Annotated in this window: 46 protein-coding genes, 2 pseudogenes and 1 riboswitch (1 of these 49 cut by a window edge); of the genes and pseudogenes, 44 read left to right on the forward strand and 4 right to left on the reverse strand. The window is 46.6% G+C overall.

All coding sequences use genetic code 11. From position 1 onward, the window contains the following. From ACIFQN_RS24645 to ACIFQN_RS24670, 6 genes and pseudogenes are all read left to right on the forward strand, one after another. Positions 1–351 carry the final stretch of a zinc-dependent alcohol dehydrogenase gene (locus ACIFQN_RS24645; RefSeq protein ID WP_429835684.1) on the forward strand. It extends 711 nt beyond the left edge of the window, so only the last 351 of its 1,062 coding nucleotides appear in the window; its start codon lies off the left edge, out of view; the stop codon is at positions 349–351. Next, a pseudogene (gene kduD, locus ACIFQN_RS24650) lies at positions 348–1,102 on the forward strand (2-dehydro-3-deoxy-D-gluconate 5-dehydrogenase KduD). The gene ACIFQN_RS24645 and the pseudogene kduD overlap by 4 nt, the downstream one beginning before the upstream one ends. Before the next feature lie 35 nt (positions 1,103–1,137). Beyond that, the gene (locus ACIFQN_RS24655; protein WP_429835685.1) at positions 1,138–2,082 is read left to right on the forward strand and encodes a sugar kinase; all 945 of its coding nucleotides are present in this window, start codon (positions 1,138–1,140) and stop codon (positions 2,080–2,082) included. Positions 2,083–2,108: 26 nt separating this feature from the next. Continuing rightward, positions 2,109–2,771, forward strand: coding sequence for a bifunctional 4-hydroxy-2-oxoglutarate aldolase/2-dehydro-3-deoxy-phosphogluconate aldolase (locus ACIFQN_RS24660; protein ID WP_429835686.1), 663 nt, complete (start codon positions 2,109–2,111; stop codon positions 2,769–2,771). A 94-nt stretch (positions 2,772–2,865) separates the two neighbouring features. Further along, a complete protein-coding gene (locus ACIFQN_RS24665; protein WP_429835687.1) occupies positions 2,866–3,636 on the forward strand; it encodes an HpcH/HpaI aldolase family protein in 771 nt (256 codons plus the stop codon). Positions 3,637–3,660: 24 nt separating this feature from the next. Further along, complete coding sequence (locus tag ACIFQN_RS24670) at positions 3,661–4,791, forward strand: aminotransferase class V-fold PLP-dependent enzyme (protein WP_429835688.1); 1,131 nt, start codon at positions 3,661–3,663, stop codon at positions 4,789–4,791. A 77-nt stretch (positions 4,792–4,868) separates the two neighbouring features. Here the strand turns inward: ACIFQN_RS24670 and ACIFQN_RS24675 are convergent, their stop codons facing one another. Next, positions 4,869–5,756: a GNAT family N-acetyltransferase gene (locus ACIFQN_RS24675; RefSeq protein ID WP_429835689.1), complete on the reverse strand. Its 888-nt coding sequence runs from the start codon at positions 5,754–5,756 to the stop codon at positions 4,869–4,871. A 460-nt stretch (positions 5,757–6,216) separates the two neighbouring features. On the opposite strand from ACIFQN_RS24675, the gene ACIFQN_RS24680 reads away from it, so the two are divergent. The 28 genes from ACIFQN_RS24680 (at position 6,217) to ACIFQN_RS24815 (ending at position 41,755) form a co-directional block, all read left to right on the forward strand. Continuing rightward, positions 6,217–7,221, forward strand: coding sequence for a D-cysteine desulfhydrase (locus ACIFQN_RS24680; RefSeq protein ID WP_429835690.1), 1,005 nt, complete (start codon positions 6,217–6,219; stop codon positions 7,219–7,221). Between the two features lie 588 nt (positions 7,222–7,809). Next, positions 7,810–8,313: a hypothetical protein gene (locus ACIFQN_RS24685; protein WP_429835691.1), complete on the forward strand. Its 504-nt coding sequence runs from the start codon at positions 7,810–7,812 to the stop codon at positions 8,311–8,313. Between the two features lie 31 nt (positions 8,314–8,344). Continuing rightward, positions 8,345–9,262, forward strand: coding sequence for a hypothetical protein (locus ACIFQN_RS24690; RefSeq protein WP_429835692.1), 918 nt, complete (start codon positions 8,345–8,347; stop codon positions 9,260–9,262). A 127-nt stretch (positions 9,263–9,389) separates the two neighbouring features. After that, a complete protein-coding gene (locus ACIFQN_RS24695; RefSeq protein WP_429835693.1) occupies positions 9,390–9,677 on the forward strand; it encodes a hypothetical protein in 288 nt (95 codons plus the stop codon). Positions 9,678–9,742: 65 nt separating this feature from the next. Then, positions 9,743–9,925, forward strand: coding sequence for a DUF6366 family protein (locus ACIFQN_RS24700; RefSeq protein WP_429835694.1), 183 nt, complete (start codon positions 9,743–9,745; stop codon positions 9,923–9,925). A 231-nt stretch (positions 9,926–10,156) separates the two neighbouring features. After that, positions 10,157–11,455, forward strand: coding sequence for a hypothetical protein (locus ACIFQN_RS24705; RefSeq protein WP_429835695.1), 1,299 nt, complete (start codon positions 10,157–10,159; stop codon positions 11,453–11,455). A gap of 249 nt (positions 11,456–11,704) precedes the next feature. Next, on the forward strand, positions 11,705–12,931 hold the full coding sequence (locus tag ACIFQN_RS24710; RefSeq protein ID WP_429835696.1) for an MFS transporter: 1,227 nt from the start codon (positions 11,705–11,707) through the stop codon (positions 12,929–12,931). Beyond that, positions 12,928–14,361: a M20 family metallopeptidase gene (locus tag ACIFQN_RS24715; protein ID WP_429835697.1), complete on the forward strand. Its 1,434-nt coding sequence runs from the start codon at positions 12,928–12,930 to the stop codon at positions 14,359–14,361. The genes ACIFQN_RS24710 and ACIFQN_RS24715 overlap by 4 nt, the downstream gene beginning before the upstream one ends. A gap of 112 nt (positions 14,362–14,473) precedes the next feature. Continuing rightward, positions 14,474–15,460: a glutaminase gene (locus tag ACIFQN_RS24720; protein ID WP_429835698.1), complete on the forward strand. Its 987-nt coding sequence runs from the start codon at positions 14,474–14,476 to the stop codon at positions 15,458–15,460. A 344-nt stretch (positions 15,461–15,804) separates the two neighbouring features. Then, the gene (locus ACIFQN_RS24725; protein WP_429835699.1) at positions 15,805–16,767 is read left to right on the forward strand and encodes a carbohydrate kinase family protein; all 963 of its coding nucleotides are present in this window, start codon (positions 15,805–15,807) and stop codon (positions 16,765–16,767) included. A 237-nt stretch (positions 16,768–17,004) separates the two neighbouring features. After that, on the forward strand, positions 17,005–18,654 hold the full coding sequence (locus ACIFQN_RS24730; protein ID WP_429835700.1) for an ABC transporter substrate-binding protein: 1,650 nt from the start codon (positions 17,005–17,007) through the stop codon (positions 18,652–18,654). A 52-nt stretch (positions 18,655–18,706) separates the two neighbouring features. Further along, on the forward strand, positions 18,707–19,816 hold the full coding sequence (locus tag ACIFQN_RS24735) for an aminopeptidase (RefSeq protein WP_429835701.1): 1,110 nt from the start codon (positions 18,707–18,709) through the stop codon (positions 19,814–19,816). 20 nt (positions 19,817–19,836) lie between these two features. Next, positions 19,837–20,838, forward strand: a complete 1,002-nt coding sequence (locus ACIFQN_RS24740; RefSeq protein WP_429835702.1) for a dipeptidase — start codon at positions 19,837–19,839, stop codon at positions 20,836–20,838. A 47-nt stretch (positions 20,839–20,885) separates the two neighbouring features. Beyond that, on the forward strand, positions 20,886–22,361 hold the full coding sequence (locus ACIFQN_RS24745; RefSeq protein ID WP_429835703.1) for a M81 family metallopeptidase: 1,476 nt from the start codon (positions 20,886–20,888) through the stop codon (positions 22,359–22,361). Positions 22,362–22,380: 19 nt separating this feature from the next. Beyond that, positions 22,381–23,811: a serine hydrolase domain-containing protein gene (locus ACIFQN_RS24750; protein WP_429835704.1), complete on the forward strand. Its 1,431-nt coding sequence runs from the start codon at positions 22,381–22,383 to the stop codon at positions 23,809–23,811. A gap of 225 nt (positions 23,812–24,036) precedes the next feature. Further along, positions 24,037–25,671, forward strand: a complete 1,635-nt coding sequence (locus ACIFQN_RS24755; protein WP_429835705.1) for an ABC transporter substrate-binding protein — start codon at positions 24,037–24,039, stop codon at positions 25,669–25,671. 33 nt (positions 25,672–25,704) lie between these two features. After that, on the forward strand, positions 25,705–27,294 hold the full coding sequence (locus ACIFQN_RS24760) for an N-acyl-D-amino-acid deacylase family protein (RefSeq protein ID WP_429835706.1): 1,590 nt from the start codon (positions 25,705–25,707) through the stop codon (positions 27,292–27,294). 32 nt (positions 27,295–27,326) lie between these two features. Continuing rightward, entirely contained in the window at positions 27,327–28,739 is a 1,413-nt protein-coding gene (locus ACIFQN_RS24765) for a serine hydrolase domain-containing protein (protein WP_429835707.1), read from the forward strand. A 707-nt stretch (positions 28,740–29,446) separates the two neighbouring features. After that, positions 29,447–30,304: a GNAT family N-acetyltransferase gene (locus ACIFQN_RS24770; RefSeq protein WP_429835708.1), complete on the forward strand. Its 858-nt coding sequence runs from the start codon at positions 29,447–29,449 to the stop codon at positions 30,302–30,304. Next, on the forward strand, positions 30,301–31,377 hold the full coding sequence (locus ACIFQN_RS24775; RefSeq protein WP_429835709.1) for a serine hydrolase domain-containing protein: 1,077 nt from the start codon (positions 30,301–30,303) through the stop codon (positions 31,375–31,377). The genes ACIFQN_RS24770 and ACIFQN_RS24775 overlap by 4 nt, the downstream gene beginning before the upstream one ends. A 77-nt stretch (positions 31,378–31,454) precedes the next feature. Further along, positions 31,455–33,104, forward strand: coding sequence for an ABC transporter substrate-binding protein (locus tag ACIFQN_RS24780; protein WP_429835710.1), 1,650 nt, complete (start codon positions 31,455–31,457; stop codon positions 33,102–33,104). A 73-nt stretch (positions 33,105–33,177) separates the two neighbouring features. Next, positions 33,178–34,629, forward strand: a complete 1,452-nt coding sequence (locus ACIFQN_RS24785) for a serine hydrolase domain-containing protein (RefSeq protein WP_429835711.1) — start codon at positions 33,178–33,180, stop codon at positions 34,627–34,629. 30 nt (positions 34,630–34,659) lie between these two features. Beyond that, positions 34,660–36,300: an ABC transporter substrate-binding protein gene (locus ACIFQN_RS24790; protein ID WP_429835712.1), complete on the forward strand. Its 1,641-nt coding sequence runs from the start codon at positions 34,660–34,662 to the stop codon at positions 36,298–36,300. Positions 36,301–36,372: 72 nt separating this feature from the next. Beyond that, entirely contained in the window at positions 36,373–37,785 is a 1,413-nt protein-coding gene (locus ACIFQN_RS24795; protein WP_429835713.1) for a serine hydrolase domain-containing protein, read from the forward strand. Positions 37,786–37,909: 124 nt separating this feature from the next. After that, entirely contained in the window at positions 37,910–38,848 is a 939-nt protein-coding gene (gene nikB / locus ACIFQN_RS24800; protein ID WP_429835714.1) for a nickel ABC transporter permease, read from the forward strand. Between the two features lie 2 nt (positions 38,849–38,850). Next, entirely contained in the window at positions 38,851–39,750 is a 900-nt protein-coding gene (locus ACIFQN_RS24805; protein ID WP_429835715.1) for an ABC transporter permease, read from the forward strand. A gap of 59 nt (positions 39,751–39,809) precedes the next feature. After that, positions 39,810–40,802: an ABC transporter ATP-binding protein gene (locus tag ACIFQN_RS24810; RefSeq protein ID WP_429835716.1), complete on the forward strand. Its 993-nt coding sequence runs from the start codon at positions 39,810–39,812 to the stop codon at positions 40,800–40,802. After that, the gene (locus ACIFQN_RS24815; protein WP_429835717.1) at positions 40,799–41,755 is read left to right on the forward strand and encodes an ABC transporter ATP-binding protein; all 957 of its coding nucleotides are present in this window, start codon (positions 40,799–40,801) and stop codon (positions 41,753–41,755) included. Before ACIFQN_RS24810 ends, ACIFQN_RS24815 begins: the two co-directional genes overlap by 4 nt. Positions 41,756–41,856: 101 nt before the next feature. Here ACIFQN_RS24815 and ACIFQN_RS24820 read toward each other — a convergent pair whose 3' ends face one another. Beyond that, entirely contained in the window at positions 41,857–42,714 is an 858-nt protein-coding gene (locus tag ACIFQN_RS24820) for a MurR/RpiR family transcriptional regulator (RefSeq protein WP_429835718.1), read from the reverse strand. Between the two features lie 75 nt (positions 42,715–42,789). Here ACIFQN_RS24820 and ACIFQN_RS24825 point away from each other — a divergent pair, with 75 nt between their 5' ends. From ACIFQN_RS24825 to ACIFQN_RS24855, 7 genes and pseudogenes are all read left to right on the forward strand, one after another. Further along, on the forward strand, positions 42,790–43,035 hold the full coding sequence (locus tag ACIFQN_RS24825; RefSeq protein WP_429835731.1) for a sigma 54-interacting transcriptional regulator: 246 nt from the start codon (positions 42,790–42,792) through the stop codon (positions 43,033–43,035). Positions 43,036–43,126: 91 nt separating this feature from the next. After that, positions 43,127–44,020: an AEC family transporter gene (locus ACIFQN_RS24830; protein WP_429835719.1), complete on the forward strand. Its 894-nt coding sequence runs from the start codon at positions 43,127–43,129 to the stop codon at positions 44,018–44,020. Between the two features lie 201 nt (positions 44,021–44,221). Further along, positions 44,222–44,354: riboswitch (cyclic di-AMP (ydaO/yuaA leader) on the forward strand. Between the two features lie 210 nt (positions 44,355–44,564). Further along, positions 44,565–45,290 (forward strand): annotated as a pseudogene (locus ACIFQN_RS24835) (ABC transporter ATP-binding protein); the annotation flags it as partial. A gap of 78 nt (positions 45,291–45,368) precedes the next feature. Further along, positions 45,369–46,019 (forward strand): ABC transporter permease, encoded by a 651-nt coding sequence (locus tag ACIFQN_RS24840; protein ID WP_429835720.1) that lies wholly within the window; start codon positions 45,369–45,371, stop codon positions 46,017–46,019. 15 nt (positions 46,020–46,034) lie between these two features. Then, complete coding sequence (locus tag ACIFQN_RS24845; RefSeq protein WP_429835721.1) at positions 46,035–46,937, forward strand: osmoprotectant ABC transporter substrate-binding protein; 903 nt, start codon at positions 46,035–46,037, stop codon at positions 46,935–46,937. A gap of 14 nt (positions 46,938–46,951) precedes the next feature. Next, entirely contained in the window at positions 46,952–47,611 is a 660-nt protein-coding gene (locus ACIFQN_RS24850; protein WP_429835722.1) for an ABC transporter permease, read from the forward strand. Between the two features lie 66 nt (positions 47,612–47,677). Continuing rightward, complete coding sequence (locus ACIFQN_RS24855) at positions 47,678–48,289, forward strand: GDSL-type esterase/lipase family protein (protein ID WP_429835723.1); 612 nt, start codon at positions 47,678–47,680, stop codon at positions 48,287–48,289. 232 nt (positions 48,290–48,521) lie between these two features. On the opposite strand, the gene ACIFQN_RS24860 is transcribed toward ACIFQN_RS24855, so the two are convergent. Further along, positions 48,522–48,785: an ArsR/SmtB family transcription factor gene (locus tag ACIFQN_RS24860; RefSeq protein ID WP_429835724.1), complete on the reverse strand. Its 264-nt coding sequence runs from the start codon at positions 48,783–48,785 to the stop codon at positions 48,522–48,524. A gap of 70 nt (positions 48,786–48,855) precedes the next feature. On the opposite strand from ACIFQN_RS24860, the gene ACIFQN_RS24865 reads away from it, so the two are divergent. Then, positions 48,856–49,380, forward strand: coding sequence for an N-acetyltransferase family protein (locus tag ACIFQN_RS24865; protein ID WP_429835725.1), 525 nt, complete (start codon positions 48,856–48,858; stop codon positions 49,378–49,380). Positions 49,381–49,403: 23 nt separating this feature from the next. On the opposite strand, the gene ACIFQN_RS24870 is transcribed toward ACIFQN_RS24865, so the two are convergent. Continuing rightward, a complete protein-coding gene (locus tag ACIFQN_RS24870) occupies positions 49,404–50,027 on the reverse strand; it encodes a TVP38/TMEM64 family protein (protein ID WP_429835726.1) in 624 nt (207 codons plus the stop codon). A 196-nt stretch (positions 50,028–50,223) separates the two neighbouring features. Here ACIFQN_RS24870 and ACIFQN_RS24875 point away from each other — a divergent pair, with 196 nt between their 5' ends. Both ACIFQN_RS24875 and ACIFQN_RS24880 read left to right on the forward strand, forming a co-directional pair. Next, positions 50,224–50,553, forward strand: a complete 330-nt coding sequence (locus ACIFQN_RS24875; RefSeq protein WP_429835727.1) for a cupin domain-containing protein — start codon at positions 50,224–50,226, stop codon at positions 50,551–50,553. A gap of 189 nt (positions 50,554–50,742) precedes the next feature. After that, the gene (locus ACIFQN_RS24880) at positions 50,743–51,432 is read left to right on the forward strand and encodes an FHA domain-containing protein (protein ID WP_429835728.1); all 690 of its coding nucleotides are present in this window, start codon (positions 50,743–50,745) and stop codon (positions 51,430–51,432) included. The last annotated feature ends 198 nt before the right edge of the window (positions 51,433–51,630 follow it).

Consider the following 51,630-nt stretch of genomic DNA (forward strand, 5'->3'; position numbering starts at 1 on the left):
TGCGCAGGCCATCCGTCTGTATCGGAGCTGTTGACACGAGCCACGAAAATCCGGGGAACGGCAGTCGTTGTTGCGGCTTACAAGAAATCGGCCCCGATTGATTTGCTGCAAGCGATGTTTAAGGAAATCACGATCAAAGGCGTCCGCGTATATACGCCAAAAGATTTTGAGATCGCCGCCGAACTTTTGAAGAAGCCGTTTGATTTCGAAAAGCTGATCACGCATATCATGCCTCTGGCAGAGGTGAAATCCGGATTTGACCTGTTGCTTACGGGAGGAAATGCGGTCAAGGTACTGGTGCAAATCAGCCAGGAAGAAGACAGCGGCGAAACAGGAAGGGAAGCGAAATGACCATGTTTGATTTGCACGGGCAAGTAGCGGTTATTACCGGCGCCACCCGCGGACTGGGACAGGCGATGGCGGTTGCTTTGGCGGAAGCAGGGGCGGATATCGCTCTGGTTCAACGCAGCGCTGGCGATACGGCTACAAAAGAGTTGGTAGAGGCGGCAGGGCGCCGGTGCGAAATCATTTTGTGCGATCTGGCCGAAATGGATCAGGTGAAACAGGTGATGGATCAGGTTGATCGCCTTTTCGGACGGGTAGATATTCTGGTGAACAACGGAGGGATCCAGCGGCGTTCACACGCTGAGGCTTTTGAGGAAGTGGACTGGGATGATGTACTGGACGTGAACCTGAAGACTGTATTTCTGCTTTGTCAGCAGGCTGGGCGTCGAATGATTGCCCAGGGCGCGGAAAAATCATCAATATCGCGTCACTCCTGTCGTTCCAAGGAGGAATGCGGGTTCCAGCGTATGCAGCAGCCAAAGGCGGTGTCGCCCAATTAACAAAAGCTTTGGCGAATGAATGGGCGCCGCATGGAATTACGGTCAATGCGATCGCGCCAGGATATATGGCTACGGATATGAATGAAGCATTGCAGAGGGATGAAACGCGCAATCGCCAGATTCTCGAAAGAATTCCTGCCAGACGTTGGGGGCGGGCAGAGGATATGAAGGGAAGTGTCGTCTTTCTTGCTTCACAAGCATCCGATTATGTGAACGGCCATGTTCTCGTGGTGGATGGCGGCTGGCTGGGCAGATAGAGGTTGCAGCAATGCTTAAGGGAGGAAGGGCAAGTATGGACGTAGTAACAATCGGAGAAACAATGGTGCTCTTTACTCCAGGGTCCGTTGGTCCACTACGGTATGTAACCAAGTTTGAAAAAACAATCGGCGGTGCGGAATCGAATGTAGCGATCGCGCTGGCAAGATTAGGGCATCAGGCTGGTTGGGTGAGTAGACTTGGCGACGATGAATTTGGTCTATACATTCGCAATTTCATTCGGGGAGAAGGCGTTGACACCTCCCAGGTGGAGTTCGACGACAAGTATCCGACAGCGGTGTTTTTCAAAGAGAGACAGGCAGATAATGAACCGAAAGTCTACTATTATCGCAGGGGATCGGCTGCAAGCCAGATGAGTCCTGATGATTTGGACGAGGCCTATATTGCACAGGCCAAGTTTTTGCATCTTACTGGAATTACGGCTGCGCTGGGGTCCTCATGCAGAGACTTGATTGATCGAGCGATTGAGATCGCGAGAGCGCACCAGCTTACAGTCGTGTTTGACCCGAATATTCGTCTAAAACTGTGGACCAAAGAAGAGGCGAGAGAAGCTTTGAATGACATATCCAGTCGCTGCGATATCGTCATGCCAGGCATTGAAGAAGGAGAAATCATGACAGGGGAAACCGAGCCGGAGAAAATAGCAGCTCGTCTCTTGGAAAATGGTGCGAAGGTCGTTGTGCTAAAGCTGGGAGAAAAAGGGGCCTTTTATGCGACGCGGGATACGGCTGAGTACGTCCCCGGATTTCCAGTGGAGAGAATCGTGGACCCAATTGGTGCGGGAGACGGTTTTGCTGCCGGATTCCTGTCCGGATTGATCCGTGGCTGGCCGTTGCAAGAGGCGGTCAAGCTCGGAAATCGCGTCGGCGCCTTTGCTTTATCCGTGGTGGGCGATGTGGAAGGGTACCCGTTTTGGAATCGGATTGCTCCAGATGATGAGAAAAAAGAAGTGCTGCGCTAAAGGATCAAGAGAGAGGGGGAGCCATCGTGCTGCCTAAAGTCATGCTTTTGAAAAAGTTGGTTGAGAGTGGTGTCATCGCCGTCATCAGGCGGATTCCTGAGGAACAGGTAGAGCATGTTGCCGACAGCCTCGTAGAAGGAGGAGTCACGGCACTTGAGGTTACCGTAGATTCACCAGGGGCATTCAACACCATCGCGAAGCTGTCTGCCAAATATAGAGGGCGGGCGATTGTCGGTGCGGGGACGGTTGTCGATAGCGTATCGGCAGGGCTGGCCATTCAGAGCGGGGCTGATTTCCTCTTTAGTCCCAGCCTTCATGAAGATGTGATTCAAACCGCGCTGCGTTATGGAAAGATTGCCGTCCCCGGGGTGATGACACCCACAGAAATGATTACAGCGATCGAAGCGGGAGCAGATCTGGTCAAAATCTTTCCGGCGGCAGGTCTCGGCATCCAATATATAAAAGATGTAAAAGCTCCTTTTCCGCATATTCCGATCATCCCGACAGGTGGCGTCAACCTGGAAAACGTCGCTTCGTTCATACAGGCAGGTGTAGCCGCTGTCGGGATCGGAGGCAACTTAATCGATCGCCAGGCGCTCGAAACCTCCGAGTACAATCGGATTACGAACATAGCGAGACAGTATGTGACGGCCATTCAGGAGGCACGCAAACCACACGCTTACAACTAAATCAGCCCAATGACAGACCACGTACCCGCATTTGATATTCGCAAAATCGCGGGTATTTTTTCTACGACTCGATCAAAAAGGAGAGAGAAAGCAAATGGCAATGAATCCAATCAAAAGCAAATTGAAGGAAGGCAAATGCGTGTATGGAAGCTGGGTCAGAATTCCCTCGCCCATCATTGTAGAAGCATTGGGGGATGTCGGATTTGATTTCCTGCACATTGATATGGAGCACAGCTCGATCGATCTGCAAATGCTCGATTACATGATTCTGGCTGGGTATCGACATGATATTCCGCTCGCCGTGAGGGTTGCCACGCAAAACCCGGCCGATCTGTACCGCATCATGGATATTGGCTATTCCTCCTTCGTTTTGCCGCGAATCGAGACGAGAGAGCAGTGTGCACACCTGTTAAAAGGTGCACGCTACACCCAGCCTGGTACGAGGGGACTGGGCGGAGCAGTACGAGCAACCGGATGGGGAGCAACTCCGTTGGATCAGCATTTAAAAGAGGCGGAAGAAGACACCCTCATGATCATCCAAATTGAATCAGAGGAGGGCTTAAAAAACCTGGATGCCATTCTGGAGGTCCCCGGGATTGATGTCGTGTTTATTGGGCCGCTGGATCTTTCTCATGCATTGGGATATTCGGGGCAAATCGAGCATCCAGTTGTAAAGGATACGATTGATTCGTTGATCAAGACCGTTCGCCAAAAGGGCATAGCTGTCGGAATTCACGCTGGGACCATAGAGCAGGCAAAAGAATGGGCGGAAGCGGGTGTTCAGTATTTTGCTGTTGGGATGGATGTATCGTTGCTCCAATCTGCTGGGCGTTCCCTCATGAACAGTTTGAAGCAGCCGAATTAACGTTCAGGGAGGAAACTTACGCTCATGAAGTCATTAGTGGATAAATCCGTTTTTCTTGGACTCGATAACTGCACGTGGCTATATAGTGGAGCGGAAACACCTACTCTTCGCGGAAGTCTGGAAGCGGTCAACGACTATTTGCATGCGAGAAGCAAAGGGCCACTGGGCAGGGAAAACAATACAAGGGTCGAAGCGCTTTGCAAGCAAAATGTAGCCAAACTGCTGCATGGCAAAGCAGAGGATATTGCATTGATCTCCAATACGTCGGAAGCAATCGCGATCATTGCCCAGTCGATTCCTTTTGAGCAAGGAGATAACGTTGTAATTAACACGCTGGAATTCCCCTCGGGAGTCTTGCCGTGGTTAGGCCTGCAACAAAAAGGGGTAGATGTGCGCGTCGTCGGGCATCGGGATTGGCAAGTATCTCCCGAAGATATTCTCGCCAGGGTGGATGAGCGGACCAGGTTCGTCATGACCAGTCACGTCAGCTATATGTCGGGGAGCAGGCTTGATTATCGAACACTCTATCAGTCTCTGAAGAAAACGAATGCGCTGCTGTTGGTAGACGTTACCCAGTCATTGGGTGTCGTACCTGTTCGGATCGAGGATGCTGACTTCATCGTCTGCAGCTCCTACAAATGGTTGTTGTCTATCCACGGTGCAGGCATTCTCGCAGTGAATCAGAGCGAACGTGTCCGTGATCTTGTTTACCGCAGTCCAGGATGGAGAAGCATCCAGGATCAATTCAGTCCAAACCGCTTCGAATCTTATACCCTGCACGAGGATGCCCGGCGTTATGAAAGGGGCTTTCCCAGCTATGCGTCGCTGTATTCATTGGCTTACAGCACGGGCTTGCTCGTGGACGTGGGAATTGAAAATGTGGAGAAACATGTACTCCAATTGGGCGATTTGCTGATCGAGCGGGTGAAAGCTCTGGGCTATGAAGTGATGACTCCTTCAGATCCGTCTTTGCGGGCAGGAAATATCTCAATCGTATGCAGCCAGGGGAGCAGTGTAGCAGAGCGGTTGCAGCAACAGAACGTCTATGTGTGGGGAGGGGATGGAAGGGTGCGGGCTTCCATCCACTTGTTCAACGATAGCGCAGATGTGAATACATTTATTGAATTGCTCCCAGAGTGCGTGGCGAAAGCGTAAAAGAAAATGGCTATCAATGCTTGGGCGGTCGGCTGACTGACTGGGCATCTGGTAGCCATTTTTTACGAGGGCTGCTCTCACCCTACATAGTAGTCATAGGACGAGACAACCTCAAATCCAGCAGATTGGTAGAGGGACAAGGCGTTTTGATTGTCGACGGCAACTTCCAGGCTGATTCCTTTCTGTTCTTTTTGCTTTATGATTTCGACCGTCCGCGTGAGGATTTTTCTACCCAAGCCTTTTCCTTGCAGTTCTTTTTTTACACAAAATCCAGAGATGTAGTACATGTCATCCTCGTCACTCGCGGTAATCATCCCAACTGGTTCCGAATCATACAGGGCCAGATAGGATTGAAAGGACGACTCGGACAGATTTCGGGTGACCACCGCTGCCGTTCGCTCGATTGTTTCCCCGAAACCACTCACGCCGATTTCTACAAGCGTATCGAAATCATTTACTGTGGCTGGGCGAAGCTGTAGACGTTGATCTGCTTCTGGAGTATGTACAGGCCCTGTAGCAGAGTAATCCAGCTTGTATTCAGAGAATTGATACGTGGCGGCCACGGCTTTTGCAAACAAGCTGGCTGCCTCTGATTCTCGATTGCTGACGAGCAGGATTTGCGTCACCTGACGAGCTTCACACTCTGCCTTTGCTTTTGCATAAAGAGCACGGAAGATCCCTTTGCGTCGATAGTCTGGATGAACCATTCCGCTGATCTCCACTTCTTTAGGGCTGACGATCGCATACATGCCGAGGAAACCAACCAGTTGACCGTCTTGGAAATACAGAAAATCATTTGCTTGTTCAGGAGGACGGTTTTGGAGCATCGATACATTCAGATTGGCGGATAAATCAAATCCATCGTAAGCTTCACATTCCTTTGCCAAATTGACAATCTGCTGCAATTGTTCTTCCGAAAGCCCTTGTGCTGCTACCAATCCTGCATTGTTGTTACTTGTACTCATCGTCTCAACCTCCATTTGGTATGTGAGTAGAAAAAAGCCGTGGAGCTGTCAATCCCCACGGCAGTAGAAAGCAAAAAACCGTGGGGACAGTCCATCCCCACGGCGGCAAGCATAAACAAACCTGGCAACACCAAGCCTTTAACGCGTACATCCTTGCCATACAAAAAAACACGGGTTATCCCCGTGTTTTACGCACAGCTCAGAGAACCTGCTAGATACACTAGGAGGCTTTCACGTACGCCAGATGGGGAAATGGAATATGATTGCATTCGGAAATAAAGCTCACGTATGTCATTGTCATATTCCCCACCTCCGTTGATGTTGCAAGATTGTTACTATGTATCACTATATACGAGGAATTCATTTTTTACAATTGCCTGTTTGAAACGGACGAGAAGGAATCTCCTCCCTTTAGCGAGTATTGTATACACAATCAAGTAAAGTGCAGAGGAGAGAACTCATGAATCCGATCCGCTACGAACGCAGACATTATACGACTGGACCTACAGCAATCGAAAGGCTGGACCGACTATCTGAGGTGCTGGGAGGGCCGACGATTTCGATCAAACGCGACGATCTTTTGGGGCTTACAGCAGGAGGCAATAAGACGCGGAAGCTGGAGTATCTGGCCGCGGACGCAATCAAACAAGGAGCCGATACGCTTATCACCTGCGGGGCTGTTCAGTCGAATCACTGCCGTCTGACGCTGTCCGCTGCCGTACGCGAAGGCTTGGCGTGCCAGCTCGTTTTGACCGAGCCTGAGACAGGCTACAATCCACAAGCTGGCGGCAATCATCTGCTGTTCCATTTGCTTGGCGCAGAAAAAATCGAAGTAATCGCATCTGATGGAGACATGCTGGCCGCGATGGAAGAACTGGCGCAAGCTCTGAAAAAAGAAGGCAGAAAACCGTACTTGATCCCGGTTGGCGGCTCCAATGAAGTGGGCTCAATAGGCTATATGGCTTGTGCCGAGGAAATCGAGCAGCAGGCGTGGGAGACAGGGACTCCTTTTGATTACGTGGTGACGGCGACAGGCAGCGGCGGTACGCAAGCGGGCTTGATCGCGGGATTCATGGCGAGACAGTCCAACACCAAGGTGATCGGGGTCAACGTAAGCCGCGATCGCGCTTCCCAGGAAGCCAAGGTGCTGGAGCTGGTCCAAAGCACGGCAGAAGCAGTAGGACTTAGAGGAGAGATTCTGCCAGCTGCGGTTCGCTGCGAAGACAAAAATGTAGGTCCGGGCTACGCAATCCCTACGGAGGAGATGGTCGAAGCCGTACAGCTGGTGGCTCGCACGGAGGGGATTTTGCTCGATCCGGTCTATACAGGAAAAGCGATGGCAGGATTGATCGGCATGATTCGGGAAGGGCAGTTTACAAAAGAGGATCACGTACTGTTCCTGCACACAGGAGGCTCACCTGCGCTGTATACGGCTCCGCAGTTGTTTTTGTCTGGGGAGAAATAGGGATGTCCTTTAACTAGATAGGATGACAGGGAGAGGCAGATAAGGACTGTCTCTTCTTTTTTTGTGCTTTCGCCTTTCTTTCCTACTAACTGAGAATGCTCTTTTAGAAACTTTCGGTCAGTCTGAGTATGTACAAAGGTTCGTAGAGGAAAACTCGCAACTGGTCATGAATATCAGCCACAACGTCATTTGGCTTGGTCGTGATGATTCAGACTTGTCCAGTATTAATCAAGCAATTTAGTAATACGAACAGCTCGCCTGTCTTCAGCATTATACGGATGACTTAGCCTTACAAAATGCTCTCCATTCAAAAAGCCTCTGCTGGTAAAATACCGTCTCCTTAGGTAAGCAGAGGTGTTTTTTTAAAAAAATAATAATAGGTATAATTTACTAATTTACACATATTGGACAAAATACGACAAAAATCTCAAAATTTGTCTGATATAGTAATGTTGTAAATTTTTCCATTTGGATGCCTTCCAGATTAAGAAAGATTCCAAATGCATGAGTAGGAGGTGAGAATTAATATGTACTAGTGTAATAACTGAGACCCTCGTCCCAACAACAAATAAAGAAAAGGTGAGCTAAATGAAAAAAGGTGCTTTTTGGGGTTTTGCTTTCACACTTGCTATTTCCGGTGCTCTTGCATTCGCAGAAGGGGCATCTGCTAAAATTTGTGACAATGATCCAACTTCAAGTTCAGGATGTTCCCAAAGTTATTATGGAACCTGGTCATTTCAAAGTAGTCAATCAGGTAGCTACAATTCAGATCATCGTCTTTCCCGATCTGGCGCTAGTGTCAATGATTTTTATGTATGGAAATTTCCAACACTCTCTTCAGGAAGAGCTACGTTGGAGGTTTACTTAGGTAGTTCCAAGTTCACTAATAGAGAAGCAGATTATCAGGCACTTTCCGAAGGATGGCAGGAATTTGAATATGTAGGCTCAGTTAACCAATACTCTGCTCCATCCGGCTGGAACACTGTAGGTAACATATATTTGGATAATGCTAAGGCGCAAGTTATGGTAACTGGAAAAGATTACAGCGGAGCTTCAAGCACACAAACAGGTGCCGACGCTGTTTCCCTTTAAGTAATGAAATATAGTAAAGGATGCGATTAGAATGAAAAAAACATATTCTGTAATCCTGGCAACCTCTTTGGTTGGTTTGGGACTGACTGGCTTTTATGCGGTAAAAAGTAATGCAGAGGAGGCTCCAAAAACTGAGGTAGAGCAACAAACTGAGGTAGAGCAACAAACTGAAGTAGAACAACAGACAGAATCGATTTCGAACGTCACTGATTCAAAGTCCATTCAAGAAAAAATGCTCAATGCTATTGATAACTATCAAAGCGTTAGTGGCTCCTATCGGGCGATTCTCACCCCGATTGGTGTGGATGAAACGGTAGAATTTGAAGTCCAACAAGGAAAGAATCCACGTAGTCATGTAAAAGTAGAGAATAACACGAAAGCAGAAATCATCAAGGAAACTGCATATGATGGAGAGTTTTATTGGACTGTCCAGCATAAACAGAAAATGTATAAGAAGACTAAGGCCAGCAAAGAAAATGGAGCAGCTTCTTTCGACAAGAAAGGGTCACGCACATCCAAAAACGAAAAAGGAGAAAAGGTCTTTGTTAAAAGACCTGACCCAGCCTTTTCCTCAAGCGCAAATGATGTCATTTTTCCTCAAGACTATGCATTCTGGTTGACTCCTACAAATCATCAAATAGTTGGAGCGGAAAAACTACTTGATCGGTCTGTAACTGTAATTGAAGGTCAACACGAAGATCTTATACTAGCAGAAAAGCATCAAGCAACATACTTTAAAATGTGGATAGACACAGAAACCGGTGTGTTACTCAAATTAGAAGAAACAAATGACAAGAAGGAAGTTACAAACAGTATAGAGGTACTCTCCATTGAGTTTAATAAGGAAGCGAAAATGTCGACTTTTAAAGCCCCGGCTGATTACCAAAACATGACGCCATCACTTGAAAAATTTGAATTTGACAATACAAAGAAGTCTGAAAAGGAATAGGAAAGAAAGGAATGCCCAAGATATTTTGGGCATTTCTTTTATTGGTAAAATGGAATCAATCTATTCTCGTCGCAGTCTGTATCAGTGAGTGCTAAATATATGCATTGATTGTACACAAATTGAAGTTATGAACCGGATTGTTAATGCTAATTCAAAATACATTGAAAAAGATGGTTTCCTTATTGATCCAATTACACAGACTCCAGCTACTGATTTTATAGAAAATGATAAGGATTCACCTCTTGCAAAACAAAGAACGGTTACACTGATTAACGGAATCGATAAATCAGTAGTTGCGGAAGTCACGCTGGATGAATATTTCGAAAGCCCAATACAATACGAAGAATTATTGACGGATAAAACTAATCGGGCACGAGAAGCATTAATAAAATCGGGCAAATGGGAAGTGTACTAAGTTAAAATTGCATACGTTAAACTGTGAGTGGGTTTGAGAAACTAATGTTAATTGGGGTGAGTAAAGTGAACAATGACGATGATGATAAGCGCCGAAAAGAGGAGTATAAAAAAAACCCATATTCAAATTTAAAAGATTCATTTGATCGCGCTCAATTTGGAGATTTACGTCCATTAAGTAGACTAGGGCTCATCCCTACAATTATTCTTGTTGTAGTGGGGATAGTGCTTTTGTGGCTTGTGGAATAAATAGGCTATGCTGCCAGTAGTAGAACCGTCCAGTAGTAGAACCGTATGGAAATGAAATGAAATAGTCCGTAAAAGCCGGTAACAACCTTATGGTGGTGAAAACCGGCTATTTTTGTGTGTCCAGGTCCCCCTTAACGTTGAAGACCCTCAGTCCCTGACGAATCAGTAGCTTTGTGCCAGATGTTGTGTATACAATACTCGTAATGACAAGATGCAGAGGTTGGATAAACGATGTTTAAAATTGGAGTGGTTGGCCCAAAGAAATCGGTAGAGAGAATTCTTTCGGTGGCAAAGGAATTTGATCAAGGAATGAACTTCATTCCATACCCATACACAGAAACAAAAGAGACGGAGAAAATCGTGCTGGAAAATGATCAGTACGTGGATCACTGGCTTTTTTCCGGACCGATTCCATACATGGTTGCCAAAAATGCGATGGGCACGAACAAGCGGATGGAGCACATCTACGCAACGGAATCAAGCATTTACAAAGGTTTTTTGGAAATGGTCTACGCTCAGCGAAAGCTCATCGACCGAGTCAGCATCGATATGCTGTTATCTACTACCTACATGGAAGAGTCACTGCGGACGATTCATATTTCGGTCAGCAATTTGTATATGAAGACGTTCGACGCGTCGATCGACCCGCAGGAGCTGCTCGAATTTCACCTTGATCTTTGGAACGAGAAAAAAACGGACGGAGCAATGACCTGCTATCCGACCGTCTATCAAGCATTAGTAGAGGCAGGGATTCCCGCCTATTGGATTTCACCCAGTGAAATGGAGATTCACCAAACGGTTCGAGTCTTTGTTGAAAAGGTCAGGACCTCGTATTTTAAAGATACGCAAATCGGGATCGAAATGATCGAGGTTGAACAGTTTGACAGGATCAAAGAAAGCGCGAAGACGCCCTATCATTGGCAGTATCTTGAGCTTCGGATCAAGGAAGCGCTGATCAAGCTGTGCGAGCAATTGGACGGCTCACTCTTGGAGCAGGGAAATGGCAGATACGTCATTTTCAGTTCGCGTGGAACAATCGAACGGGAGATTCCTATACTACAAGAAACCATCCAGTACTTGGCGAAGGAAGCGGATACGACTGTTGCGGTCGGAATTGGATTTGGCGAGACGGCTTTTGCAGCAGAAGTGAATGCGCACCGCGCTTTGCGCCAATCCAAAGAAAAAGCGACGCGAGATATCGTCATGGTCCAGGACGATGGAACGATCGTCGAATGGGTTGGGCAGGAAGAAGAGCTGGTCTACTCCTACCGGGCGGATGATAAAGAGATCCTAGAAAAGCTGAAAAAGGGTAACATTAGCGCCAAGACGTACAAAAAGCTGGACGCTTTGCTGCAAAAAATGGGGTGGGAGGATTTCACGACGAAGGATTTGGCCAAGTATCTGCAAATGAGTGAACGAAATGCGCAAAGAATTGTAGCGGATCTATGCGCTGTAGAGCTGGCCGTATGCTCGGGGGAGGAGTCGCAAACCACGCGTGGCAGGCCAAGCAAGCTATACCGACTGCTGTAAGCATCCTATGATTGGGATGCTTTTTTGTTGAAAAAAACTCCTCGCGAATGCAAAAAAAATAGGTTGATAATAGTCTCAAAATTTCGTACAGTATTAATTGCGACATGTCGTTAATTATGCGGTAAATAAGAATCAGTTCAATCTTCTTTTCTCTTTATTAGGTGAAAACAAGCGTGGATCAGGTTGAATGCGCTTTCTCCAAAAAGAGAGACGATCTTGGAAAGCAACCAGAAGGAGGTATCCACAGATATGGTATCAGCGCGCACGAGGAACTGGATTTTGGCTTTACTTTTTTTAGGCTGGGCATTAGGAAACCTGGACCGTTATGTGATGAACTATGCCATTTTGGCGATCACGGAAGACTTACAGCTCAGCGCCTCATCCACGGGATTATTGCTCAGCAGCTTTTTCGCAGGCTATGCCCTCATGCAAATGCCAGGGGGATGGCTGGCAGACCGATTCGGTTCGAGAAAAGTACTCATTGCTTCTGTTATTATGTGGTCTATTTTTACTGCCTTGACCGGAGCGGCATGGTCCATGGCTTCTATGATTCTGATCCGTTTTCTGTTCGGAATTGGGGAAGGCGGATTCCAACCAGCCAGCTCAAAAATAATTGCCCAAGCGTATCCCCGGGAAGAACGCTCCCGTGCCATGTCTGTGATGCTGTCATCGGGGGCGATTGTAGGGCTGTTCGTTCCGATCTTGTCCGCTGCGATGATCAAGACGGTTGGCTGGCGCACCATGTTTGTCATTATCGGTGTGATCGGCGCTATCATCGCCTTTTTATACTGGCGCTTCATCAAGCTGCCAAAAGAAGAAACGACCTCAGCAAATCCTGCAAGTACCTCCGCCAATCAGAAAGGCTCGCTTGCCTTGCTGTTTAAAACACCACTCTTGTGGAATCTGTTAATTGCGTATTTCAGCATATACGCCGTGAACTGGGGCCTCGCGACTTGGCTGCCTACTTATCTCGTCAAAGTGCGTGGGCTTGATCTGGTATCCCTCGGCTGGTTGCAGATGATCCCAGGAATCGCAACCTTGGTAGGGGTGTATGCGAGTGGATATGTGTTGGACAAGCTACCGCGGGGCAGAGAAAAAACATTAGGGAGCCTTGCATGTGTTTTGATCGGAATCCTGTTGTACCTCATGTTTAACGCTTCGAGTGTGGCGATCTTCATTACGTATCAAACAATCGTGACGCTATTCATTTCCTTTGTGATTATTCTGTTGCCTTCAGTTGTTCTGAAAAACCTGCCAGCTTCAGTAACGGGCACAGGCATGGGTATCGTGAATACAGGTGGACAGCTTGCTGGTTTCATCACGCCGATGGCGATTGGATTTATCGTAGAAGCATTCAATGGTTCGTTTGCAGCTGCGTTTTGGATGCTGATCGGTTTTTCTGTCATTTGCATTGGGGCACTTCTGACGATGAACTATGAAAAAGGAGAGCTGCTTAGAGGGGAGCGTACAGCATGAACAAGCAAGAAATCATTTCAGCTTTGATCGAGAAAAAAAGAGATACGTTCATAACTGTGAGCGATAAAATTTGGGAAACCCCGGAGATTTACTTTGAGGAACATCGATCCGCCGAATATTTGTGCAACGCGCTGGAAGCAGAGGGCTTTCAGGTGGAAAAAGGGATTGCTGGACTCGATACGGGATTTGTCGCCAGCTTTGGCAGCGGAGGGCCAGTGGTAGCCATTCTGGGAGAGTACGATGCCTTGACCGGCTTGAGCCAGAAAAAGGGCATGGTCACAAACGACCCGATCATTTCCGGGGGGCATGGGCATGGCTGCGGACATAACCTGCTGGGTGCGGGAGCATTTGCAGCAGCCGTAGCTATCAAGGATTACATGGAACAGACGGGCCTTGCAGGCACTGTGAAATACTTTGGCTGTCCGGCAGAAGAAGCCGGCTCTGGAAAAGCGTATTTGGCACGTGCCGGCTTGTTTGCTGATGTGGATTTTGCTCTCTCCTGGCATCCTGCGACGACACCGGGCATCATGAATATCAGTTCACTTGCGAATTACTCGGTTCGCTTCCAGTTTCATGGGAAAAGTGCCCACGCTGCGGCTGCTCCGCACTTGGGACGAAGTGCTCTGGATGCCGTCGAGCTGATGAACGTCGGGGTCAACTACATGCGAGAGCATATGATCCCCGAAGCACGGGTGCATTATGCGATCACCGATACGGGTGGGATCTCGCCGAATGTCGTACAGCCGTATGCCGAAGTCGTTTATTTGATCCGCGCTCCGAAAAAGCAGCAAGTGAAGGAATTGTATGACAGAGTGTACGATATCGCCAGAGGTGCTGCTTTGATGACTGGCACCACGATGGAAACCGTATTTGAAGGGACGGCTTCCAACCTCGTACCGAACACCGTGCTGGCAAAGGTGATGCATGAAAACATGGTGGCAGTCGGTGTGCCTTCCTACGATGAGGATGATCAGCGTTTCGCCAAACAAATCCAGGAGTCGCTTTCTGCCGAGGACTTGCGAGCTGCGCTTGTCGGCGTGGACAAAGAAACGGCCAAACAATTAAAAGGCAAGGCGATTGCCGATGTCATCGGTCCGCTTCCGCAGTATGAGTTTACACTGGCAGGCTCAACAGATGTGGGAGATGTCAGCTGGGTCGTACCGACGATGCAATGCATGACGACGTGCTGGGCGCTGGGAACGCCTTTCCATACGTGGCAGGTCGTCTCGCAAGGCGCGATGCCGATCGCTCACAAAGGCATGCTGCAGGCAGGAAAAGTAATTGCTTGCACAGCGATCGAAGCCATGGAAAATCTGGCGATTATCGAACAGGCAAAAGCGGAATGGCAGGAGCGTTTGGAAGGGGAGGAATACACTTCCTTGATTCCAGACCAAATACTACCACCGAAAAAAGCACAGCTAACCATCTAATAAGGAAGTTCAAAAAGTCCGATTTGTTTGTTCTCCTTTTTGAGCAACTACGATGAGAGAAATTTTGTCCAGCGCGAAGGGAAGAGTGGAAATGCAAGGGGTTCAGCATACAGTGGGAACAAATCGAGAGACGGCACCGGATCAAAATCAGGTTCAAGATGACGTAAAGAGATGGGTCGAGCAGTATCGGGGAGAAGCCCAAAAAGGACAGTGCGCGGCGTATATTCCTGCACTGGCAAAAGCAGATCCAGCGCAGCTAGGCATTTGTGTCATCGGCCCGGACGGAACAAAAGCGGCCGCAGGTAATTGGGAGGTCGCCTTCACTTTGCAAAGCATTTCAAAAGTGATCAGCTTCATTGCCGCCTGCATGCATCACGGCATTCCGTATGTGCTGGAGAGGGTGGATGTCGAACCTACGGGAGACGCATTTGACTCCATGATCCGATTGGAGATGCACAAACCAGGAAGACCCTTTAATCCGATGATCAATGCGGGAGCCATTACCGTCTCTTCCTTGCTCCAAGGCCATTCGACGCAGGCAAAATTCGAGTCCCTCATAGCCATCATCCAAAGCATGACAGGGCGTCAGCATCAGATCAATGAAGAAGTGTACGAGTCCGAGTGGAAGACGGCTCATCGCAATCGCGCGCTCGCTCATTATTTGACTGCGACCGGTTTTCTTGGCTGCGGGGCGGAAGAAGCTTTGGAAGTATACATCCGGCAATGCTCTATAGAGGTAACGACAGAAGACATCGCCATGATCGGTTTTATTTTAGCCCATGACGGCTACCATCCGATTCGCAGGGAGCAGCTTTTTTCCAAAGAAATAGCGAGGCTGACGAAAGCGCTGATGGTAACGTGCGGCATGTACAATGCTTCCGGTAATTTTGCCGCTTTTGTCGGTGTGCCAGCCAAAAGCGGCGTATCCGGCGGGATTATGGCAGCCGTTCCTCCCAGAGGGCGACCTGGACAGACACCTTTTGGGGAGGGATGCGGGATCGGCGTATATGGCCCGGCTATCGACCAGTACGGCAACAGTGTAGCTGGGACCGTACTGCTAGGGCACATAGCTGGCGCTTGGGATTTATCGATTTATTAAACAATCGCTCATGTAACACAGAGAACTCGCCTGATGATGGCGAGTTTTTTGGTTTCGTCTAGTGTTGCCCGGCTCCTTTTCCTATGCGCGAATTCCTTTCCAAAAAATCCTCCAAATATTTTTTACCTGCAGCTGAATATAGGTGCTTCCGTAGAAGGGCTGCGCAAGCCTCTACGGATCGATCCTGAGCGCTTGAAAATAGCATGGGAAGAAGGCAAGTAGATGAAAAGGCGATTCAACAAGAATTTCCCAAGAGCGGGACAGTAAATCTGGAACGGGTTGAGTGGAAATAGGAACGTATGCCATACTGGAAGGCATCTGGTAGAAGAGGGAGAGAGAAGAAGATGCTGGATGTCGTTGCTTGTGGCGAGCTATTGATCGATTTTACGCCTGTGACCCATGCCGAAAAAGGAAAAATCGCCTTCGAGCAAAACCCTGGAGGAGCTCCGGCGAATGTCCTCACTGCGTTGTCGGGTTTCGGAAAGAAGACGTCTTTTATCGGAGCAGTGGGAAACGATGCCTTTGGTCGTTTTTTGAAACAGACCTTGATGGGTGCAGGCATCGGAACCGAGGGGCTTGTCTTGACGGATGACGCTCCTACTACTTTGGCCTTTGTGCATATTGACCAGCGATCAGACCGTTCCTTTTACTTTTACCGCAATCCGGGAGCAGATACGATGCTGTGTGAAAAAGACATAAACGAGGAATTGGTGGCACAGGCACGCCTCTTTCATTTTGGCTCGCTCTCGCTGACACATGAGCCTGCAAGATCGGCAACGAGAAAAGCTGTGGAGATCGCAAAGGAAAATCAGCGCCAGGTTTCATTTGATCCTAATTACAGAGCATCACTGTGGGAAAACGCCGATGAAGCGAGACGGATGATTCTATCGGGCATTCAGCAGGCCGACATCGTCAAGCTGTCCGAAGAAGAAGTTGCTTTTGTAGCGCCGACGAATGACGTGCAAGAGGCTACTGAATGGATAATCAAGCAATACGGCAACCAAATCATTCTTGTTACGCTCGGGGCAAAAGGCTGCTTTTATCGGACGCCTAATCATTATGGGATCGTGGAAGGCTTCAAGGTTGATGCGGTCGATACGACAGGTGCAGGGGACGCTTTTTTCGGGGGGATGTTGTATCAAATACTGGAGGCAAAAGAAGAAATGACGGCACTCTCCGCGCAGGACCTCGAACAGATGATTCGGTTTGCCAATGCCGCAGGTGCGATTGCCACGACTCGGACAGGCGCCATTCCTGCTATGCCTACCTTGGAAGACGTAGAATGGTTAATAAATAGAGGCAAATAGAAGAGATAAATATGGCTTGAACAATCAAAAACGGCTGTCGATGGTAGCTCATGAAGAGACTGAGCCATCGAGCAGCCGTTTTTTCGTGGGAAGGGGGAAAGTTGAGTAAAGTATTTATTTGTTCAGAAGATTATGGTATAAATGTAAATACTCCTACAAAGAATACGAATAGGAGAATTAAATTCTTTCGAATGTAAGATGTAATGAAAGCGCTTTTACAAAAAGAGGGGGATATTTATGGTCAAAGGCAGATGGAGAAGCAGATTTTTTAGCGCTTGCATGCTGGCGGTAATTGCTATGCTGGTAGTGAGTGGTTGCAGTGGAGGTACCTCGAATTCAGACAATGGAACTACAAATTCTGAAAAAACGAGTGGTCAACCTAAAACTGGTGGAACCATTACAATCGGCTACCCACAAGAACCAGATACGTTTGACGTTCATAAATCGAATGGTGCAAGCGTAACGGACGAAATTGCCGGACTGATGGGCGGGACACTTCTTTACATGGATCCAACCACACATGAGATTAAGCCACATCTGGCGGAGAGTTACACAATCACTCCGGATGGAAAAACATGGACGTTTAAAATGCGTTCCGGCATTACCTTTCACGACGGTACTCCTTTGACCGCCAAGTCATTCAAAGAAACGTTTGATCGGATTTTCGATCCGAAAACAAAGGCAACGTCAGTTTTGTCCACATTAGGGGCAGTGAAAACGGTGAAGGCACCTGATGATCAAACGCTTATTTTGGAATTAAAGGAACCTTTTGCTCCGCTGCTTATTAACCTATCTATTCCTGGTTGGTTACAGCCTATGTCTATGCAGGCAATCGAAAAATCGGGTACAGACTATGGAAGAAACCCTGTTGGAGTGGGGCCGTGGAAGTTTGAAAGCTGGCAGCCAGGACAGGCCGTTACTCTCACACGCAATGACCAATACAAGTGGGCTGAGCCGTATTATGAAAATAGAGGTCCGGTTCGACCAGACAAGCTTGTCTTTAAATTCATTATTGACAATCAAACCAGGCTAGCAGCTTTGGACAGCGGTTCTATCGATATCGCCCTAAACGTACCGGCTAAAGAGATCAAAAAGTATAGAAACAGTGACAAATTTGAGGTTATGGAAAGAATGAGAAGCGGTATCGGTCTGTTCCTGGAGATGAACATGAGGACAGAAGCTCTCCAGGATGTTCAGGTGCGTAAAGCTTTGAACATGGCGATTAATAAAGAAGCAATCATTCAAGCAGCACTGCAGGGTGAAGGAGAAGTCGCTCACAGCTTGTTGCCTCCTACTCTCTTTGGCTACGACAAAGCAGTTGAAGAACTGGACTATAAGTACAGTCAAGAGGAAGCGAAAAAGCTCCTGGATGCAGCTGGCTGGAAGATGAGTGCTGAAGGAAGTAGAGAAAAGAACGGTAAAAAACTTAGTTTAACCTTGCTTTCCAGTGAAAGCCAGGCCAAAGAAACACAGCTCGTGCAAGCGATGCTGGGTGAGCTGGGGATCAAAGTTACCATTAACAATATGGACCCTGGCGCCATGTTGGATGCAGCGAGCAAAGGACAGTTCGATCTCACTGTTATGTCTTATACGGATGTCGAACCAGATATTTTTTACCTGTTCTTCCACTCTAGTCAAATCGGTGTCTTTAACGATTCGGCGATTAATGACCCCAAACTAGATGAGTTATTAGTGAAGGGTCGCACTACCGTTGATCTGGAGGCCAGAAAACGGGTCTACTCAGACATACAAAAATATATGATTGAGCAAGTCTATATTGTTCCAATCTACATCGACAAGCAGTTTATTGTAGTGAATAAACGTGTGAAGAACATGAAGTTAGGTCCAGATCGTCTACTCTATACGGACACTTGGGTGGCTCAGTAAGTTACCCTACTCCTTCCTTTTGCAAAAAAATAACGGAAGAGGTGTTATTAACATGTTGGACCCACGACTTACGAAATTGGCTGATGTACTGGTAAACTACTCTACCAAGGTGCAAAAGGGCGATCATGTATTAATCGAAGCGATTGAAATTGACACACCATTGATAAAAGAACTTGTGAAAGCAATCTATAAAGCAGGCGGACATCCATTTGTGAATATGAGCGAATCTTCTGTACGTCGCCAGCTTTTGATGGAAGGAACGGAAGAACAATTTAAAACCTGGGCTGACCTTGATAAATATCAGATGGAAAAAATGCAAGCGTGCATTATGATTGACGGTGAATTTAATATCAGTGAACTCTCAGATGTACCCGATGACAAGATGAAGCTGTTTGCTTCGCTATACAAACCCGTTAGGATGGTGCGTCTAAAAACAAAATGGGTCTATCTCCGTTATCCGAATCCTTCTGTGGCACAGTTGGCTACTATGAGTACAGAAGCGTTTGAGAACTTCTACTTTGATGTGTGCACGATGGACTACGCCAAGATGGCAAAAGCCATGGAGCCTCTAAAAGAATTAATGGAGAAAACAGACCGCGTGAAGATCACGGGACCAGGTACAGAGCTTACTTTCTCAATCAAAGGCATTCCGGCGAATCCATGTGCAGGTGAATACAATATTCCGGACGGAGAAGTGTATACGGCACCGGTTCGGGATTCTGTGAATGGTGTGATCACGTATAACACACCGTCCCCTTACCAAGGTTTTACGTTCGAAAACATTCGTTTGGAGTTTAAAGACGGGAAGATTGTCAATGCGACAGCGAATGATACAGAGCGAATCAACAAAATTTTAGATACGGATGAAGGCGCCCGTTTCATCGGGGAGTTTGCCATCGGTGTTCATCCTGCCATTCGGGAGCCGATGTTGGATATCTTATTCGATGAAAAAATCGATGGCAGCTTTCACTTTACACCGGGTCAATGCTACGAAGATGCCGCGAATAATGGGAACCAGTCTGCCATTCACTGGGACATGGTGATGATCCAGCGTCCAGAGTACGGTGGCGGAGAGATTTGGTTTGATGATCAATTGATTCGCAAAGACGGACGCTTTGTCATTCCTGAATTGGAGAGTCTTAACCCGGAAAATCTGAAGTAGTGTGAAAAGGAGCGATACGCATGACACATATCATTGACGGTCATTTTGACTTGTTGTTAGACGTTGCCGTTCAAAGAGAGCAGGGCAGAAGAAAAGTGATCGAAACGGATTTTTTGCCTGAGTTTGTGGCAGGCAAAGTGAATATAATTGTCGCCGCTATTTTTATCGATGACAAATTTTTACCGGAGATGGGCATGCGTAAAGCACTTCAGCAAATCAGTGCTCTGCATGCGGAAGCGAGTGAATCACCGGATAAAATCATGGTTTGTAAGAACGCTGATGATATCCAAACAGCGAAAGAAACGGGTAAAGTGGGTCTTGTCCTGTCTTTAGAAGGGGCTGAGCCTCTATCAAACGATTTAAGTATGATTCGCGTTTTTTACGAACTGGGTGTTCGTTTTATGGGTCTGGTTTGGAGCAGACGTAATTTCGTTGGCGATGGCAGTCATTTTACTCCAAAGCGTGAGGGCAGAAAGGGTGGACTCACCGATTTTGGCGTGCAAGTGGTCGAAGAGGCGGAAGCGATGGGAATGATCATCGACGTGAGTCACTTAAACGACGAGGGCTTCTGGGATGTCATGGAGTTTGCTAAAAAGCCAATTATTGCCTCTCATTCCAATTGTCGATCGATCGTTAACTCCATGCGTAACCTCACGGATGAGCAGATCAAGGCGATCGCTTCCACCAATGGTGTTATCGGCATGAATGGCGTAAACATTTTTGTAGCAGATACGGATGAAGAGTCTGACCTGGAACACCTCATTGACCATGTGGATCATATCGTCAAGCTGGTGGGTGTGGAACACATCGGGCTAGGTCTTGATATGATCGAGCCATTTATGAAGTACGATTCTCCAGGGAGTTTGGATGAGCTGCCGCGCAAAGATTTTGATGTGGTAAAAGGACACGCCAAGATACCTGATTTAATCCGTGCTCTCTCGAAAAGAGGGTATAAGGATGAAGCCATTGAGCGAATTTTGAGCAAAAACTTTATGAGAGTGTACCGTGAAGTTTGGAAGTAGAATCGATCATTAAAAATAATTCTGACTTTGAAGGAGGGGGAAGACAAATGAGATTTGCAATCGGTGTCGTAGCTCACGAGACAAACACATTTTCCAGTGTACCTACAACAGTGGAGTCCTTTAAGCAACTAGAGTGGGAGCATGGACAAGCGATTCTGGATAAGGGTAGAAATGTGCGTGACTTTGTAGGAGGGATGATTGATAGGGCAGAAGAGTTGGGGATTGAATTGGTACCCACTTTCTCTGCTTTTGCCGAACCATCAGGAATAATCACAAAGGAAACGTATGAAATAGTAATAAAGGAGTTACTTGATGGTATCAAACAAGCAGGAGAGATAGATGCCGTTTGTCTGGGGCTACATGGAGCAGGAGTAGTAGAGGGGATTGATGATCTGGAAGGAGAGATTTTACAAGCAGTTCGCTCTGTTATCGGCTACTCCATTCCACTTACCGCAGCCCTTGACCTGCACGGAAATCTGACCGAGAAAATGATAGCGGAAGCAGATGCACTTTTTGGCGTTCATTTATATCCACATGTGGACATGTATGAACGAGCTGCCGAAGCAATTGACGTTGCCCATCGTATGGTAAAAGGCGAGTGCAAACCTGTAATGCATCTTACAAAGCTGCCGCTGATGATCCCAACCTCGACGACCAATCTCTCACCTGCAAAGGACATTAATGAAGCGTGCTACAAGTGGGAGAGTGAGCCAGGAGTCATCGACTGCGCGTTCTTTCACGGTTTCCCCTATACCGATACACCTGATGTGGGCGTCTCCATTATCAGTGTCGTAGATGGCGACAAAGAACTGGCAAAGCGAGTGACAGAGGATGTTGCAAGACTGGTTTGGGAAAAGCGGGATGAGTTTACACCGCATGTTCTTACTTCTACAGAAGGCATACAGGAAGCACTTGGGTCAGAAGGCTTGCCTGTTGTCATTAATGAAACCTCTGACAATCCTGGCGGGGGTACACCTGGAGATGGGACTCACTTGCTGAAAGCGATGCTGGAAGCAAAGCTGGAGAATGCCTGCTTTGGTTTTATCTACGATCCAGGTGTTGCGCAAATCGCTCATGAGGCTGGGGTCGGCTCAACAATCGAAGTAAAGCTGGGCGGTAAAACGGATACGCTGCACGGAGAATCACTATCTGTCATAGCCTATGTAAAAAGCTTGTCGGACGGAAAGTTTATCGCTTCAACTCCGATGGGAAAAGGAAGTCAAGTCAATTATGGTAAGTCAGCAAGACTGCAGGTAGGCGGGATAGATATACTCGTTTGTTCTGTGCGAGCCCAGGTGATGGATGAACAGATTTTCCTGTTGCATGGCATTAACGTTTTGGAGTATAAGATTGTCGCGCTAAAATCCAGCCAACACTTTAGGGCTTCCTTTGAACCGATCGCAGCCCGGATCATTACGGTAGACTCACCTGGACTTACCTGCCTGCAATTTACCCAATTCGATTACAAACGACTTCAACGCCCCATTTATCCGCTTGATCAGGAAACTGTATTTCCAAAATGAAAAAGTAAGGATGATGGAAATGAGTACCCACAGTTGGACACAATCTTTTGAAGAATACACGCAGAAGCTTTTGGATAATACAAAGACACCAGGCGCGATCCTTGCTCTTGCGCAAAATGGAGAACTTCTTTATCATCAAACGTTTGGCTATAGCGATGTGGAGCACAAAACGAAGATCACACTGGACACGGTTTTCGGGATCGGTTCCTGCACGAAATCATTTGCCTGCGCAGCTATTATGCATCTTCAGGATGCAGGAAAACTGTCTGTTCACGACCCAGTAGTGAAGTACCTTCCCGAATTCCGAACTCCAGATGCAGAGAAAACCAAACAGATGACTATTCACCACTTTATGACACACACGACTGGATTGCCACCTTTGCCGACGCTTACTTACGCATTGAAACGTAGTCTGGAAGCAGATCCTGACTTGCAAAAATCTAGCGAAGGGGAAATGTTTAACAAGCAGCTTGCCAATCATGCTCCACTTGACACATACGAGGACGTGATGAATTTTATTACGTCTTTTAATTTCCAATTGTTGGGGGAACCAGGAACCTACTATAGTTACTCAAATGATGCTTATGGATTACTTGGTGCGATTATCGAACGAGTGAGCGGGAAGTCATTTGAAGCGTACCTGAAAGAGAGTATTTTGGATCCGGTTGGAATGACCAATTCTGTTTTCCACCTTGAAGAGCTTCAGGGGCATACGGACATAGCCATGCTGTACACTTCCAAGGGAGCTGGCTCCGAGAAGAAAGTGTTTGCCTCTCCAGCTCCGTGGGATGCCCCGCCTATGCGAGCGGCCGGTTTTCTAAAATCAACCGTGCGAGATCAACTGAAATACCTGGAGATATTCCGCACAGGCGGCTTAGTTGACAACAAGCGAATTCTTTCCGCTGCTAGTGTAGAGCAAATGATTACACCTTTTTTCAAAACTTCACCGAACCAATATTATGGGTACGGCTTCGGTGTGAGTACTGATTTCCACGGATCAACTTTGGTGGAGCATGGCGGAAACATAAAGGGTGTAAGTGCGCAAATCTATCTCGTTCCAGAACAAGGTATCACGGGAGTAGTTCTGACGAATCTAGTTGAAGCGCCAGCACCTACACTCATGGTAGCTTCCTTAAACGGATTTCAATCAAGACCGCTTGATACACCAGCAATCTCGTATCATGTACAAGAATTACCGACTGATCAGGCAAGTCAATATGAAGGAGCATTTGCAAGTAGCGAAGGCGGTGAACCTCTCAGGATCAAGGGGGAGGATGGCGCGATTGTGATGAAAGATGACAAAGATTCCTTCGTGTTGAGTTATGTTGGCGAAGATTCTTTTATTACAAAAATAGATGACTATGATATGACTGTAGGTTTCTTGAGGAATAACGATGGAGAAGTAAAAGGAATTCTCTTTTGCTCCAGGTACATGAATAAAGTCGAATAAATTACCTCCAAGATAGAAATGCACATAAAGCCTTTACTATGGCGATTAACAAAGAAGCGGTTATTCAGGCAGACTTACAGGGAGAAAGTAAGCCTGCCTACGGACCGATCCCTCCTTCTCTGTTTGGTTGCGATGAAAATATCAAACAATATAAATTCAGTAACCTTGTCAATCGAGGAGTAGTAGTTGTGGACAATATTTTTTACTAGAAAAGGGGGCTGATTTATGTTTAAAAACACATATAAAGGAACTTGCACCGCATATATCACGTTTATATGCCTGTTAGTAATCTCACTGATTGGCTGTAGCTCTGCTCCAACACCATCAACCAATGAGGCTGGGAAGAGTAACAGTTTAGAACCACAAAAGGGCGGGACACTTACGATAGCAGAGATTGCGGAGCCTGATACATTGGATCCACACAAAACGTCCATATCAACAGGTAGTTCTATTTCAGGCTACATGGGAGGCTCCCTTGTCACTTTTGATCCTGTCACAAATAAATTACAACCCTATCTAGCAGAATCATACACAGCTTCCGAGGATGGGAAGACCATCACGTTCAAAATTCGTACCGGTGTGAAGTTTCACGATGGTACACCTTTGACAGCGGCATCTTTCAAGGCAAGCTATGAACGCGCATTGGCACCAGAAACGGCTTCACCTATAGCGGCACAATTATTATCATCTATAAAATCCATTTCCGCCCCTGATGACACAACCCTGATCTTTCATCTGGACAAACCGGCAGCGCCACTTCTTCCCTATTTGACGTCTGAAGGCTACACGCAGCCCTTATCTATAGACGCAATCAAAAAGTATGGAAAAGAGTATGGCAGAAATCCCGTGGGAATCGGGCCCTGGAAGTTTGAAAGCTGGAAGACCGGCGAATCGATTACCATGGTACGGAATGAAGAATTCAGTTGGGGATTACCCTATGCAGAAAATAAAGGAGCGCCTAGACCTGAAAAGCTTGTGATCAAGTTCATTAAAGACAACCAGACTTTGCTGGCTGCATTGGATAGCGGCGCAATCGACATCGCCACCATACCGGGTAAAAATGCAAAAAAATATAAGAACAATGACAAGTTTACCATCATCGAGGGAACAGCACCTGTGGTGTATTCTATGGAAATGAACCTGGAAAACGAGTTTCTGAAAGATATCCATGTACGCAAAGCGATCAATCTGGCCATCAACAAAGAAGCGATTATTCAGGCTGATTTACAGGGTGAAGGTGTGCCTGCTCATGGTCCGCTCCCTTCTCTGATGTTTGGATACGATCCAGCAGTTGAACAATACGGGTATAAATACAATGTGGAAGAAGCGAAAAAGATGCTGGAGGCATCTGGATGGAAGGAAAATGAGCAGGGAATCAGAGAAAAAGATGGAAAAACGCTTAGCCTTTCACTGATGGCTTATGAAGCGAATCCTGGCAATCAGTTAATTCAAAGCATGTTAAAGGAAATTGGAATAGATGTGGAAATTCAAATGTTTGAAACTGCCGCTGCAGTGGACCAAGGACTCAAAGGAGCATTCGACTTATTTATTTATAGTTACGGAGACATTGATCCTGATATTTTATATTTGTTGAAGCATTCCAGCCAAATTGGGGTCGCCAATTTCGGGCGAGTTAACAATAAAGAGCTGGATGCCCTGTTAGAAAAGGGGCGTACGACAATGAACGAAGAGGAAAGACGGAAAAGCTATGTAGACATTCAGAAACTAGATATTGAGCAAGCCTATGGAGTCCCACTTTATTCACCAAAACTTTTCACGGTGGTAAACAAACGAGTTCAAGGGGCAAAGCTAAATCGAATGGCTCAGTTATCCGTGTACGATGTGTGGATTCAACAATAAATCACGAAGGTGATAAAAGTGGGGCGTTGAAGCATGAATGTCATTCTCCGAAATTGTCAGGTGTACGACGGGACCGGGAATTCTTGGTATAAGGCAGATATTGCAATTAGCGGCGACCGCATAGTTCAGGTTGGAACCGTAAACGGATTTTCTGCTGATGAAGAAATAGATGTGAAGGGGTTAGCGGTTGCACCTGGTTTTATTGATATCCATACACATTCGGATACTGCTGCGTTTGTTCCCGAGCTTTGCAAAGGGAGAATTATGCAAGGAATCACTACAGAAGTGATTGGTAATTGTGGTGTGAGTGTCTATCCGGTAAATCCGGAAAATAGTGACCTACTGACAAAGTATGTTGGTGCTGAAATAGAAGCGGTCGATTTGAAGTGGACTTCCCTAGCGGAGTTTGCGGAGATTTCGACTTCATTAGGACTTGTGACAAATTTAGTTCCTCTGATAGGGCACGGAACTGTTCGCATTGCTGTAATGGGATTTGATAACCGTCCTCCGACTCCAGAAGAAATGGAGAAGATGTCTCGACTCGTAGCAGAATCGATGGAACAAGGCGCCTTTGGGATTTCTAGCGGCCTGATCTATCCGCCAGGAGTCTTTTGTACCACAGAAGAGCTGGTTGAACTTTGTCATGTCGTTCGTGATTATAATGGGATCTACACGACACATATGCGTAATGAAGCTGATCTGGTTGTAGAAGCCGTAGAAGAGGCAATTACAATCGGTCGTAATGCCGAGGTTCCCGTTCAGATTTCCCATCATAAAGCGGCCGGCAAGCAGAACTGGGGAATGCCTCAGATTACAGTTCCCAAAGTAAAAGCAGCGCGCGAGGATGGAATTGATGTAGACATGGATGTATATCCTTATACGGCTGCTTGTACAAGTCTGTCTATAACATTGCCTCCCTGGTGCCATGAAGGAGGAACAGAGGAAATGCTGGGCCGTCTTGGAAATCCCCAGATGAGACAGCAAATCAGACACGATATCGAGCATGGAATTCCGGGATGGGAAAATTGTGTTGAGAATACGGGCTTGGAGAATATAGTTATCCCATCGGCTAAAAATAAGGAAATAGCAGGAAAAAGTATTGCCCAAATCGCGAGAGAACGTAATCAGGAACAGGACCCCATATCCACTCTCCTTGATGTATTGATAGAAGAGGAAGGCGACGCGATCATGGTTATCTTCGATATGAGTGAAGAGGATGTGCGTTTTATCATGCAGCAGCCAGAGACGATGATTGGCTCTGATGGGTTACCAGACGTGAAGACTCACCCCCGTTGCAATGGTACGTTTCCGAGAGTATTGGGCCACTATACCCGAGATGAGAAGGTTCTGCAATTGGAGGATGCGATTCGAAAGATGACCTCGTTCCCTGCTAAAAAACTAGGGTTAAAAGATCGGGGAATCATCCGTGAAGGAGCCTATGCGGATATAGTCGTATTTGATCCGAAAACGGTTGCGGATATGGCCACATATGAATCACCTGGTGAAGACGCAGTGGGGATTACGCATGTTTTTGTCAATGGTTATCCCGTTGTTCGAGATGGACAGTTTGAAATGATAAAGCAAGGAAGATTTATTAAAAAGGAACTTCAGAAAAGGATATAAGATGGGACAATGAAAAAGAAAGGATGATGGAAATGAGTACCCACAATTGGACACAATCTTTTGAAGAATATACGCAGAAGCTTTTGGATAATACAAAGACACCAGGCGCCATCCTTGCTCTTGCGCAAAATGGAGAACTTCTTTATCATCAAACGTTCGGCTATAGCGATGTGGAGCACAAAACGGAGATCACACTGGACACGGTTTTCGGGATCGGTTCCTGCACGAAATCATTTGCCTGCGCAGCTATTATGCACCTTCAGGATGCAGGAAAACTGTCTGTTCATGATCCGGTGGCAAAGTACTTGCCAGAGTTTCGGACTCCAGATGCCGAGAAAACGAAACAGATGACTATTCACCACTTTATGACACATACAGCAGGATTGCCACCGCTGCCTGCTCTTGAATTTTCCTTAAAGCGAAGTTTCGAAGCAGACCCCCATATGAAGGAAGCGGTAGAACAAATGAAAGAGATAAATTCCATCGATACTTATGAGGAATTGATGGATTTTATCGCGTCCCAACATTTCGATTTCCTTGGTGAGCCGGGAACTGAGTTCAGTTATTCGAACGATGCCTATGCTTTGCTTGGCGCCATTATTGAAAGAGTAAGTGGAAAGTCATTTGAAGCCTATTTGAAAGAAAGTATTTTGGACCCGGCAGGTATGACCGATAGTGTATTTCATCTTGAGGAGTTACAGGGAAATACTGACATAGCCACTCTATACTCATATAAAGAAGCTGTTGAGGACAAGGAAGTGTTTCCCTCGCCTGCCCCATGGGATGCTCCACCGATGCGAGCAGCCGGTTTCTTAAAATCAACAGTGAGAGATCTGTTGAAGTATCTGGAGATTTTCCGTACTGGGGGCTTGGTCGGCAATACGCGAATTCTTTCCGCCGCAAGTGTGGAACAAATGATGAAACCTTTTGTTGAAATCTCGCAAAGTGAATGGTACGGATACGGATTCTCGGTGCATACTGACTACCACGGTGCGACTTTGGTCGAGCATGGAGGAAACATAAAGGGAGTCAGCGCTGAAATCTTTCTGATTCCAGAACAGGGTATTACGGGAGCAGCACTGTCCAATTTAGTGAAAGCACCGTTGCCAACGATTATGGAAGCGTCCTTAAACGGATATCAATCGAGACCGGTTCAAGCACGTGCCATCGCCTATGAGAAACAAGAACTGTCGGCTGATCATGCCAACCAATATGTAGGTACATTCTCCACATTAGAAGGGAATAGCATCACAATCAGTTACGAGGATGGCTCCCTCCTGCTAAATGAATTAGGGAACACGCCTTTCTCGCTAAGTTATATAGGTGAAGACAGTTTTGTGTTTACAGAAGATGATCAGGAGATTGCCATTCGTTTCATCCGTAACAGTGAGGGACATGTTATACGAGTCTTACGTGGCTTGAGACAGCTGACTAAAGTTGAATAAGTAACGAGATAAAGTGCGTTCTTTTCGTATTTTTACGAAGGGGACGTTTGCACGCACTAAACCTTTGCTGATACAGGATTTTTTGTGGAAAGAATTAGAAGGAGGACTTTATACTAACCCTCTTGACGGTGAAGGACAGTTTTGATCCGAAAATCGGGGATGTGCTGGTGTTGGCCGCCATCTTTTCGATCCTGATCGTAGGCGAGCATCTCTCTATCTGGCAGTGTCTCAAAGGCAAAAAAACTTGCGTAATTTACGCAAGTTTTTTTGCGTGATTAGCTCGTTTGAACAATGCATGTTGATTTTGTTATTCGGCATCTTTCTTGCTTTACTCCTAGTCATGTTTCATTGATTTGCATTAGGCGAGGAGGCGAGGAGGCGAGGAGGCGAGGATGGCTCCCTACTGCTGAATGAATTAACACGCCTTTCTCGCTAAGTTACACAGGTGAAGATAACTGCTCGGTGGAATGGCGGTTTTCTTTTATGCAAAACAATTTGTTTTTTTTAAAATTATGATACAATGGATCAAAGAAGTATTTATTTCTTCTTGATTAATATATGTAGAAAATTATTCTTACACAAGATGGGGAAAAATAATTCAAGGCGAAAGCATAAGACGAAGTACCTTAGCGTTTTTATGAAATACAAAAGAACATCCCTGGAATAGTCGGCAGTTGACTTCGTCTTGGGAGAGGAGGTGAGTATTCATGCACGACAAACAGCTTTCGGCATCTCTTACAATCAGACTTATGAACACATATGAAGAACTTCTGGCAGTAAAAGAGCTGGAAGAAATCATTTGGGCGTCTGATGACCCCGTGCCCTTGCATCAAACGATGGCGGCCGTCAAACACGGCGGCATGGTTATAGGAGCATTTGCTGGGGAGCGCCTGGTCGGCTTTCAATACAGCTTTGCGGGGTTTGACGGCGAGAAGGCATACCTTTGCTCGCACAACTTGGGCATCCATCCCGATTACCAGAGGGGGGGAATAGGAGAGAAGCTCAAACTGGCACAACAGAAGGCCGCGATTGAAAAAGGCTATGACCTTGTTTCATGGACGTACGATCCCCTGGAAACGGTCAACGGAAATCTGAACATTCGCAAGTTGGGGGCAATTTGTTCTACTTACCTCGAGAACTGCTACGGCGAGATGACAGATATTTTGAATGCCGGCATACCTTCAGACCGGTTTCAGGTAGAGTGGTGGATCAGGCATCCGGACGTAACGGAGAAGCTGGCGAATCCGCGAAAAAAGAGAGAAATGGACGCTCATGCAAAGCCAGCCTTGCAATTTGTCATCAACCCGCAAGGCGATCCCGAGCCGCAAGAAATTGATCTCACACAGGAGCAGCATGATTGTCAGCTTATCGTTGCTGTACCCTCAGCATTCCAGGCAGTCAAAGCAAGGGATTTCAATCTGGCGCTGCGTTGGCGGATGGAAACCCGGGCAGTTTTTAAGCATTATTTTCAGAATGGTTGGATTGTTTGCGATTTTATCAAAAGTGACCCCATAGAACCTGTCCATTATTACCTTCTGGAAAAAAAAGGGAGGGAATTTCTATGAATCGTACACACAAACAAACAACACAGACAGCGATTGAACAATTATTTAACAAGCTCTCACCAAATGAACCCGGTTGTGCTTATATTGCGAGTTTCGACGATGGTGTTACATACAAAGGGGCAGTCGGTTTAGATTCAATAGAAAAAAACCTACCGATAACGACTAAAACCATTTTTAATCTCGGATCCGTTTCAAAACAGTTTACAGCATTTTCCATTTTATTACTAGAGCAAGAGGGTAAATTGAATCTAGATGATTCCATTTTAAAGTATGTACCTTCTCTTGGAGCATATGCTAAACCTGTGACACTAAGGCATCTCGTTCATCACACTGGTGGATTAGTAGATTACATGGATTTAGCTGAAGAAGAAAAAATTTTTTATACGGATAAGTTAACTCCTGAGAAATCATTAGAGCATTTTGAAAATCATCAAATGGCAAAATTTCCAGTAGGAACAAAGTTTGAGTACAGTAACACAGGATACTTCTTATTATCGTTAGTAGTTGAAAAAGCTAGTGGAAAAAACCTTCGCGAGTTTTCGAAGGAGCGTATTTTTGAACCTTTACACATGAACGACACAGCAATCGTGGATCGCTATCCTATAAACTTTCCAGTTGCTCGTGGCTACATGAAGAATGAGCAAGGGGCATATGAAATATATGAAAGCGATTGGGAGCATATGGGCGATGGAGCCGTTCATTCGAATGTTGAAGACTTAGTCAAATGGGGACAAAACTACACTACAGGTACGGTTGGTGGGAAAGACCTTGTTAAAAGAATGGCTGAGGTAGGTCCGAAAACTTCTCCAACTGGTCAGATGATTATTGATAATGGAGATTATGCTTTTGGCTTGCGCATTGGCGAAGATTTTGATTGTCCTTACGTAGAACATTCAGGACTTTGGGCTGGATACAGTTCACACTTTATGCGTTTCCCAGAAGAACGTATGACGATTGCGGTATTAAGAAATTATGATGAATTAGGTAATCATGAGGTTTTTGAGGTTAAAGAGTATGCTAAAAAAATAGCAGAAATGATGTTAGGCTACCGCGATTCGGGTATGGAACCTTAATCTATGGAAGCGCTTAAAAAGTTTGGAAAGGAATACGGCAGAAACCCGGTAATCTTGAAAAAAGGAGGTTTTTCAACATGTTTCATAACAGAAAGAAAGGAAGATTCATAGCGTGCAGTCTGGCAATTGGTTTGCTTTTGGCATCAGTGGTTGGTTGCAGCTCAACACCAGCTCCGGCTCCAACTGATAAGCCAAATGACGCAGGAAAATCAAACGCAAGCAGTTTGGTACCGAAAAATGGAGGTACCGTCACGATCGGGCTTCCAGCGGAACCTGATTCCTTGGATGCTCAAAAATTTCAATCGTCAGATGCAAGTATTTTGACGACCTTTATGGGAGGGGCATTGGTTTATCAGGATCCAAAAACTCGTGAATTAAAGCCCCATCTGGCAGAGTCGTATACGACCTCCGAGGATGGAAAGACGTTGACTTTCAAAATTCGTTCCGGAGTAACCCTCCACGACGGCACTCCGTTGACAGCCAAGTCTTTCAAAGACACCTTTGATCGGGCATTGGCGCCAGATATGGCTGCATCACTCGCAGGCATTATAGTGAGCCCTGTTAAATCCGTATCAGCTCCTGATGATAAAACCTTTGTTATCGAGTTAAAAGAGGCGTCAGCTCCTTTTCTCACCGATTTGATCACATTGCACCCGCTTTCAATGGATGCCATCAAAAAGTTCGGAAAAGAGTATGGCCGAAACCCTGTAGGTGTTGGCCCCTGGAAATTTGAAAGCTGGAAGACGGGTGAATCGATTACGCTAGTGCGAAATGAAGCGTACCAATGGGCGGACGGTTCTGCGGAGAATCAGGGACCACCAAGACCGGACAAGCTTGTCATCAAGTTCATTAAAGAAAATTCGACAATGGTGGCAGCGATGGAAAGCGGTTCCATTGACATCGGTATGAGATTTCCCGCAAAAGAAGCGAACAAATACAGGAACAGCAAGGATTTTACTTTACTTGAGTCATTTGCACCACCTAGTATCCAATACGTCGAGTTCAACCTCACAAACGAGATCCTGCAAGATATAAATGTGCGTAAAGCCTTTAATATGGCGATTAACAAAGAAGCGATTATTCTGGCAGACTTAGATGGAGAAGGAGAGCCTGCCTACGGACCGCTCCCTGCTTCTATGTTTGGTTACGATGAAAATATCGAACAGTACGCCCATAAATTCAATGTAGAGGAAGCGAAAAAACTGCTGGAAGAATCCGGTTGGGTGGAAAATGCCCAAGGTATCAGAGAAAAGGGCGGGAAAACACTTAGCTTTACGATGCTGACTTCTGAATCTTCCCCTGGAAATCAGTTGATTCAGAGCATGCTGAAAGAAATTGGCATAGATCTGAAAATTCAAGTGGTAGAAAAAGCAACTAAGCTGGAAATGGCCACTAACGGAAAGTTTGAAATAAGCAGAAGTGGCTATTCGTACACTGACCCGGATATTCTGTACTTACTGATGCATTCCGGCCAGGTCGGAGGCTTCAACTCAAGCCGGATCAACAATAAGCAGGTGGATTCGCTTGTGGAAAAAGGACGTATGACGATGGATGCAGGAGAAAGAAAGAAGATTTATGAGGAAATTCAAAAGATAGTGGTAGAACAAGCCTATCAGGTCCCACTATTCATGCCAAAAGAATTGAATCTCATCAGTAAACGCATCCACGGAGTCAAGGAAGATCCGTCAATGGGTATAAATATACAGGATATGTGGGTTAACGAGTAATGTGTGGCCCGCCTCTCTTAAAACGGAAGGCCGGGTTTTTCATTTTTTATCAGACTGATAGGAGGCATATCAAATGAAAAAACAAGCTTGGGAAGCTACCTTTGAAGACTTTGCTCAAAATGTGTTTACAGGAAGTCGCGCACCTGGCCTGATTGTAGGTTTGAATAAAGACGGAGAGAGCCTGTACAGAAAAAGCTTTGGCTACCGAAATGCAGAGCAAAGGCTGGAATTAACGCCAGATACTATAATGGGGCTGGCATCAGTGACAAAATCCTTTACGTGTATGGCTATCATGCAGTTACAGGAGGCGGGTAAGCTGTCCGTACATGATCCTGTGATCACATATTTGCCAGAACTACGGACACCTGATCGTGCGAAAACAGAGCAGATGACCATTCATCATTTTATGACTCATTCAGCCGGGTTTCCGCCGCTTCCTGTTGATGCACTTGCTGTCAATAGTTCTATGCGTGAGGTTCTATCCGATGAGAATCATCCGATCTACAGATTTCTGAAAAAGGAAGATGTAAAACCGGTTGATACGTTCGCCGATTATTTGGACGCTTTCAACAAACAAGAGTATGAGCTGCTCGGAGCCCCCGGACAGTATTTCAGCTACTCCAATGACTCCTATTCATTGCTTGGCGGCATTATACACAGGGTGAGCGGGAAACCGTACGACGTTTATGTAAAGGATCATATACTTGATCCGGCAGGCATGTCGAGTAGTACATTTTACCTCAGTGATCTGCCCAAATTTCCTGATGTAACAACGATTTACCATTACCGGGAGAATAATGGTGAACAGGAGCTATACCCTGATCCAGATTGGGAAGACGGTCTGGTCGTAGCAGCCTCTGGCCTCTTAAATTCTACTCTGAGAGACATGCTGAACTACGCCGAGATTTTCCGTACAGGTGGACTGGTCGGCAAGGAGCGTATTCTTTCTGAGGAAAGCGTTAAGGAAATGATGCGGCCACATATTCGTTGTAGTTATCACAGTTATTACGGATATGGATTGGAGATCCAGCCCGATTTCTTTGGTCAAACGTTGGTAGGACATGGAGGCGCGATAAAGGGTGTAGCGGCCCAACTGACCATTTTGCCGGAGTGTGGAATCACGGCTGTAGGCTTGGCCAATTTGGTAGGCACACCTGTTGAGGGAGTAGTTACGGCAGCAATCAATACGTTGGCAGGGCGTCCAGCAGACGCTTCCGCTGAGACGTACAGTGAGGAGTATCCCGTTCCTGTTGAAAAATTGGGCAGGTATGTTGGACGATTTATATCGGGCGAAGGTGCGGATTTAAGTGTCATTCTGGAAGAAGGGGCATTACATCTAGTGCAAAATGAATCCATCGACGGGATCGGAAACAAAGAAAAGTATTCGCTACAGCCAATCGGAGAGGACTATTTCTGGGTTAACTTCGCGGGAAGAGAGTTTTCCGTCGGTTTTATTCATGACGAAGATGGGGAAGTGAAGGCCATCTCATTTGGCTTTCGGATCATTCCCAAAGCGAATAAGTAGATTTTTTACTGGAAAAGGGGGATCTGATTTATGTTTAAAAATACAGATAATAACAGAACTCGTCTCGCGTATATCACGTTTATTTGTCTGTTAGTAATCTCGCTGATTGGCTGCAGCTCTGCTCCAAATCCATCAATCAATGAAGTAGGAAAGAGTGACAGTTCAGAGCCGCAAAAGGGCGGGACACTTACGATAGCAGAGGTGGAGGAGCCTGATACATTGGACCCACATAAAACGTCCATGGGAACGGGTAATATTATTTCAGGATACATGGGGGGATCCCTTTTCACTTTTGATCCTTTCACAAATGAATTACAACCCTATCTGGCGGAATCATACACAGCTTCCGAGGATGGGAAGACCATCACATTTAAAATTCGTACCGGTGTGAAGTTTCACGATGGCACACCTTTGACAGCGGCAACTTTCAAGGCAACCTATGAACGTGCGTTGGCACCAGAAACGGCTTCACCTGTAGCGGTACAAAGCTTACAAGGTGTAAAATCCATTTCTGCCCCTGATGACACAACTCTGATCTTTCATCTGGACCAACCGACAGCTCCACTATTTGCGCTTTTGACGTTTGATGGCTACACGCAGCCACTATCAATGGACGCCATCCAAAAGTATGGAAAAGAGTATGGCAGAAATCCCGTGGGAATCGGGCCCTGGAAATTTGAAAGCTGGAAGACCGGCGAAGCGATTACCATGGTTCGGAATGAAGAATTCAATTGGGGATTCCCCTATGCAGAAAATAAGGGGGCTCCCAGACCTGACAAGCTTGTGATCAAGTTCATTAAAGACAACCAAATTTTGATGGCAGCATTGGATAGCGGCACAATCGATATCGCCACCCTGTCGGGTAAAGAGGCAAAAAAATATAAGAACAATGACAAATTTACCATCATCGAGGGAACAGCACCTAATATGGTAGAGTTGGCAATGAACTTGGAAAACGAGTTTCTGAAAGATATCCATGTACGCAAAGCGATCAATCTGGCCATCAACAAAGAAGCGATTATTCAGGCTGATTTACAGGGTGAAGGTGTGCCTGTTCATGGTCCGCTCCCTGCTATGATGTTTGGATACGATCCAGCAGTTGAACAATACGGATATAAATACAATGTAGAAGAAGCGAAAAAGATGCTGGAGGCATCTGGATGGAAGGAAAATGCGCAGGGAATCAGAGAAAAAGATGGAAAAACACTTCATCTCTCACTGATAACTTATGCAGCGAGTTCTGGCAATCAGTTAATTCAAAGCATGTTAAAGGAAATTGGTATAGATGTAGAAATTAAAATGTTAGAAGTTGCCGTTTCGGGGGAACAAGCATCCAAAGGCGCATTCGATTTATATCTTACTGCCTGGGGTGACGTTGACCCTGATATGCTATATTTGTTGATGCATTCCAGCCAAATGGATGGGGGCCTTAATTACGGGCGAATGAACAATAAAGAGCTGGATACCCTGTTAGAAAAGGGTCGTACGACAATGAACATGGAAGAAAGAAAGAAAATCTATGCAGACATTCAAAAAATGGGTGTTGAGCAAGCCTATAAAGTCCCACTTTATACACAAAAAATTTACAGGGTAGTAAACAACCGAGTTCAAGGGGCGAAGCCAAATCCAATGGGTAAGTTATCCGTGTACGATATGTGGATTAAACAATAGATCACAAAGGTCGGTTTTCTGGCATTGATCAGGAAACGGTATTAATAAAATGGAAAATGAAGGATGTTGGAAATGGTTACCGACAATTGGACACAATCTTTTGAGGAATACACACAGAAGCTTTTGGATAACACAAAGACACCAGGCGCGATCCTTGCTCTTGCGCAAGATGGAGAGCTTGTTTATCACCAATCGTTCGGCTATAGCGATGTGGAGCACAAAACGAAGATCACACTGGACACGGTTTTCGGGATCGCTTCCTGCACGAAATCATTTGCCTGCGCAGCTATTATGCAGCTTCAAGAGGCAGGAAAACTGTCTGTTCACGATCCGGTGGTAAAGTACTTGCCTGAGTTTCGGACTCCAGATGCCGAGAAAACGAAACAAATAACGATTCACCACTTCATGACACATACAGCAGGATTGCCACCGCTGCCTGCTCAAGGTATTTCTTTAAAGCGAAGTTACGAAGCAGACCCCCATATGCAAAAGACTGTTGAACAACTGAAAGATCTAGATCCCATCGATACTTATGAGGAATTGATGGATTTTATCGCGACTCAACAGTTCGAGTTGCTGGGTGAGCCGGGAACTGAGTTCAGTTATTCGAACGATGCCTATGCTTTGCTTGGCGCCATTATTGATAGAGTAAGCGGAAAGTCGTTTGAAGCCTATTTGAAAGAAAGTATTTTGGACCCGGCAGGTATGACCGATAGTGTATTTCATCTTGAGGAGTTACAGAGAAATACTGACATCGCCACTCTATACTCATCGAAAGGAGCTGGAGAGGACAAGGAAGTGTTCGCCTCTCCCGCCCCATGGGATTCTCCACCGATGCGCGCAGCCGGTTATTTAAAATCAACAGGGAGAGATCTGTTGAAGTATCTGGAGATTTTCCGTACGAGGGGGTTGGTCGGCAATACGCGAATTCTTTCCGCCGCAAGTGTGGAACAAATGATGAAACCTTTTTTTGAAGTCACGCAAGGTGAATGTTACGGATACGGATTCGTGGTGCATACTGACTACCACGGTGCGACTTTGGTCGAGCATGGAGGAAACTTAAAGGGAGTCAGCGCTGAAATCTTTCTGATTCCAGAACAGGGTATTACGGGAGCAGCACTGTCCAATTTAGTGGAAGCACCGATACCAACGATCATGAAAGCGTCCTTAAACGGATATCAATCGAGACCGATCCAAGCTCGTGCCATCGCCTATCAGAAACAAGAACTGTCGGCTGATCATGCCAACCAATATGTAGGTTCATTCGCCAATTTAGAAGGGAGAAGGATCACAATCAGTTACGAAGATGGTTCCCTACTGCTAAATGGAATAGGTAACATACCTTTCTTGCTAAGTTATCTAGGGAAAGACAGTTTTGTGTTTACAGAAGATGATCAGGATATCGCCATACGTTTTATCCGTAATAGTGAGGGACGCGTTATACGAGTCTTATGTTTTTCTAGACAGCTGACAAAAGTTGAATAAGTATGAAAGTGGTAAAAAAGGAAGCGTGCGACAATCGAGAAAAAGTTCGGAATTATCAACAAGCGGTCTTCAAGTTGCATCCGTTAGACAGACTACTATTTCATGATAGCTGGGTGAATAAATAATGAAGCAGTATATACTCAATCGGTTAGTATCGGGAATTATTGTCTTGTTCGGACTCTCCATCTTTACCTTTGCGCTCATTCACATGATTCCAGGTGATCCGGCGCGTATCATGCTAGGGCAGAAAGCGACAGTAGAACAAGTAGAACTCTTACGGGAGCAGATGGGGCTGAATAAGCCCCTCGTGGTACAGTATGTCGATTATGTCTCGGGGGTAGTCAAAGGAGATCTGGGAACTTCACTCAAGACGGGCCGACCAGTCTTTGTCGAAATTACAGAGCGCTTTCCAGCCACAGTCAAGCTCGCTTTGGTCGGAATTGGCATCGCTATCATTTTAGGTGTAGCGACGGGAATTCTTGCAGCGAAGTACAAAAATACAAGCATCGACTATACCATAACGTCGCTGGCAACGCTGGGGATGTCTCTCCCGAGCTTCTGGCTGGGGCTCATCATGATTATGGTGTTTGCCGTCAAGCTCAGCTGGTTCCCCATCGCTGGTGGGACGGGATTCATGGATATCGTGCTGCCTGCCATTACATTAGGTGTGCTGAGCTCCACGACGATCATCCGGCTCACGCGCTCCGGCATGATCGATGTGCTTGCCAATGATTACATCCGCACCGCCAAAGCGAAAGGAATGCGCGAGTCGATCATCCTGTTTCGCCACGCTTTTCGCAATGTGATGATTCCCGTGGTGACCGTCGTCGGTTTGCAAATGGCAGCGCTGCTCGGCGGATCAGTCATCATCGAGCAGGTGTTTAGCTGGCCGGGGATCGGTACGCTCGCCATCAGTGCCATTTCCTCCCGCGATTTTCCCATGATTCAAGGCATCACCCTATTTATGGGCTTTGTCTACGTAACGGTCAACATTCTCGTCGACCTCCTCTACGGACTCATCGATCCGCGGGTTGACTACAGTGCGTTAAAGGAGGGGGCCTAAGCATGAGGGAAGCAAGCAAAACGGTTCAACCAGGCTCGGTGACTGCAGAATCGCCCAGCTTACCCAGATTTGAGCTGCTGGACAAAATTCTCAGGAACAAAGCTGCCAAAATCAGCCTGATGATGATCTTTATCATCGTCGTGATCGGTATCGTCGGCCCCTGGCTCGCTCCGCACGATCCGACCAAAACCTATTATGACGCCTTTTTGCAGGGGCCTACGGCGGAGCATTGGCTCGGTACGGACGCAATTGGACGAGACATGTTTTCCCGTCTTTTGCATGGTACACGGGTCACGCTGATAGTAGCTGTCATGGCCGTCAGCATCACGCTGGTACTGGGAACACTGATCGGCGTCGTCAGTGCGTATGTAGGCGGTTTTATCGATAACTTGCTGATGCGGATCATGGACATTTTGCTCGCGATGCCGGGGATTATCCTGGCCTTGGCGATTGTAGCCGTGCTCGGTCCGAGTCAAACCAATGCGATGATTGCGATCGGGATTTCGTCGATTCCCAGCTTTGCTCGCTTGATCAGAGGGGCTGCTTTGGTGGTCAAGTCCTCCGGGTATGTGGAAGCGAGCCGCTCGATCGGCACGCCAAACTGGTGGATCATTCTGTTTCAAATGATTCCCAACATTACCAATGTACTGATTGTTTACACGACGCTGTTTATCGGGGGAGCGATTCTCGATACGGCTGCACTGGGATTTATCGGTTTGGGGGCGCAACCACCGACGCCCGAGTGGGGCACGATGCTCAATGAAGGCAAGGATTACTTGTCCGATGCCTGGTGGCTGGCTACATTTCCCGGGGTGGCGATTACGATTGTCGTCTTGGCCGTGAATATTTTAGGTGACGCCCTGCGCGATATCTTTGATCCACGCACGCAAAAGAGAAAATAGCATGCTTGTCATCAAACCAACATCATTTACAAAAGCGGATCGGAAAGGAGATCTCTGCGATGGGCAATGTATTGGAAGTGAAGGGACTCACGACACAGTTTTCCAAGGAATCGGGCAGGGTGACGGTCGTTGATCAGATTGATATCGAATTGAAAAAAGGAGAATCACTGGGCATTGTTGGCGAATCGGGTTGCGGCAAAAGTGTCACGTCGCTTGCGATCATGCGTCTTCTGGACAGTAATGGCACAGTAAGTGGCAGCGTCCGTCTGAACGGGAAAGATGTATTTTCGCTGAGCGAAAAAGCCATGCGGGACATCCGTGGCAAAGAAATGGCGATGATCTTTCAGGAGCCGATGACTTCGCTAAATCCGGTGCTGACGATCGGCCGCCAGATTAGTGAAGTACTGGAAGAACACGAAGGAAAAAGCAGAGCAGAGTGCAAGGCGCGGGTGATCGATCTGCTCAGGCAGGTGGGGATTTCCCGACCGGAAGAGATCTATCGTGAGTATCCGCACCGATTATCAGGAGGGATGCGGCAGCGGGTCATGATTGCCATGGCGATTGCTTGCAATCCGACACTATTGATCGCCGATGAACCGACGACTGCTTTGGATGTGACGATTCAGGCGCAGATCCTAGATCTGATTAAAAAAATTCGCACCGATTATGGCATGTCTCTGGTTCTGATTACCCATGATCTCGGCGTGGTGGCTGAAGTATGCGACCGTGTCATCGTGATGTATGCCGGACAAGTGATTGAGTCGGCTGACGTACGGACCTTGCTGCGCAGCCCGAAGCACCCCTACACCATTGGTTTGATTCAATCTGCACCGCATCAATCAAAAGGACAACACCGACTTTACAGCATCCGGGGAAGCGTTCCCTCCCCCGAGGATATGCCGTCAGGTTGCCGGTTTGCCCCGCGCTGTGACAAGGTGATGCCCGTTTGTTGGGAGAAGAATCCGGCCTTGCAGCAAGTCGGTGAAGAGTCCGCCTGCCGCTGTTGGCTTTATGAAGAAGAGAACAAAGAAAGTTCGGTGGTAAGCGTATGATGACACCTCTTTTGGAAGTAAAAGGTCTACAGAAGCTGTTTCCCGTGAAGCAGGGATGGTTTCAACAACCAAGCTACGTTCATGCTGTAAACGGAATTGATGCGACGGTCTATGAAGGAGAAACGATGGGGATCGTCGGTGAATCCGGTTGCGGGAAATCGACGCTCGGCAGATGCATCCTGCGTCTCCTGGAGCCTACCAGAGGGGAAATCCTGTTCCAAGGCCGGGATATTAGCCAATTACCCAAAAAAGAGATGCATGCTGTTCGTCGCCATATGCAAATGGTATTTCAAAATCCGTTTGACACGTTAAACCCCAAGCTGAAGATTAGTCAGATCTTGACGGAGCCGTTGCTATCTCATGGGATCCCCCGTGAGCAGCGGCAAAGCTTGCTGGAAGAGACGATTGAGATCGTCGGTTTAAATAAACGACAACTGGGCCGCTATCCGCACGAGTTTTCCGGTGGGCAGCGGCAGCGGATCGGCATCGCACGCGCCCTGATGCTGCAGCCCAAGCTGATTATCGCGGATGAGCCAGTATCTGCCCTCGATGTTTCGATCCAATCGCAAATTCTCAATTTGATGCAGGACTTACAGGAGCAGTTATCCCTGACCTACATTTTCATCTCTCATGACTTGAGTGTAGTCGAACATATTTGTGACCGGGTCGCTGTGATGTATTTAGGTGAAATTGTCGAGTTTGCGGATAAGGACAAGCTTTTCCAACTACCGCTGCACCCGTATTCACAGGCACTGCTGTCCGCTACTCCCATTTCAGACCCAGACGAAAATCGCGAGCGAATCATTTTGCGCGGTGACTTACCCTCTCCATCTAATCCACCGCAGGGCTGCAAGTTTCATCCGCGCTGCCATGCCTGCATGGACATTTGCCGAAAAGAAGCGCCGCCGTTACGGGAAGTAGATGGTAGGCAGGTTGCTTGCCATCTGTACTGATTTCGGTCTACAAATGACACAGTGGAGCCGCGGTAATTGTACGACTCTATATTTATGAATAACAGCCGGTATCCTAAGAGTATAGGAATACCGGCTGTTATTCACTCTATAAACATCCCTGTGTGGTTGTATATTTGTTCGAGTTTTTCCTGTCGTTCCCGAATATTTTCCTGATCTTTTTGGTGCATAGCCATCACAATTAATTGTGAAAGACTAAGGTGTGGCAAGACGTGATCTGAAAAAATCTCGGTATTTTCTCCGATAGTTAATGTAATCGTTGCAAGTTGCCCGATTGGTGATAAAGGTCGGTCTGTCATTGCAATTAAGGTAGCCTTTTGTTTTATTGCTTGTTCCGCCAAAACGAGAGATTCTTTCGAGTAGCGAGGCTGGGAAAATAATATCACAACCGAATTTTCTGTAAAATTGCACAATGTTTCCGGAATGTATCCGGTCGGGGATGAACCGAAGACATGATCACGAAGCTGATTTAAAGTGTAGTATAGCCAGTAAGCGGCAGTATATGATTCACGAAAGCCTCCAACAAAGACTCGGTCAGCTTTTATCAATAGCTCTGCTGTTTTCCAGATATCCTCTTCTCTTACTTGGTTAACTAAATAATCCAACATTCTTTTTTCGTGTTGGATAGAATGAGCAAATATATTGGTATCCTTTACTTCTTCCCTCTCAGAAATGGAAATCGATTGAGAAGAATGGTATTTGTAGCTAAGCATCTCTTCTCTAATCATTTTTTGCATCTCAGAAAAACTGTTTAAACCCAGCGCATAGGCCAAACGAATGACAGTTGTTTCACTGACACCGACTTCACGCGAAATCTGAGAAATCGTATAAAGCGAGCTCTGCTCCAGGGAAGTTACTAAAAATTCTGCAACCTTCTTTTGTCCGGGAGAAAGATCTGGATATTTCTCCTTGATTAAGTGTTGAAATGTCTTAGTTATCATAGACATCCTCCTTTCCTCTAATAGAATTTTATACTTCATTTAATATATATTAAAAAAATTTTAACTCCATATCAACTGAAATTTTTAAAACGGTTTTTAAGTTCCCAGCGAGTAGTTCGAGAGGGCCATAATGGAACGATCTTCTTGGATGAGATCGGAGACCTGACGCTGCATTTGCTGCAAAAGCTTTTGTGGACGCTTGAATACAGGGAGGTGGAGCGTGTCGGTGGTGTTACCCCTTCTTCTGCTCAGTCCTGTCGTATTCCGCCTGACAAATCAATTTTTTGCGTGCCAAGAAAGAATCGAAGGCAAGGCGGATAATATAGGCAGTAGTGTGATAATTCCGCATTTTTCTGGGTACCTCTGCTATACTATTCATGGTAGTGAATGTTTAGGGAAGTAGGTATTCATTATGATTTTTCTAGAAGTCATTTTTCCTGTCTTGCTGATTTTTCTTAGCGGCTATATTTTACAGCGCATTTTCAAGCTGGATCTCATGCCGATCTCTACGCTGGCGATCTACATTTTGACGACTGCACTTGTTTTTCGCACGTTTTATAAAACACAGCTCGATTTGCAATTATTTTACATTGTCATTATTTCGATGCTCCTGTTAGGTGCGCTGATCCTCATCACACTATTGACAGCGCGCTGGTTTCACTATGACAAGCAGCAGGAAAGCGCACTGATGCTGTCGACGGCATTCATGAACAGCGGGAATTACGGGACACCGATCATTCTTTTTGCTTATGGCGATGCGGGGTTTACGTATGCCGTACAGATCATGGTGCTTCATTCCATCATCATGGGCGTGTTCGGCGTTTATTTTGCCTCTAGAGGCGGCGGCGGGGTCGGTACGGCATTCAAGGCTATTTTCAAGCAGCCGTCCAACTATGCTGTCGTGCTTGCAGTTTTGCTCCAACAATGGAATGTGGTCATCCCGGATAGCTACTATCAGGCGATTGACCTCGTAGCACAGGCGGCAATCCCTGTCATTATGCTCATTCTCGGTATGCAGCTGGCGAATGTATCGGCGAGTACATTTGAGTGGCAGGGCCTTAGCGCAGCGAGTGTAATCCGATTAGTCGCTTCTCCTGTGCTGGCCTATTTGATTTGTTTGTTCTTCCCGATTGATCCACTTTTGCAAAAGGTTATCGTGATTTTGGCTGCGATGCCATCTGCCGCGACGACCGCGATTTACGCGATTCAGTTTAATATGCGGCCGCAATTTGTCTCCAGCAGTGTCTTGGTCACGACGGTAATCAGTGTCGGGACATTAACATTTTTGCTAAACCTTTTGCACTAGCTGGTAGGTCAGAAGGGAACATAAAACAGGGATCATCGGGGACCTAATTGCCAGCATAAGGCAGGATGTGGAAGGATTCATACGAATAGGACCAGTTATTACGGTAAACTGGCTCTGACCACATGAGAACGGTTCATATCACGAATTTTCAAAATTGTTGTTGTGCTAAGTAAATGATAAGCTTGTTGTATCGCCAAATAATTACATACCGGGCCTAGTTCCGTCTCAGGCGGAAACGGGGGAACCATTTTTGGGGTTAATTCTGTGCATACAGAAGGGATGCTACCTGCCATCCTACCCGTCAGCTAACCTCGTCGGCTAAAGCAGAATCTGCATACAAATTCTTTCCATCCGCTTATTTGCGTGCGAAAGACTGTAGCTCACTTTGGGCAATAGTCTGCATGGAATAAAGCTAATTTTCTTATACTTGTATGTTCGAGATTAGTCGACTCATTTGCTTGTGTCCGGAAATGGCCTTTCTGACGCAAGGGGTGTGTCGACTTTTTTCTGTTCATAAATAAAGAATGAAGAAGGAGTGTTGCGAATGATTTCCTTTCACAACGTGGAAAAGAGCATCGGGGATGTATCCATTATCAAAGGAATGGATCTTCAGATCGAGGCAGGAGAACTGTTTGTTCTAATCGGTCCCAGCGGTTGTGGAAAGACGACAACGATGAAGATGATTAATCGGCTGATTGAACCCTCTGCTGGAAGGATTGAGGTTAACGGGGCGGATATCTCCAAAGCCGATCCCGTGGAGCTGCGCCGCAATATTGGCTATGTGATCCAGCAGATTGGGTTATTTCCGCATATGACCATTGGGCAAAATGTAGCGTTGGTCCCAAAACTCAAAAAAATGGAGAAAGCTCAGTACGAAAAAAAGGTAGATGAGCTGCTGTACATGGTAGGGCTGGAGCCAAAGGTGTTCAAGGACCGCTATCCGGCGGAATTAAGCGGAGGGCAGCAGCAGCGGGTGGGTGTCATTCGGGCGATGGCTGCAGATCCTCCGATTATTTTGATGGATGAACCCTTCAGCGCACTTGACCCGATCAGCAGGGAACAATTGCAGGATGAGCTTGTCCGTTTGCAGCGAACAATCAAGAAAACGATCGTCTTCGTGACGCATGATATGGATGAGGCGATCAAGATTTCTGATCGAATCTGCATCATGAATAACGGCTCTGTCGCTCAGCTGGATACGCCCAACCGTTTGCTTCAGCGTCCTGCCAGTGATTTTGTAGCTGATTTTATCGGGGTCAAGAGGCTGCGAAAAGTCCAGGAGCTGCATGTGCAAGGTCCAAAAAATGCGCTCCCCCGGTGGAGTATTTCATAAAAGCGGGGTGTTGGAATGAGTGAATTCTTTCAATTTTTAATGGAGAGACATGAACAAATCTTGTCCTTGATTTGGGAGCATACCTACATTTCCTTGACTGCTGTTATTGCAGGTTTTTTAATCGCGGTTCCACTAGGCATCATACTGACACGGACAGAAAAGCTGAACAAATATGTGATCGGCTTTGTAAATATATTGCAGACCATTCCTAGTCTCGCGCTCCTGGGACTCATGATTCCGCTGCTCGGGATTGGTGTCTTGCCTGCGATTGTTGCCTTGTTCCTCTATTCTCTATTGCCTATGCTGCGCAACACGTTCACAGGCATTCGAGAGGTAGACCCGGCCTTAAAAGAAGCGGCGAGAGGAATGGGCATGACGAGCCTGCAAATCCTGTTTAAAGTCGAGTTGCCTCTTGCCATTTCGATTATTATGGGCGGATTTCGCACGGCAACTATCTTTACGATTAGCTGGGCTACACTTGCCGCTGTCATTGGAGGCGGGGGACTTGGCTATCTCGTTTTCACCGGTTTAGGAGTTGCAAATGATAGCATGCTTTTGACAGGAGCGTTGGCAACGGCTTTGCTCGCGACCATTGCTGATGTTATTACGCAGAAAATTCAGAAACTATGTACGCCCAGAGGCTTGAAGAGCAAGCGGGCAAACTGAGGGGGAAGCACACGAATGAGATATAGATGGATGAGTATCATGGTTATGGCTGTCCTATCAGCATTACTCGTAGCAGGATGCGGCGGAGGAGGTAACGTCGTCAAAATCGGGCATCAGGCTACTTCGGAGCAGACGATTATCGCACACATGCTGAAGCAGTTGATCGAGGCGAATTCGGATATAAAGACCGAGCTGGTCGGCGGCCTCGGTGGAACACCGGTAGTGCTCAAAGCCATGCAAAACAACGATATCCAGATTTCTGCCATTCGCTATGTCGGGACAGATATCACCAGCAGCTTGGGACTAAATGAGTTTAGCAAGGACCCGCAGGAAGCTTTTGATCTGGTGAAAAAAGGAGTTGCCGAAAAGTTTGACCAGATGTGGTTTCCGTCTTATGGATTTGATAATACCTACATCTTTACCGTTCGCAAGGATATAGCTGAGAAATACAACCTGAAAAAAATCTCCGATCTGGCCGCGCACGCAAAAGAGATGAATATGGCTTCCGATGCACCGTGGCTCGAGCGTACGAATGACGGATATCCCGCTTTCAAAAAAGAATATGGCTTTGCATTTGGCAAAACGACTCCGATGGATATCGGTTTGGTCTACAAGGCCGTCGATAAAGGCGATGTCGATATTGTCCTGGCTTATTCCACAGATTCACGCTTGAAAGAGTACAACCTGGTGACCCTGGAAGACGATAAGCACTTCTTCCCGCCTTATGGCGCTTCTCCAGTCGTTCGCAATGATACGTTAAAACAGTACCCTGAGCTGACCGAAGTCATTAACAAGCTGACTGGAAAAATAAATACGCAGACGATGACGGCCTTGAACTACCAAGCTGATATCGAAAAGCTGGATCCAGAAGAAATCGCCAAGAAGTTTCTGATAGAACAAGGTTTGATCAAGCCATAAAGGAGGTGGAGGCTTTGGAGTTGTTTGTTGGGACTATCGGCTATATGGCCAAGTACTGGACGCAAATTCTGGAGCTGACAGGAGAGCATCTCTACATGAGTGTCAGTGCGATTCTGATCGCGATTCTGATTGGAGTCCCGCTGGCTGTCTTTATGACACGTAATCGGACGGTTGCCGCGATCATCCAGACGAGCATCAATATCATTCAAACGATTCCGTCCTTGTCGCTCCTCTTGATTATCATGATCTTTCTCGGTCTTGGGTATAGCACGGCGATCGTGGCACTGGCGCTGTACGCGCTTTTGCCCATCATTCAAAATACGTATGCCGGTCTGGAAAATGTGGACAAGAACCTCGTTGAGGCAGGAACTGGGATGGGGATGACGCCACTGCAATTGTTAACCAAAGTGAAGCTCCCGCTTGCCCTGCCGATCATTTTGGCGGGAGTCAGAGTCGCTTCCGTCGTTTCGATAGGAGCCGCGACGATTGCCACTTTTGTTGGAGCAGGCGGACTGGGTGAGATGATCATGCGCGGAATCTCGACGACCGACGACCAGAAAATATTGGCAGGCGCGATTCCAGCTGCGATCCTGGTCATTCTCGTGGATATGCTGCTGGGTCTGATCGAAAAAAAGGCGGGCTACCGCATGCATACCGTTAAGACGCAAAAGTAAAAAACAACAGAAATAGCCTGGTCAATGAAACAACCCTTTGGCGAGGTGTGCACGAGGAGGGATCTCATGATCAAAAAGCTGGTTTGCTTGGGAGACAGTCTGACAGAAGGACTTGGTGTGAGTAAAGTGGCGGCGTGGCCTGCGTTGCTTCAAGCCCAGCTTCGTATCGAGGTGATAAACAAAGGTATTTCCGGGGATACGACTACGGGAATGCTGGGGCGATTTTACTCCGATGTGATTATGCAAAGCCCGTCTCACGTATTGATTATGGGCGGAGGCAACGACCTGTGGTGGGATGTGCCGATCAATGTGATGCTGGCCAATGTGTACGCCATGGTCAAGCAGGCGCTGCATCATCAGATTACGCCGATCATCGGGATTTCGAGTGCGGGCTTTAACCCTGCGAAAATGGATGCAAGCACCGTCTGGGAGCCGATCGGGGGCTATGAGAAGCTCTGTGAGGCAGGGCAGCATTACGCCAATCAGCTAAAACAAATGGCGCGCACTAATGCCTGGAGGGTTGTGAGTCTGCAGGACCTTTTCCTGCAAGGGGAAGGAACCGTGGATCACAGTTTCTACGAGGGTGGAGACGGTTTGCATCCCAATGAAAAAGGACACAAGAAGATTGCCCAGGCAATAGCAGAGAGCCTGATGAATCAAGCGATGGTGTCGTCCTGACGCGTGAACAGGATAGAAGAGGGTCTGATCACTAGTGGATCAGACCTTGTTTTCTGTGAAATCATCTACCATATTCATGCATAGCCTTTTCAGACCAAGGGTCGACTCCCGGATCCTGTCCTTCAGCCAATTGTTGAATCCGGGGCATGTAATGAGAATGAGAATGAGAATAAGGTTTCTGGTCGGCATTCAATAAAAATTTCTTTTGCAATCTTTTCATCGTGTATTTGTGTCATGAATTTCTCCTCTCTTCTTCTTCGGCTTCTTCTTTCAGGCGGAGCAGGCTGTCATCCCAAAAACAGTCGATATACTCCTTCAAATCGGCAAAACCTTCCCTCCTAAGTCGATAGTACCGTTTTGTTCCTTCTCTGCGAACGACAACAAGCCCGGATTCTTCCGGAACTTTGAGATGCTGCGATACAGCTGGAGCTGAAATGTCAAAATGTGAGGCAATGACGCTGGAGGTAAGCTCCCTCGACAGAGGTTTTTTATCCACAGGTTGGATAATCCTGGTGTAAGATAGTACCGTATAGAAACAGGTTGAAGAAACCAGTAGGGGCGGTAAAATGGGACAGTTTCCAGAAGAAAAGATCAGAGTTTTGCGTGCAGAGGACAAGGAAGAGTACGCGCGAATGCGCTTGGAAAGCCTTCGGGAAAGTCCTGATTCGTTCGGCAGTACGTATGAAGAGGTGCTCCGTGACAAGAATTTTGATGCCCAAATCGCAAAGCGCGTGCAGCCTGCAGACGATGATTTTACATTAGGGGCGTTCGAAGATGGCAAGCTGGTAAGCATGGCTACTCTCGAGCGGCTTTCCAGACGAAAAACCCGGCACAGTGCAGATGTCCTTTCCGTCTATACTTCGCCAGACTACAGAGGGCGTGGCATATCCAGGGCGCTTTTAAGCAAGCTGATTGCGATGGTCAAAGAACGTACGGACATCGAACAGCTCAAGCTGAAAGTTGTCACCGAAAATCACGGTGCCTACCAGCTCTATCGGTCACTTGGCTTTGAAGTCTATGGTACAGATAAACATGCGTTTAAGAAAGGCGACGTCTATTGGGATCAATATCTGATGGTGCTTTTTTTGTAAGAGGATTCTGACCCTCTATACCTTCATTTCTTCCTGGGATGGGATTGCCACCTGCGGTATATCAGATAAGCGAGTCCTACAAAACTTAAGTAGATGAGCAAGGTAACAAATGTCCGATGGAAACTCGTAAAAACTTGATCTCCTACTATAGAATAGACCAGCATAGTGGGAATTTTCCCTATAGCGGTAGCCAACGCGAATGAGAGAGGGGGAATAATGCTAATCGCTGAATAAACGTTAATGACAGGGGAAGGAATGATAGGAATTAATCGCGCGAAAAGAACGGCCACGAACGCATTGCTTTCAAAAGCGTTGGTAAAGCGATCTAATTGGTGATACTTTGCTAAAAAGCTTCTCCCTGCCTTTTGATACCCATAACGAAAGTATACAAACATCAGGAACGCTGATCCAAATGAGCCTGTCCAATTGATAAAGGCACCCCAGAGGGGGCCGAATTTTGCTCCCATGATTCCACCAAACAGTCCGTATGGAATGACAGGAAACAATCCAATGAAGACGGCCAAGGGAAACATGTAAGGTAGTAAAAACATATCCTGGCTTTTTAACCATGAAATAAGTAGATTGCTGTTTAAAAATCCGATTGTGAGAATAAGGGCGTAGATACCTAACAAAATCCTCATTTTCATGATGGCCAGCCTCCTCCTTTCATTATTTTCTACTTTGGTATTCCTCACACCTAAACTCTAGGAAAAGAATTGATATCCGAATTTTCGGCATCTTATCATCGCTTTATGATCCAACTTATCATAAATCTGTGAGCTCGCTACTATTTCGGGCACGTCCCATTTGTATTATCTTTGGTACAAAGGGGAGAGGATCATCATGGAAAAAATAAACATCGCGCAACATTTTTCACGGTTACAGGAGTCTTGGAGCTCCACAGTCGTAGGCGAGCTGAATGACAATGCCATCAAGCTTGAGAAGCTTCAGGGAGAGAGCGCCTGGCAACAGAACGATCAGAAGGATGAGCTGATCTTCGTTGCTTCCGGAAGATTGCTGATGATGTACCATGAGCGTAACATATGGGTAGAAGCAGGCGAATTGATCGTCGTGCCAAAAGGCATCGCGTACAAGCTCTTTATCCCAAACGGGGTCTGTCATGTGCTCATGATCGAGCCGCAAAAAGCAGTTGAACTCAAGAGATGTTCATGAGGTGTTCGCCAAAGAAAACGATTCTTCATTGCTTGTTATATAACGATCATAGACAGCTGTCATTGTCAGGTCATTTCAATTGCCTGAGTCTTGACGGCTTTTTTGTTATGTAAAAAAAGGATTGACTTTCTATCCTTTTGTTATGTAAATAAATAAAGATAGCTCCAACTCTTTTCGAGGTGATGAACGTTGGACGACGGAGTTTATGTGCTTATTAAAAAGGGAGACCCCGAGCACTTGCAAAAACGGAAATTCCTTCATGAAGATGAGTGCACGATCGGACGCAGAGGAAGCCAACTGAAGCCAGACATCGCGTTTTCCAGTCCGTATGTGTCCAGAAAGCATGCAGTGATTCGAAAGATCGGCAATCAATATACCATTTCTGATTTGGAGAGCAAGCATGGAACGGAGGTAAACGGAGTGGCGGTTCATCAGGCGCCGCAGCCCCTGTTTCACGGAGATTTGATTAGCCTGGCGAAAGGTGTGGTTGAGCTGATCTTCTTCGCGGAAGGAAGCGAAATGGACGTGACCAGAGAGTTTTCCTTTCCTTTGTCGACTGCCCCTGCATCGAAAGCAACCCCGGGCCTTTTGATCAATCTCGAACGTCGAGAAATCCGTTTGGATGGAAAGCGAATCTATTTAACCGGAAAAGATATGGACCTTCTCATGCTGCTGTACCAGCGTGCCAATCAAGCAGTCAGCTACGAAGAAATCATGGTGCTTGTTTGGCCGGAACGCCTGGTTAATACGGACAAAAGTGTCCCAGATGTCGGGCGCGCCGAGATCAATGCACTTGTCTACCGTTTGCGCAAACGGCTGGGCAGATATGGGGAAAAAGTAACGACCATCCCCCGTTACGGTTATATGTGGGAAGAGTGAAAGGGAGACGAGCCAGCGGTCTCCCTTTTGTCGTCAATATGAAGCGAAGCGACAGGAACTGAATACGGAAAGCATCGTATCGCTCGAAGCATTGAACGAGGCTCAAATCGGAGCAGCAAGGCATTGAACTGTCTTTTTAGTGGGTAGGAGCGAAAGCCAAGGCTGGTGAGAGGAAAAAGGAGAAAACCAGCTAATATT

The organism is Brevibacillus sp. NRS-1366 (assembly GCF_050467985.1).

Bases quoted from the DNA above. Each gene is read 5' to 3' on its own strand.
- ACIFQN_RS24730 (WP_429835700.1), top strand. From the start codon at position 17,005: ATGGTCAAAGGCAGATGGAGAAGCAGATTTTTTAGCGCTTGCATGCTG.
- ACIFQN_RS24705 (WP_429835695.1), top strand. From the start codon at position 10,157: ATGTTTAAAATTGGAGTGGTTGGCCCAAAGAAATCGGTAGAGAGAATT.
- ACIFQN_RS24745 (WP_429835703.1), top strand. From the start codon at position 20,886: ATGAGATTTGCAATCGGTGTCGTAGCTCACGAGACAAACACATTTTCC.
- ACIFQN_RS24685 (WP_429835691.1), top strand. From the start codon at position 7,810: ATGAAAAAAGGTGCTTTTTGGGGTTTTGCTTTCACACTTGCTATTTCC.
- ACIFQN_RS24680 (WP_429835690.1), top strand. From the start codon at position 6,217: ATGAATCCGATCCGCTACGAACGCAGACATTATACGACTGGACCTACA.
- ACIFQN_RS24855 (WP_429835723.1), top strand. From the start codon at position 47,678: ATGATCAAAAAGCTGGTTTGCTTGGGAGACAGTCTGACAGAAGGACTT.
- ACIFQN_RS24750 (WP_429835704.1), top strand. From the start codon at position 22,381: ATGAGTACCCACAGTTGGACACAATCTTTTGAAGAATACACGCAGAAG.
- ACIFQN_RS24755 (WP_429835705.1), top strand. From the start codon at position 24,037: ATGTTTAAAAACACATATAAAGGAACTTGCACCGCATATATCACGTTT.
- ACIFQN_RS24665 (WP_429835687.1), top strand. From the start codon at position 2,866: ATGGCAATGAATCCAATCAAAAGCAAATTGAAGGAAGGCAAATGCGTG.
- ACIFQN_RS24670 (WP_429835688.1), top strand. From the start codon at position 3,661: ATGAAGTCATTAGTGGATAAATCCGTTTTTCTTGGACTCGATAACTGC.
- ACIFQN_RS24765 (WP_429835707.1), top strand. From the start codon at position 27,327: ATGAGTACCCACAATTGGACACAATCTTTTGAAGAATATACGCAGAAG.
- ACIFQN_RS24760 (WP_429835706.1), top strand. From the start codon at position 25,705: ATGAATGTCATTCTCCGAAATTGTCAGGTGTACGACGGGACCGGGAAT.
- ACIFQN_RS24710 (WP_429835696.1), top strand. From the start codon at position 11,705: ATGGTATCAGCGCGCACGAGGAACTGGATTTTGGCTTTACTTTTTTTA.
- ACIFQN_RS24870 (WP_429835726.1), bottom strand. From the start codon at position 50,027: ATGAAAATGAGGATTTTGTTAGGTATCTACGCCCTTATTCTCACAATC.
- ACIFQN_RS24655 (WP_429835685.1), top strand. From the start codon at position 1,138: ATGGACGTAGTAACAATCGGAGAAACAATGGTGCTCTTTACTCCAGGG.
- ACIFQN_RS24830 (WP_429835719.1), top strand. From the start codon at position 43,127: ATGATTTTTCTAGAAGTCATTTTTCCTGTCTTGCTGATTTTTCTTAGC.
- ACIFQN_RS24675 (WP_429835689.1), bottom strand. From the start codon at position 5,756: ATGAGTACAAGTAACAACAATGCAGGATTGGTAGCAGCACAAGGGCTT.
- ACIFQN_RS24725 (WP_429835699.1), top strand. From the start codon at position 15,805: ATGCTGGATGTCGTTGCTTGTGGCGAGCTATTGATCGATTTTACGCCT.
- ACIFQN_RS24695 (WP_429835693.1), top strand. From the start codon at position 9,390: ATGAACCGGATTGTTAATGCTAATTCAAAATACATTGAAAAAGATGGT.
- ACIFQN_RS24805 (WP_429835715.1), top strand. From the start codon at position 38,851: ATGAGGGAAGCAAGCAAAACGGTTCAACCAGGCTCGGTGACTGCAGAA.
- ACIFQN_RS24735 (WP_429835701.1), top strand. From the start codon at position 18,707: ATGTTGGACCCACGACTTACGAAATTGGCTGATGTACTGGTAAACTAC.
- ACIFQN_RS24775 (WP_429835709.1), top strand. From the start codon at position 30,301: ATGAATCGTACACACAAACAAACAACACAGACAGCGATTGAACAATTA.
- ACIFQN_RS24780 (WP_429835710.1), top strand. From the start codon at position 31,455: ATGTTTCATAACAGAAAGAAAGGAAGATTCATAGCGTGCAGTCTGGCA.
- ACIFQN_RS24815 (WP_429835717.1), top strand. From the start codon at position 40,799: ATGATGACACCTCTTTTGGAAGTAAAAGGTCTACAGAAGCTGTTTCCC.
- ACIFQN_RS24865 (WP_429835725.1), top strand. From the start codon at position 48,856: ATGGGACAGTTTCCAGAAGAAAAGATCAGAGTTTTGCGTGCAGAGGAC.
- ACIFQN_RS24810 (WP_429835716.1), top strand. From the start codon at position 39,810: ATGGGCAATGTATTGGAAGTGAAGGGACTCACGACACAGTTTTCCAAG.
- ACIFQN_RS24770 (WP_429835708.1), top strand. From the start codon at position 29,447: ATGCACGACAAACAGCTTTCGGCATCTCTTACAATCAGACTTATGAAC.
- nikB (WP_429835714.1), top strand. From the start codon at position 37,910: ATGAAGCAGTATATACTCAATCGGTTAGTATCGGGAATTATTGTCTTG.
- ACIFQN_RS24845 (WP_429835721.1), top strand. From the start codon at position 46,035: ATGAGATATAGATGGATGAGTATCATGGTTATGGCTGTCCTATCAGCA.
- ACIFQN_RS24875 (WP_429835727.1), top strand. From the start codon at position 50,224: ATGGAAAAAATAAACATCGCGCAACATTTTTCACGGTTACAGGAGTCT.
- ACIFQN_RS24690 (WP_429835692.1), top strand. From the start codon at position 8,345: ATGAAAAAAACATATTCTGTAATCCTGGCAACCTCTTTGGTTGGTTTG.
- ACIFQN_RS24715 (WP_429835697.1), top strand. From the start codon at position 12,928: ATGAACAAGCAAGAAATCATTTCAGCTTTGATCGAGAAAAAAAGAGAT.
- ACIFQN_RS24785 (WP_429835711.1), top strand. From the start codon at position 33,178: ATGAAAAAACAAGCTTGGGAAGCTACCTTTGAAGACTTTGCTCAAAAT.
- ACIFQN_RS24840 (WP_429835720.1), top strand. From the start codon at position 45,369: ATGAGTGAATTCTTTCAATTTTTAATGGAGAGACATGAACAAATCTTG.
- ACIFQN_RS24820 (WP_429835718.1), bottom strand. From the start codon at position 42,714: ATGATAACTAAGACATTTCAACACTTAATCAAGGAGAAATATCCAGAT.
- ACIFQN_RS24790 (WP_429835712.1), top strand. From the start codon at position 34,660: ATGTTTAAAAATACAGATAATAACAGAACTCGTCTCGCGTATATCACG.
- ACIFQN_RS24795 (WP_429835713.1), top strand. From the start codon at position 36,373: ATGGTTACCGACAATTGGACACAATCTTTTGAGGAATACACACAGAAG.
- ACIFQN_RS24740 (WP_429835702.1), top strand. From the start codon at position 19,837: ATGACACATATCATTGACGGTCATTTTGACTTGTTGTTAGACGTTGCC.